Here is a 57,070-nt window from a genome sequence, read left to right as displayed (position 1 = left end):
AAATGAAAAAATGGCTCGTCACGGCACGAAAAATGAATGTTGTCGTGGTCATGCTGACACAGTTTCCGTCGCAGATTGAACAGTCGGCGGCGAAGTCGATCCTCGAAGGTTTACCGAACCAGTTGATCTTTCCTAATTCCCGCGCGGAACCTTCCAACTATAGCAGCATGGCAATGACGGATGGCGAGCTGTCCTTCATTCTGGGCAAGGCGTCACAAGGGCGCAAAGCCCTGCACCGGACAGAAATGGGATCGACCATTCTCGATGTTGACCTGAGCCGTCTCGGGCCGCTGCTGACTGTTTTGGGTGGCGGGTCTTCGGGCCTTGCCAGGTTTGGTGACGACTATCGCAACCGGCCTGACTTCTGGCGCGGCCGGGATGACGGACTTGCACAGAACAAGACACCCGAAAGGACAGCACATGAGTAAGGCAAGATTGGTCCTGATGGCTTTGGCCAGTTTAAGCGCTTGCGCGGACTATCAAGGCCGGAAAACCAACTGCTGGTCGCCTGGGCCAACGACGTCTGGGTCCATGTCGTTCGTGCAATCCGAACCGGGTGCTGTGAGCTGCACCGACTGGATTGTGATCAGTGAGTAAGTTGGGCAAATTTCTGCTCCCTGTCGCGTTCGCGTTATCTACCTCTACGCCCGCAGCGCAGGGTGTGCCGGAAGTGGATGTGTCGGCTGTTGCGCGCCTGAAACAGCTTCTCTCTGGTACCCAGGCGAAACACGCAGAAGTGGTGCAGACCAATGAGGAACTGGAAAACCAACTAGGATCACGGGCGGACCAGATTTTGGCGCTGCAAGATACGATCAACATGCTGCGCGGCTCAACGGGCATGACAACTGACCTTGAAGGTCTGGATGGAATGGTTGCGGGTGCGGTCTATTCGATTGACGACAACAGCCCGTATGCGTCCCGGCTCTTTGGCGATACGCGCGAGACAATCGAGCTGATGATTGCCGAAACGGCGGTGAAGCATGGCAGCAACCCTGCCCTGGCTGCAATCGGTGTCAATCCGGCAGAGTTCAGGAGCTGGTTCCAGGCGCTCATCAAACAGGAAAGTCGGTTCCAGATCGGCGCCCGATCGCCAAAAGCGGCGTTTGGATTGACGCAGATTATTCCCGACACCGCCAAGGACCTTGGTATCTATCCTGCCTACTACGAAGACCCTCGGTTACAGTTGGATGGCGGGGCTCGATACCTGGTGCAACAGGTCAAGCGGTTCAAGAGCATGCCCATTGCTCTGGCGGCATACAACGCCGGTCCCGGTGCGGTGATGAAATACAATGGCATCCCGCCTTATCCTGAAACGCAGGACTATGTTGTTCGGGTCACGGGCTACTACAATGAGTATGCCTCCCGGATGAGCGGTGCGGCCCAGGTTGGGACGCTGGCGCCGGAAGATATTGCGCTTGCGGAAATGTCGAACATTTCGGACGCGGCCATATCCTATGCCGGACACAGCCAGGAAATTCTCATTCAATCGCTGTCGCGGTTGCAGGAGATACTGAAAAAAATATCAGCATCAGCGTCAACCAAAGAAGCGATGGATCTCAACACCTACGCCAAGGCGGAAGTCGCTCGTATGAGCGCCGTTCTGACGCGCCTCATGGCGGCGAAGCGCCGTGCGGAGTGGGTGCAATACAGCTCGATTTATGCGGCATACGCGCGCGATCAGAAATTCATGGAAGGACTGACACAATGAAGACGTTTCTCGCGACATCTGCATTGATCCTGGCCGTAACCGGTGGCTCTGCCGCTGCCCAGGGTGTTCCCACAATCGACGTATCGTCCATCGTTCAACTCAAGCAGATGTTGACAGAAGCTCAGTTGCAGCTCGACGAGGCCATCAAGCAGAATCTCAAGCTGGACGATCAAACGCTCAAGATGATCGAGCAAATCAAGCTGATGGAAAATCAGATTGCTGCCCTGCGTGATAGCTACGATCAAGTAAAGATGCTGTTGAGCGGTGAATGGATCAAAGACCTGATACCGGAAATTCCCGATCTCCGGGCCACGGTGGCGGATGCGTTGCGTGGCCAGTGGGATGCTGTCGGCACCGATGGGAAAATCGGGGATACCAAAACCAGTACGATTGTCGAAAAGATTTTCACAAGCGTTGGAACAACGACAGAACAAATGGCGGCGCTTGCAAACAGCACCGAACCGGCAAAGGCTCGGATCGGCGCGCAAGGGAATACCGGCGCCATGATGGGTGTCGCGGCAGAAGCCTCGCAGGCAGCGGCCAGCAAAAGCCTCGACCGCATTACGAAATTGACGGGCAATATACCGGACACGAAGGGCATGAAGGCCGCCATCGACCTGAACACCCGTATGACAGCGGAAATGGGTGTGGCACTGGCGAACATCTGGCAGCTCGAAGCGGCCCAGACGATTGGTCTCGGCCAGGCTGGCGTCATGTCAGCGGCCACTCTCGCCGAAGAACAGAAATATCTCGATCTCATGTCCACCGACACTGCCGATTAGAAAGGAACCGAACCATGAAACACCTTCTTTTGACCAGCGTAACCATTGCCGCTCTGACCGCCCCTGCCCTGGCGCAAAGCAACCAGTCAGTCATTCGCGACGGAGAGCGTCACCTGACGCCGAAAGACAAAAGCACACAGAATGAATACGCAAATTTGATCCAGAACCGGGCTATTGAAATGGGCTTTTTTAGTTGGTCGGTGCCACAGAAAAGCGAGGGGGCGGATCACGCTAACCGTCCTCGTCAGGTGTCGGATTGCAATGGCCACGTCGCCGAATACCGCCCGGCGCACGACTTTTCCTCGAGCGACGATTGGCGACAATCCAATATCGGTATCTCCAAGGCGTTCATTTACGAGTGGATGGCCTATGGCAATGCCATTGAAGCACAAGACTGCACTTGCGCGACCCTGACTGCCGATTGGGGGATCGCCGTTTCGAGTTTCGAGGCGTTGGTAAAAGGCGTCGACAACTTTCGACTCTACACCGCCGTCCCTCACCGGATGCGGAACGGAATCAAGCGCGACTATGACCAGATGTGCGACATTCGCATGACGATCGACTGAGGCGCTTTGAATGGCAATCGTCGCGGACATTATGGGCTTTATTGACAGTGCTGTAAGTGGCGCTGCGCAGGGCACGTTCGTTGCCGTGGCTTCCAATTTTGGTGGCATGATTACCATTGTTGCGACGCTTGCCTTCGGTGTTTTCGGTCTGGCGGTGAGCCTGGGTGTATTTGCGGTACGGACAGGCGATCTGACGCAACTGGTTCTTCGGATCATCCTTATTTTTACTTTCGGCCTGTCATGGACCAATTTTGAAGTGATCTATGACGCTCTGACGAACACCGGCGATGCGCTCGTCACGGCGCTGTTTTCCGTCGCAAACGGAAGCGGAGCAGCATCTTCTGTCGCTCTAGCGGAAGGTTTTGCCGATCAAGCACAGGAAACAGCGGCGTCAGTGATTAAGGCCGAAAGCGCTATCGCTCGCGGATTTCTTGGCGCGATCATGTATCTGATGCTGGCGGGCCTTCAAGCGGCTTACATTCTGGTTGCCGGATTTGCAAAAATCATGATTGGTATTCTGATCGGGCTTGCGCCGTTCGCTATCGCCGCCACCTGCCTCAACCGAACGCAGTTTCTCTTTGAAGCGTGGGTTTCGTCGCTTGTCGGATACTTTATGTACCCGGTCGCTGCCGCTGGCGTGATGGGGTTCATTGCCTCCGTCGCAACGCGCGCTTTCGACACAAGCTCGAACACAACCTTGATCGGGATTACTGGCGTCGTGGTCATTATTATCGTCGGCATCTATGCGCTCCTGACCATTCCGCAGATTGCGTCCAACATCACAGGTCAGCTCAATCTCGGAGGCATCGCCCCGCAAGCCCTCAGCATCGTGGGTCGTCCAATGGTCAAAGCCGGTGAAATCTCCAAAGGCGCTGGCCGACAGGTTTTGAGCGGCGCGTCCACGGGTGGCGAGACAGCTCAACGCGCAGCCCAAACGCGTCGGTTCGGATCGGCCCTGGATATGAAGCTGGCGAGCGCCGGTGCGCGTCTGTCGGATAACGCCGCGGGGCGCTACGTCCAGCGAAGGCGCGACGTGCAGTTCGCGCGAGAGTCAAACGAGCGCCATCGGGCGAAGGCCAAGACGTAAACGCAAATTCAATTCCGTATGTGGGAGAACAGCATGGCACGCCTGACTGCTGAACAGAGAAGGATTCTCAAACCGACGCTTGCAAAGGTTGAGGCGAACGATCGTGCCGAAGTGGAAAAGGCTGTCGCTGCCGCAAGCGAAGCAGGCGGAAGCTACTTCATAGCCGAGACGGTTTTAGGGCTGCACCAGCGCGAAAAGCGGGCGTGGTTAGTGGCCGTGATCGGGCTTGTGGCGGGCCTGTCAGGTGTTGGCGTCGGCGCCTATGGCCTGGCGAAGAACCAGACAGAAGCCTACCTCGCAATCGTTGATCGGGACACCGGCATCGCGGAGCGCGCTGTATCGGTCCAACGGGCCTCCGTCGATCAACAGAGGGCGGTCGTGGAAAGCCTGATCTATGGCTATGTGCGTGATCGTGAAACCTACGATGTGGACGACAACGAATATCGTATCTTGTCGGTGTTCAAACGCTCGTCCCTCAATGTGCGCCGTCCGCTTGAAGAGAAGTGGACGCCCGGACACAGCAACTACCCACCGGAACTCTATGGCACCGATGGTAAGGTTGAGGTGTCCATTACCAATGTGGTGATGATCGACGACGATACCGCACAAGTGCGCTTTTCCAAGACATTACGGCGTCCGAACGCGCCCACACAACAAGGCGATTTCGTCGCTACTGTCACCTTTGTTTTCAACCCCTCAACGGTCGATAACAACCTTCTGCTTTGGCAGAACCCATTTGGGTTTCAGGTCGTGGGCTACCGTGTTGCATCGGAAGGAAAGACCGAATGAAAACGTTTGCGTGTGCCGCGCTTCTGGCAAGTCTGGCCGCTCCCGCCCTCTCCGAAGCAACACCAAAAGCGATGCGCGTGGACGCGCGCAGCGCCACGGCGGTCTATCAGAAAGGTCAGGTGTACAAGATCAACACGCGGCTCAAGCGTGTGACGCTTATAACCCTTGCCGAAGGCGAACGGTTCCTAGACTTCAAGGCCGGTGACACCGAGAGTTTCGTGTTTGCAGACACGGATGGCGGAAACGCCATATTGGTCAAACCGGTGATTGCCGGTGCAGTGACCAACGGCGTGATCGTGACCAATCGGCGTTTCTATCTGGTCGAACTGCATGAGAGCGCCAATCGCCGCCCTCATTACGCGGTCAATTTTTCCGCCCCGTCAGGTGGCGGTGGCAGCGCGTCGAAAACCCGCGTGCCTGCTGGACTGCCGAAAACCTATGCCATCACTGCAAAATCAAAGGGGGCGGAAATAGCGCCAATTCGAGTGTGGGACGATGGCCAGCGGACATATTTTCAATTTGGAACGGATGCGCCGACGCCCAGCATCTACCGCGCCGATGCCCAGGGCAGGGAATACATCGTCAACGGCAGGACCGATGGCACCAGATCGACGGTCGGGCGGCGGTCGGATCGCTGGGTAATCCGCTATGGCGATCAGTATATCTGCATCCAGAGTGGAGACGTGTAAAATGGCTGACCAAATGGAAAACCGCACCGCCCGTCTCAAAGGTGGCAGGAAGGCCCCAAATACTGCCGTCCTGGCTGCAGTTGCCTTGGTCACTGGCCTCGCCGCAGGTGGAGCTGGTGTCGCATACTGGATAAAACAGGATCGAGGCCCAATGGGGCCAATCCTGGACACGTCAGAGTCTCGCGAGTTTCCGCGTGATACCAATGGCGGTTTGAGTCCGGTCATCTCGCCGGGCTTCCCGCCCACAGAGCAAGGCCCAAGTGAAGCTGAACAGGCGCTGCGGTCACGGGTGGCCGAACTCGAACGGATCCTTAAAGAAGCTCGAGACCAAACCCCGTCTGCGCCGATCGTCGATACAGTACGGCTTGAACAGCTACAGGCACAACTTGATGGCCTGACGCGCGACATGGAAAGCCGGGAAGCTGAAATGTCGTCGCTCACCGGCGAGCGGGATCAGCTGCGGCGCGACGTTCGACGACAGCAGTCGGAACTGGAAGGGATGGAAATGCGGCTGCAACTGGCCGACACCGCCTCGCTCAAAGAACAACGGCTGGCCGAAGAACAGGAACAGCGCAGACAGGAACTCGAACGTCGCCGCGCAGAAGCACAGGCAATTTCAGAGGCGCAGATCAACAGTCCTATTGATGGCCTCTCCGGTGGCTCGGCAGATGGCGATGAACGTGAATACAAGGGCGACGAAGCGTTCGTTCGCAGCGGTTCCAAAAGCATCACGGCGACACAATCACGAGTGATCGGTGCACCCTCCAACACGGTCATGCAAGGCACCGTGATCGAAGCCACGCTGACGACAGGCATCAACTCGGAACTATCAGGCACGATCTCCAGCACCGTTTCGCATGACATTTGGTCCTTCGACATGCACCAGGTCTTGATCCCACGTGGCTCACAAATGTTTGGGCGCTACTCCAACGGGGTATCTCTCGGGCAACGCCGCGTTCTGGTCGCATGGGACAGGATTGTGACGCCCGATGGACAGGTGGTTGATCTGGATGCTTACGGATCGGATCGTCTGGGCCGTTCTGGTCTGACGGGCAACGTCAACACGCGCTTTGGTCAGCGGTTCGGTGCGGCCGCCCTCATTTCGGTGTTCGCAGCACTTCCCGCAATCGCATCCGCCAACACCGATAGTGAAGAGACGCAAGTGGTCATAGACAATGTTGGCGGTGCCGCAGCCGACACCGCGAGCGAGGTGGTGGCAGAATACCTGACCCTTGGCCCGATCATCACCGTCGATCATGGCGACATAATCATGGTGATGGTTACGAGCGACCTGGAATTGTTCTGATATGGCCGGATACCTTTCGCAATACCTCACGGCGTTTGATCCTCTTTTCGAGGATCAAACTGTGATCGAGATTGTCGTGAATGGCGATGGGCATTGTTTTGTCGAGCGACAAGGGATCGCCCGGATGGTTCGCGCCGAAGAACAAGACATAGACCCGATGGCGGCGGCGGATATAGCTGGTATGGCCGCAAACGACAGCAATACAAAGCTGACGGCGACTGCTCCACTGCTGTCCACCGCGATTGAGCATGTTGGCTTGATGCTCCGGATTCAGGCCGTGATTGCGCCCGCCTCAGCCAATGGCACGGTCCTGTCTTTCCGCGTGTTTCGGCCCGGCCATACCGGCGAGCCAAAGACGTTTGGCTTTCTGCGCAGCGATGTGATGCAGTCCCAAGATGAAGAACGGGTCCAGAAGCTGCGCGGGCTACAGAGTATCGCAGGCAGCGGCAGTGTTGACGATTTCCTGACAGAAGTTCTGCGGCTGGAATTGAACGTTGTGATTTCCGGCGGAACATCCACCGGAAAAACGGAACTCGGACGGCGGATGCTGTGGCTCATCGAAGACCATGAACGCCTGATCACAATTGAGGATTCGTCGGAGCTGCGTCCGCGCCAATCAAACGTTGTAAGCCTGATCGCGGAACGCTCAGAGGATAGCCCGCGGTCTGCGGAAAAACTGCTGCAAGCGACCCTGCGCCTACGCCCGGATCGGATTATTGTGGGCGAGCTGCGGGGGCCGGAAGCCGCAACATTTATCGAAGCGATCAACACCGGCCACGGCGGTTCCTTCACGACGCTTCACGCTCAAACCGCGCGCAAGTCGATGGACCGGTTGGCGCTCATGATAATGGGAACAGGGACACAGCTTCGATACGCAGAAGTCATGCGGTATCTTCGATCGACCATCGATGTTGTGATACAGGCCGGTCGGATCGGAAACGAGCGCGGCATTGTCGAGGTTTACATGCCCCCGCTCGATCTGGAAAACGAGGAACCGTAAGGAGTCGTGTAGGGCTCGGGGTGAATTGTTTCATCTGGTCGAAAGCACTTTGGATTTTGCCCCTACCGTTTGCGTCGCGTCAACCTGCCAGAACCGGGGCCATTAACCCAGCGGTATTGCGCCAAGGCCTAGATTGAAGTCATATGTGCATGACAGGGGGAAGACTGAACATGCAGAATATCAGTCAGCGCAGTCAGCCATGAACAAGTTGGCCTTAAGCAACGACCATTTTGGCATCAGTGCCATTTCACCAATGCGCGAGATGGGCGCATATGAAGCACTCTGGGCCACACAGGGGATGACGTGGAAGCGGATGGCGGACAAGTTTCGTGCAGATGAAGCAGCATTGCCATCTGACTTTGTGGAACCCGGTGACGCTGATGACATGGCACGGCGCGTCATGGCCCACCTAAAGAACGCCGGGGTTCACCGCTTTGGTGTTCGCATCCATCATGCTGGTGATTATCCACAGAAGTTGCGGGACGCGCGCAACCCGGTCGAAATGCTTTACTATCAAGGCAGTTGGGAACTGTCGGAAATGCGGGGGCTATGCATTGTAGGCAGTCGCAAGGCCTCTGATGATGGCAAGGCTAGAGCCGGACGTTTAGCGCGTGAACTGGTCAAGCGTAACTTTGCTGTGGTGTCCGGGCTGGCTACTGGGATTGACAGCGCCGCCCACACAGCCGCGTTGGAAGCTGGTGGCACCACAATTGCAGTGATAGGCACGCCATTGGGTGAAAGCTACCCCAAGGAAAACACAGACCTTCAACACCACATCGCGGAAGAACACCTGTTGATTTCGCAGGTTCCAGTCATCCGGTATTCAGAAGAACCTTTCCGCAATAAGCGCAATTATTTCCCAGAACGGAACGCAACTATGTCAGCCCTGACAGAAGGAACGATCATTGTGGAAGCCGGCGACACATCGGGCACATTGACCCAAGCGCGCGCGGCGATGCAGCAAGGGCGTAAACTGTTCATTTTGGAAAGCTGTTTCCACAACAAAGATATTTCATGGCCTGCATATTACGCAGAACGGGGCGCGATTCGTGTTCGCAACCCGGAAGACATTTGGGACGCACTTGGCTAATCTGCCTGTCCGCTTCACCCAAATTGATGAAACCAACCGTGGCGACCATCCGCATTTTCGGGATGGCGACCAATGGGCGTTCCTATTTGAAAAAACGTCCGGGCGTGATTTCAGCTTTAGCGAAACCAACAATCTGATTTCCAACCTGAAAAAGCCTGTGAACGCTTCTCAAGCGCAGTTGAACTATAAGGCCGGGGCAATCCGCAGGTGTGCTGCCTCATTGCGCCAAGCGATCAATGATGAATGGCTTGACGGTGGCACCCTTGTCCCCATTCCGCCATCAAAGGTACTTTCTGACCCGCTTTATGACAATCGCATGGAACAAATCTGCAACTTGATTAGACCGAACAATGTAGATGTGCGGAATTTGGTTGTGCAAAACCAATCCATGATAGCAAGCCATGAACGTCCGCCGGGAACTCGCATCACCATTGATGAACTGGTGGCGTCCTACTCGATTGATGAAAGCTTGGCAGAGCCCCACCCCAGTGCCATCGCCGTGGTGGATGACATGCTAACTGCCGGGACGCATTACCGCTCAATGCACACTGTATTGTCCCAGCGGTTTCCACAGGCTTATATTTGCGGGTTGTTCATTGCCCGCCGCGTCTTCCCAGATGAAGATGAATTTTAGGCTCCCTAATTGGACAGCCCAATCGAGCTTCCCTCGGACAACGGAGCCGTCGGATGGACGCATATCCTACTCACGGGCGATTTCAGGTGGTGAAAGCCATGATCAAAACGGACGATACGATTCCGCCCACAGCCGGAGTCGACCCCAGTCATGCCGCTCAGGCAGCTTCTGTCCCGTGCTTGCGTTCAAGCTGCTCCTTGGCCTCTGTAGCGGACTCGGCATAAGCGGCATGTGCGTCGGGACTCATCTTGCCGCTCTTTTTCCTTTTGATGGGTTGTTTGGACCGTTTGTGGATTGGCGCCGTCGTTGCGGCTTTGCGGTCTACCGTCATTCCGGAGATTGCTTCCTCCGTCGCCGCGTCCTCTTCTCCCTTCGCAACACTCGCCACTTCTCTTACCTCTTTCATGGTCATTGATTTTGCGGCTTGATCGACGGTCGGGTAGGGATAATCGTGACCCTCTTGAGCCTTATGGATTTTCAGAATTTCGCGTGACTGATAATACTTGATCCGGTCGGCCAGGATTGGGTTTTGCCGTTCCGGCAAGATGATGATCTTGTCGGGGTCCATGTCGCGGATTTCCTGCTTGGACAAGAGCGGGCGATGCTCGGTACTGCGGGTAACACTGCCTGCTCCAAACCCGACGTCCCGCAATTCGCGCGAGCGACTGACGGTTGAGCCGGTGCGCGTGCCAAGGGCGGTTTCCAACTCGCTGGCGGTTCGATCCTCACTGGCGGCGATATAGAGCTTCACCTGACAGGCGCTTTCAATCGCCTGTATTTCCTCCGGGCTATACGGCACGGTAATCAGACCGGGAATGGATTGGGTGACGATGGCAAACCGCCCGCCATGTCCTGCCGTTTGTTTCATCGCCTGGACGACCAGAGGCATCCGGCCAAGCTGGTCGAACTCATCCAGCAGCATGAAGATGGGCAATGGCTCGTCTTCTCCGGGTTTTGACGAGCGCAGAAAGGAAATCAGGTCCGCGAAAAACAAGCGGACCAGAGAGTTGAGGCGTTGCATATCTTCGGACAGGATCATCAGATAGACCGACGTTGGTTCGCGACGCATTTGCGTGAAATCAAAATCGTTGCGACGTGTGACCCGTTCGACCTTGGGGTTGGCCCATTGTCCCAGCCCCGCGATACTGAGAATGGAAATATAGCTTTGCTGGATTTTGGCGTCGAGTGACGCCATTCGGTTCAACTCGCGGGCGGCGTTCGGATATTTGCACTCTTTGGCTGCGGCTTGAAGGAGATCGGCCGATGATTTGCCAAGGTCTGTGCCCTGCCCCGTTCCGAAGATAATGCGGTAGATCTCGCCCATCGTCGGATTATCGCGCTGCACAGCAAGGATACCGGCGGCGACAAACAAGATAATTGACCCTTCGAGCCAATCGTCCTTGCCGTCCGTTTGCAGGAAGAGCTGCGCGATGCGTTCCAGCCCGGTCCATAGTTCTTCCATATCCTCGATGCCGGAGAGACGCGCCAGGGGATTGTATTGATGTGTGGGGTTCTTGAAATCAAGCGGCGCGAACCGGAAAACCTTGTCGCCCATCTGCTCACGCGCCCGTGCCGTCTCGTCCCAAAGCTCGCCTTTAACGTCCAGCACGACCATCGAACCGGGAAAGGTCAGGGCATTGGGAATGACAAAGCCGACACCTTTACCGGATCGGGTTGGCGCAACCATCAGCACATTGCTGACCGAGCTGTAGAGAGCCGCGATGTAGCGGAGCTTGCGGGTGCGAAACGGCAAGGCTGTGGTCAATTTGCTATCGGTCGCCTTCACCTTGACAGGGCGATCCGGACGCTGCGACGGTGGCGTGATCTGCTCACCCAGAACGAAGCCACAGCCGACCGGCTGGACCATCTTGTTGCGGCGCAGACTGGACAGCGATTGAAAGCGACGTTGCCCATAGCTGACCAGCCTGTCCCAGATCACCGTCGCAATGGCGACGATCAGAAACACGCTGATACACCCGAGCACAACAAGATGCGCCGTCAGATAGGGCTGGGCCGACCAGATGCCATCCATCACGGTTTGAGAGTGCAGCATCAGATCGGTGGTCAGTATGTTTCGGCGCAAGGCAAATGTCAGATAGACACTTGCGATACCGGACCCGGCGACCAGGCCGCACAGGACCGCCAACAGGCTTGCGAGCATCAGTTTCATATCGAATACCCCCTGCTCCGCGAATAGTTTGGATCGACGGCCTCCAGTCCGCCCTCGATCTCATCTGGTTCCAGGCCGACATCGAGGGATTTGGCGCTTTTCAGGAGTTCCTTCGCGGCAAGACGCTGGTTGGCGGGGGTGTCGATATATTCAGCAAGCGAGTCCACGTTGCCGGTTGCAATCTCCTGCATCGCCCCCCTGCCCTCCAACGCAACAAACGCGGTCAGAACGTGCCGCCCTACGGCACTGTCGGCCAGATCGGCGCGGCCCGTGGTGGCGGCTGTGGTTGCCATGTCTTGAAGTACCCGCGCAACGCCGTCGCGGTCATATACTTTGCTGTCTGCAATGATCCGGTCCTCGACGTTGCCGAGTGCGAGCTGCAACTCGCGATAGTCGGCTTCGGCCTTCCGATAAGCGGCAACATAATCGCTCGCCTCCTTGGGCGCGGCCCCTGCCCTGTAAACCCCTTCAACAACGCTGCCCTCTATCTCCATACTGCGTTCCGAAATGTAGGCGCGGCTGTAGCCCTGGGACCGCAAACGGCCAATTTCCGCATCGATCCCGGCTTGGATCGTCATCTCCTCGAGATCACGGCGGTCCTGAATGGCAATCCGCATGGCGTCAATCCGGGCCTGCTGCGCGTCGCTGACATCTGCGCCGCGAAACAGTGCGTCATAGCGGTCCATCGTATCCCTCAAGAGCGCATCAGCCCGCACGGTGTCGGCTGCGTTAAAGTCACCGCGCTCTCGCTTCTCGTGTAGATCCAGGGCTTCTGCGACGACCTCGCCTGACTTGCGCGGCTCCATCGCCCGCGCCACAACCAGCGGCTCGAATTTCGTATATTCGTCGCTGGCTTCATCAAACTGGACACGGACGCCGTTCTCGACGTCTTCAAGCGTCTTGCGGCCTTCGGCTTCAACACCCTCATACGCGAACGCGCGGCCCGCACCTCTTTGAAAGACCGTCGCGCCGCGGGCGGCCACGATCCTCGCAATGTCCTCGCGCTCCATTTTCACGTTCTCGATCGGGTCATCGATGGTCTTGATAAGCCGCTCCTGCATTTGCAGCGGGTCAATCCCCATGCGGGCGGCTTTCTCGACGTAGGTTTTCATTTCCTTCGGGATGTCTTCAAGCCGGTGGCTGTGCATTTCCTCGTAAGCCTCGGCGACGGCGGGCATGACGGTGGCAAACCTGGACGGCACGTCGCCTGTGACCAGGTAGGTATCCAGCACGTTTTCGGTGACGAACGCATGCAGTAACGCGGTGTCGGCTTCATCGACATAAAGCGCGGCACGGGCCTCTAGAGCGCCTGCGTCTGGAATGAGATATGAGGATGGGGAATTCCTGAAGGCCGTCCAGATGGTGTCATCAGTCAGATCGGGCGTTGCGTCGGTTTCAATGATGTTCAGAGCCACGTCAATTTTTCGCATGATCTCTGTTTGTTCTGTTCCGGGCAACGCCTCGATCTGCTCCCGGTTCTGTTCTGCCCACCCTATAAGCGACGTGCGAATGTCCTCACGGTCAGCGTTCACATCCAGTTCAATTTGCATCATCGGTCCTTTCGGGATTTCTTCGCCGGCGAACAGGGCGGCCGCTGAAATATACGCACGGTTCGCAATCATCGGTGCGCCGATGGTCAGGGCGAAATCTGCCAGGACAGAGTAAAGAACAGCGGTGCGCAGCATGTCGGTCCTGCGCCAGTCGGCGGTCATGTCAGCCTTCGTGACCTCCGTCGAAAGACTGCGACCTTCGCGCTTTGCATATATTTCTTCGCTGGTGATGGGCTTGCCATACAGTCCGCGGTCGGCCCGGCTCAGGCTTTCCAGCCGGATGCCAAAATCATCGGCAATGTCCGTCATGCGGTCGCGCATCATCTGCGGGTTGAAAATGCCCTCCGATGAGATGGAAAACCAGGTGCCACCAAGCCCGCGGTTGTTCAGGACAATGTGAACATGGGGGTTTGCGGTATCGGTGTGTAGCGCCGCAACATACTCCCAGGTATCGGAAACATGCGTTTCGTCCTCGAACATTTCGGCGCACCAATCCTGCGCGATCTGAAAAGCGGCATCCTGGGACACATCATCGGGAAACGACAGAACCATGTGACTCGTGTGGCCGTTGCGGGGACGGCCCTTCCAGTCCTGCGCCCATGCGCGCATCATCTGGTCAAGATCAGCCTGCTCAAAAGCGTCATCATCGGCATGAACAAGAGTCGCGGACGCAAACGTTCCTTTCGCCTTTCCATTGATATAGGCGAGCTGCCCTGCGAGTTGCTTGGGGTGCTGCACACCGGCGCCTGGAATACGTTTCACAAAAGCACTGCCGGTCGATGTAAGGCTTTTCCAGACCCGCTCGGCGCGCGGCTTGGCACCGCCTCCCACGGTTGTCTGACCCATGCCGCGATTGGCACGGATCAGAATATCATCAATGAAACGGGACGCCGTCATGTCCTGTCACCGGAGTGCAGCGCGTCCCTGCCTTTCTGCCGGACCTCTCGAAACGCCGTCGCGAGACGCCCATCGAGCGCCACATAGGCGCGCTTCAGATCGGACAAAAAGCCTTTGTCCTGCGCGGTCAGCTTCGCCTGACCCTTGAAGGCGGCCTTGTTCAGCGCGCGGGCGATCTGGTTCAGGTTGCGGCCCTGTGCCTTCAACTCGGCCCTCACCTCTGAAAGATCGAGATATTCTTCACGCCGCAGTTCCAGAAATCCCGTGGCCGCTCGGATCAGGGATCGGATGGCGGCTGTCCGCGACGGCAAACCGGCGTCGAGCACGAACGCGTTGAGCGCCTGAAACTCCTCGTCCGACAGGCGCAAGGTCACAACATGCGAGGCTCGATCCGCCTTGCTATGGCCGTGACCCATGTCTTTGCGCAGCCCGTAGATCGTTGAAACATGGACGCCGTACTTCTCCGCCACGGCTTTTGCCGACGCACCCTCCAACAGCATGTTGGAGGCGTCTTTCTTGTGTTTTGAGGCGAACGATTTGAGTATCATCGAGTCCCAAGGCGAATTTGTAATACAGTCTACATATCCTGCTACCCCTATAGTTGCATAACGAGCATCTTTTGCAACTCCTATCGTCCTTTGAGGCCGGCCCGCAACTCATCCCGATGGATGGGGCGCGTCAGGGCGTGGCCGGGCCCCGCTCCTTGAAACAAAGCCATGACTGCTGTGAAAGACCGAGAAAGCGCGATGGTGGAGTGTTGCCACCGGCAACACGATTTTTCGACCAACCCGCTCCGCGTGCTGTTCGGCCTACCGCCCTGTCGCCAGGTACCTGAAACGGCCATGATCACACAGGGCCTTCTTCCGGCGCCCTCCGGACAATTGCGACACGAAACGCAGCGAAATTCTGAAAGCCATTTGGGGAAAAGACGCCAATCCCAGGATGCCTTGGCCAGGATTGGCGGTTTTGTCTGGCGGGTGTCAGTCCCGGTCGCAGACAGGGGCTGGTGGCTGCGGTCGCCATTCCTGTGCCGGGGACAGGTTATTGCCGCAAAGGTCATTTGAACGGCGCACCTTTGTTTGTCGATGGATGCACCTGTCGCTGATCGCGGCCCGGGCGTGCCCGCAGCTGACGCTCCGGCAAGAAGAAATACGGTTTCCGCGCTGCGGACCCTCCGCATTTCAGCTTGCGCCCCGTCCCTTTGCGATCCGCCACGGGCAGGTCAGCGAAACAAAGGAGATCCCGAAAATGACCAATTACGTTTTGACAGTGCCCCGGACCTACACGAAGGACGGGCAAGAGCGCACAACCTACTTTCGCGTTCCGGAAACCGCCTCCGCAACGGGAAACGTGAAAGTCATGGTCGGCCCGAATGATCTGGCAAGCGCCCACGTACCGGCTTTTGAGATGTCCCGCAACTTGACGATGCCCTCAGGATCAAAGATCCGCAGCTCCAGAGACCGTCACCCGAATGGGCAGATCGGCGCGGCCCGGGGCGGGCATGAGACAAGGGACGGGGCGCGGCTCACAGAGACGCGACCAGGACGATTGGATCAGCCCGCATAGAGTTGTGACGTTCTGGATGCAAGCAGGCCCCGACCTGGTCCACCTCGGTCCCATGGTAATCTCCAGCGGAACAAAGGCTGGCTCCGGAAATGTAACAGCAGCGGCCTCCGCAGAAATCGAGGCCATGGCATCGGCAGGCAGCGCCAACTTGCCGTCACGTGCCAACCGGCGCCAGGCCGAAAGCTGATGTGGAACGATGTCATGGCGCCGCGCCACATCATTGACCCTCGCCCCGGGCCAGAAGCTTTCAACCACAATCCGGGCTTTCATATCATCGGGCCGGCGCCGGTTTCCACGACTTGGCTCAACTGAATCGCCCCGGGTCTGTCGGAGACCATCAACTTAAGTAAGGATGATGGTTATGACAAAAAGCAAAATGGCAAATCGCTACTCGCCTGAGGTCCGCGCGCGTGCGGTCCGGATGGTGTTCGAGCATCAAGGCTCATACGAAACGCAGGCGGGCGCAATCGCGGCCATTGCACCCAAGATTGGCTGTATTCCTCAGACCTTGAGCGGATGGGTCAAGCAAGCCGAAAAGGACAGTGGCTGTCTGTCGGAGCACTTCCAACAGCGTCAACCGAACTCTTGCCGCAAGCCGTGCTTTTGTTTCGCCAGGACATGCCACATGTGCGGCTTCAAATCATGACGGGGCCAAATTGGTTACTGTTCAATCAACTGCGCGAGGGCGCGCTGAATCTGGTTGTTGGCCGGATGCCAGAGCGAGAAACCGCAACCGGCATCACATTCCAGCAGCTCTACATCGAGGATGTCGTCCTTGTCTGTCGTCCGGGCCATCATGTTCTCGAATTTGAAAACCCAGAAGAGGGCTTGGCATCTTTTGATTTGGTGCTTCCACCGGCGGGTGCCGTGATTGCGCCAACCGTGCAAAGATACCTCGTTAGTATTGGGCTGCCTGAAATGCGCGGCGCGATTGAAACGGTCGCTTTGCCGGTTGGGCGCAAGATTGTCGGGTCTTCCGATGCCCTCTGGTTCATTTCGCGCGGTGTCGTGGCAGACGAGGTCGCGGACGGAAGTCTTGTCATCGTTTCCTTGAAATCACCGCTCTTGTCAGGTCCGGTGGGAACAAGCTTCTCGCAATCAGCGCCGATCAATCTGGAAAGAAGCGTTTTGATCGATTGTCTCAAGAAGGTCGCGACGCAGTCTTAAGCGAACTTCACGGCCAGTCCGCGAAGCCTTGTTTTTGGTCGCCAAGGTCTTATCCATCCGGTCTGAATTTCACCGCGCGGGGTAGCCAATTCGTTTGCGACAAAGAAGCAAACTCAGATCGTCATCACTTTCTGGCTCAGGCCGTAGGGAGTGGAAAGAATGTGCCATGCAGGGCGCTTTGTGTCATTTACCTTTCAGCCATACCGGTTCCGGGACCCATGACGTCAGGCATCGGGGCGACGGAACGTGCCGCCTGCTGCAACATTGTTTTCCCGCCCAAAGCGAACGTGACTTCTGCGAGAATATTTCAGTCTTGGCATTCCATCGGCCATTTACGGAAAATGACATCCGAAGCCTCAAACTGTACGAAGGAAGCCTGGGATGAATAAGCAGAATGACGGTGCAGTGACGCAAGGTGGTCCGTCTGACGTCGAAGCGCCGGTGCCACAGGAACAGTTTGATGCATTGTTCGGCAGCGATGTCATGGCAGAGACGATCGGGTCCCTGTCGATCCCCTACATTGCGCTCAACCCGGGTGCGAGCTATCGCGGGTTGCATGACAGTCTGGTGAACTATCTGGGCAACTCCGCGCCGCAGATGTTGCTCTGCCTGCACGAGGAACACGCGGTCGCGATTGCGCATGGCTATGCCAAGGTGACCGGGCGTGCGATGGCGGCGGTTGCGCATTCGAACGTGGGACTGATGCACGCGACGATGGCCGTATTCAATGCCTGGTGCGATCGCATGCCGGTATTGCTTTTGGGGGCGACCGGGCCGGTGGATGCTGCCAAACGGCGGCCTTGGATTGAGTGGATACATACCTCGCGGGATCAGGGTGCGCTGGTGCGCGATTATACGAAATGGGACGATCAGCCTGGCTCTGCCGCTGCTGCACGGGAATCGCTGCTGCGGGCGGCCTGGATCGCGGACACGGCGCCGCAGGGTCCGGTCTATGTAAATCTGGATGCGGGGTTGCAGGAGGCGGTTCTGGAAACGCAGTTGCCCGCCATCGATGCTGCGCGGTTCCGGCCCAAGGTCGGGTCAGGCGCGTCGGATGCGCAGATACGCGAGCTTGCGAACCTGCTGGAGGGTGCCGAACGGCCCGTGATCCTTGCCGGTCGCGCCTCGCGATGCCCCAAGGCGTGGGACGCGCGGGTTCGTCTGGCCGAAAGGCTGGGTGCAAAGGTTGTGACAGACCTGAAGATCGGCGCCAGCTTTCCAACCGATCATCCTCTGCATGCGGGATCGCCGGGGATCTATGTCATTCCCGAGGCGCGGGAGGCACTGGCCGATGCGGACGTGATCCTGAGCCTAGACTGGGTCGATCTGGGCGGCGCGCTGGATTCCGTGTACGAGAGGGCGACGCCGAAGGCGCAGATCGTGCAGATCTCACTGGATCATACGCTGCACAACGGCTGGTCGATGGATTACCAATCCCTCCCGATGGTCGACATGATGATCGGCGCGGCCCCGGATCAGGTGCTGGACGGTCTGCTGACGGCACTGGGGGAGGCAAAGGAACAACTCACCCCGGAGCGCAAGCCCGAGGCAAAGCTGCCGGAGCTTGATGAAAGCAAGGTGACGATGGCGCATCTTGCATCCGGCCTGCGGACGGCGGTGGAGGACCGCAAGGTTTCCTTTGTTCACCTGCCGCTGGGTTGGGACGGATCTTTCTGGCATTTCACGCATCCGCTCGACTTTCTGGGATCCGACGGCGGCGGTGGTATCGGGGGCGGGCCGGGGATTGCCGTTGGCGCGGCGCTGGCCCTGCGGGAAACGGATCGGTTGCCGGTCTGCATCGGCGGTGACGGCGATTTCCTGATGGGTGTGACCGCGATCTGGACTGCCGTGCATTACCGCCTTCCGCTGCTGTATATCGTTGCGAACAACCAGTCGTTCTTCAACGACGAGGTGCATCAGGAACGTGTTGCACGGATGCGGGACCGCAAGGTTGAAAACAAGTGGATCGGGATGCGGATGACCGACCCGGAAATTGACATCGCGGGAATGGGCGAAGCGCAGGGCGCAAAGGGCTTTGGCCCGATCAAGACGGCGGATGAACTGACCGAGGTATTTGAAAAGGCGCTGGCGCACGTGGATGCAGGGGGGGTTGCGGTTGTCGATGTGCGCACCGAACCCGGCTACACCCCCGCGATGGTCGCTTCGCTGAACCGCCATGCCGGGGAGAAGGGCAAATGAGCAAATTGAGATTATCCGTCGCGATCGGCGACTATGACCGCAACCGTCCGTTGATTGACGGGCGATGCGAGATTGACGGGGTCGATCCCGTCGTGATGACACTGACGCCCGAGGAAATGTTCTATCGCGCCATGCGGCATGAGGCCTTCGATATCTGTGAGCTTTCGCTCAGCAGTCATACCCTGCGCACATCGCGCGGCGATTGTCCCTATGTCGGGGTGCCGGCATTTGTTTCCCGCGCCTTTCGGCACACCTCGATCATCGTCCGGACGGACAGCGGGATAAGGACCCCCGCCGATCTGCGCGGTCGTCGGGTCGGCATTCCCGAATGGCAGTTGTCGGCTAATGTCTGGATGCGCGCCATTCTTCAGGACGAATATGGCGTGAACCCGTCCGACATCCATTGGGTGCGCGGGGGGCTGGAAGAGCCGGGGCGGGATGAGAAGGTCAAGATCGACCTGCCCGACGGCGTCGAGATGACGGAGATCGGGCCGGAGCAGACATTGCGCGACATGCTTAGCAACGGAGAGATCGACGCGTTCATGGGGCCGCGCGCACCGACGAGCTTTACCCCCGATAACAAGGATCTGCGGTGGCTGTTCGACGATCCGACCGCCGAAGCGATGGCCTACTACAAGAAGACAGGCATTTTTCCGATGATGCATATCATCGGCGTGCGAAAGACCCTGGCCGACGCGCATCCGTGGTTGCCGATGGCTGTTCTGAAAGGCTTTGAGAAATCGAAAGACATTGCGCTGGCTCATCTGGCGGATACGTCCGCGACCAAGATCACCCTGCCGTTTGTCGAGGAACAACTGCGGCAGGCGAAGGCGCTGATGGGCGCCGATTTCTGGCCCTACGGTCTTGGGCCGAACCGCAAGACACTGGATTACTTTCTGGGGCAGCACCATTCGCAGGGCCTGTCGAAACGCCGGGTCAGCGTCGAAGAACTGTTTCACCCCGGATCAATCGAGGCGCATGTCATCTGATCCTGCGGTCCGGGCAATCGCCCGGCGGGGAGGACGTCAGGATGCCGGCCGCGGTGATCGTGCCTGACCAGACAGGCAACAAAAGAAGGCGGCGCACAGGGGGCAAATTTGTGAAAACACATTTTTGTATGGCTCTACAGCCCAAATGGCATTGGCAATGTCTGCGCCGAAACTGAAAACTTGAGCCATCCGGTCCGGCCATCATGTGCCGGTTAAAACACAGAGGAGGAGAGAATAATGAAACTTTCGGTAAAGACGGTTCTGGGGAGTGCCGCGGTTGCGGCGACGCTGGGGTTTAGCACCTTTGCAGCCCATGCGCAGGTGAAACTGGGCTTCAACATTGAGGACCCTGCCGGGTCTTATCATACCAACCTCACCGAGGAATTCGGCGATCTGGTTTCCGAATACACCAATGGTGAAGTCGAGATCGTCGTCTATCCCGGCGGGCAGCAGGGCAATGCGCGTGAAAGCATCGAGGGGATGTTGATCGGCACGGTCGACATGGCAAGGTCGCTTGATACCTTCGCGCCTATTGTGCGGGATGTCGAAGTGTTCGGACTGCCGTATCTCTTCGCGTCGCGGGATCAGTTCGTGAAGTCCCTTGAGCTGCCCGAGGTCCAGGACGTGGTTGACCGGCTGGCGGACGAAGGCCTGATCGTCGTCGGCTGGTGGGAAAACGGCTTTCGTCACATGACGAACAACGAGCGTCCTATTGTCGAGCCCTCGGATGTCGACGGTCTGAAGATGCGGACGCCGGTCAGTGTGACACGGATGGACATGTTCAGGATGCTTGGTGCCAACCCGGCCCCGCTGGCCTTTACCGAAGTGTTCACCGCCCTTCAGACGGGAGCCTTCGATGGTCAGGAAAACCCGCTTCAGCTTATCCTCGACCACAAGCTTTACGAAGTTCAGAAGTACCTGTCGCTGACCAAGCATGTCTATAATCCCCAGATTGTCGTGATGAGCGCGATCCGGTGGAACCAGCTTTCGGATTCCCAGAAAGAGGCGATCCGTCGGGCGGCCGGAGAGATCGGCGACAAGTACCGCGCCAACGGTGACGCGCAGGACAAGGAAGTGATGGCCGAACTTGAGGGACTGATCGAGATCAACGAAGTCGATTTCGCCGCCTTCCAGGAAGCCTTGAAGCCGATGTATGCCGAGTTCCCGAATCAGGAACTGGTCAACGCGATCCTCTCGACGCTTGAATAAGTCGGGCTACGGAAGCCGCGGGCAACGCTCGCGGCTTCTTTTTATCAAACGAGGGATGGGCCATGCTCAGCAAGATAGTAAATCTGGTCAGCGCATTTTTGGTCGCCAGTATCGCGTCCACCATGGTTCTTCAGGTCTTTCAGCGGTTCGTAATGAACAACTCCCTGCCCTGGCCGGACGAACTGGTGGGCAATCTGCTGGTTGCGCTTGCGATGGTCGGCGGCATTCTGGCGATGCGGGACGGTGAACATATCCGGGTCAGGGTCCTCTGGTACACATTGCCGCAGCCCTATGTGAACATTCTGCGGGTCACCGCGGATATCGCCTCCGTCGGCTTTCTGTTGCTCGTTGCCTGGGTGTCATGGCCCAGCGTGGTGCGGATGTGGCGCGTCAATCTGACGACGCTGGAAGTACCGGTGGGCCTGTTTCTGTCCACTGTCCCGGTCTGCTTTGTCATCATGGCGTATTATGTCATCCGGCGCTCGGTCATCACCGGTCCCAAACATCTCGAAGACTGAACCCGGAAAGGGAGATTGACGTGACGGTATTACTTATCGTGGGAACGCTGCTTGTTCTGGTTTTGATCGGGCTTCCGATTGCCCTGGCCCTGGGTGCGACGGGACTGTTTGCCGTGCTCTCCGCTGGCCTGCCGCTACAGGCGGTGCCGCAGCTGATATACAATTCTGCCAATGCATATGCGCTGACCGCCATTCCCCTGTTCATGCTGATGGGCGCGATCGTGGAAAAGGCCGGCATGGGCAAGCATATGATCGATTTCGCCAGCACTCTTGTCGGCTGGATGCGCGGCGGGCTGGCCCACGTGAACACGGTGGTTTCCTTTCTGTTCGCCGGGATGAACGGGTCGTCGGGTGCGGACGTGGCAAGCATGGGGCCGATCCTGATCCCGGAAATGAAGCGCAAGGGGTATCCGGTGAATTTCGCGGCTGCGATCACATCGAGCACGAGCGATGCCGCGATCCTGATTCCGCCCAGCATCACGCTGATCGTCTATGGCGTTCTGGCGAATGTCTCGATCACACGGATGTTTCTGGCCGGGATCGTTCCCGGCGTGGTTCTGATGATCGCCTACATGACGCTTTCGCACTACTTCGCGGTCAAGCACAAATGGCCCGTCCACGAGACTTTCGATTTCAAGCGGGTCGCGCCTGCGACGCGCAAGGCGGGGCCTGCGCTTCTTATTCCCCTCATCATCATGGGCGGGATTCTGGGAGGGGTCTTTACCGCTACCGAAGCCGCATCGGTCGCCGTCTTCACCGCCACGCTCATCGTGCTTGTGTTCTACCGCAACGTATCGCTGCGCGATGCCTATGAAATTCTGATCGTGACCGCAAAGCGCACGGGCATGGTCATGATGATCGTTGCCGCTTCCGGTATTCTGGCATGGTATCTGTCGAACCGTCAGATACCGCAGCAGATGGCGACTTCGCTGCTGGAGTTCACGGACAATTACTACACCATCACGCTGATCGTCTGTGCATTCCTGATCATGCTGGGAACGATGATCAACGGCGTTCCGGCGATGATCATCCTCGTGCCCGTGCTATTGCCGATCATGACGGCGATCGAGATGGATCCGATCCATTTCGGGATCATCTTCGCGCTGGCCACGACCATCGGCTCCCAGACACCGCCGGTGGCGTCGACCATGCTGCTTACCTGCGCGATTGCGGGAATTTCGATTGGCGAGATGTGGAAGATGAACCGCTGGTTCATCCTCGTGAACATCCTCGTGATGCTGGTTGTCGCCGTGGTGCCCGTGTTCAGCCTTTGGCTGCCCACGCTAATTCTTGACTGAAACAATTGACGAGGTCAGCAATGCTGGACGATTTCATCGATCCCGAAGATGAACGCAGGATCCTGCGGCTCTATGCCCTTTATTGTCACTTCTTCGCGCACGGAACGCCGGAAGATTGGGTGTCGATCTTTACGCCCGATGGCGTGTTCGCCAAGCTCAGCGCCTCTCAGGGTGGGTTGGGCACTCAGGCCCAGAACGTCGAGGGCGAGGCCGAGCTGCTGGAGATGACACTTGGCCGCCGGGAGATGTTTCAGGGTCAGGTCCGCCACCAGCAGACCGATATTGTCGTGCTTCCCGGTGCGGATGCCGACAGCGCGACGGGCCGTTCCCTGATCCTGGTCACGGACTGGCGGTCCGGCGAGGGGCGACTCGCGGCGCTCGGGACCTGCGAGGCGACGTTCAGGCGGACCGCGGACGGCTGGCGCTTTGCGCGGATTGAGCTGTCGGCCCTGCCCTGGCCCGCCGAAAAGCGGAACGGGGATAAATGAGCGGTGCAGTCAGGGACCGGAGCGGGAGAACACGCCTGTGATTAGTGTATCGCATCTGACGGCGCTGGACGCTGCACCCGAGCAATACCTAGCCGCTGCCGCGGCGGCCGGGTTCGAGGGGGTTGGCATGCGGGTTCTGCCGCCGCGTCATGCGCCGGGAAAATACCCTGTCGCCGGTGATCCGGCGCGTTGCAGGGCGCTGCGGGCGCAGGCGGATGATCTGGGCATAGCGATATTCGAAGCCGAGTCGTTTCCGATGGAACCGGATACGGATATTGAGAACCTGCTGCCGGGACTGGAGGCGGGTGCGATCCTCGGGGCGTCGGTGCTTGTGTCCGGGGGGGCCGATACCGACGAAGCGCGGATGGTAGACAACTACGCCCGTCTGGCCGAGGCGGCGGCGCCGTTCGGCATCAGGGTTGCGATGGAATTCATGCCCTCGCGACCGATGAAATCGCTTGTGGATGCCGTTCGTGTTCTGGACAGGGTGGATAACCGGAACGCGGCGCTATTGATCGACGTTCTGCACCTTTTCCGTTCCGGCGGCACTGTCGAGGACATCGGCAGACTGCCGCGTGAAAAGATCGCCTATATCCATCTGTGCGACGCGCCCGCCGCGCATCCCGGCGCCGACGGGCTGACCCCGGAAAGCCGCGCGAGACGCCTGTACCCCGGTGAGGGTGAATTGCCCCTCGACGCACTGTTTGCCCTGCTTCCGTCCGATATGGATGTCAGCCTTGAAGCGCCTCATCGCGATCAGCAGCAACTGCCACCCGAGGAACGCATCAGGCGTGCGGGCAAGCAGACCTTGTCTTTCATGCAGCGCATCCGGTCTGCCTGAAGCCGAAACTCTCTGGACTGATGTGACTGTTCCAGACCTGAACAAGATTGGGACAACGTGAAGCGCGGCAGGGTGTTAAAGCTGGCCATCCCCATATTGGCCAGCGGCTTCACGGGGCAGATCGTCGGATTGTCCAGCCGCATCGCCATCGGCTATGAGGCGATAGAAATCGGGCTTTCGGCGACGATGGTCCTTGTCCTGACCGCGACCTTTTCCTTTCTGCCGATCTTTCTAACGTTGCAAATCGGTCGCTTTACCGACCGGAACGGGGCGGGCCCGGTGGTCATGGCCGGGGCCTGTTCGCTGTTTCTGGGTGCCGCACTTCCGTTGATCCTTGCGCCGTCGCTTGGAATCTTCCTGCTGGCGATGTCGCTTCTCGGCATCGGCCAGACGTTCCAAATCGCGGCGCTTCAAGCGGAAATATCGCTGATCGGAAGAGGACGCCAGCGCGACAGCATGATCGGTGGGTTCATGGTCTATCAGTCACTGGGGCAGGTTCTTGCCCCGTTGCTGTTGACGGCAGCCAGTTTTTTTCTGGTGCCGAAGCCGCATGTTGTCCTGCTTCCTGCGGCGGTGATCATAGGGCTGCTGCAACTCGTGCTGGCAGTACAGATTTCGCGCCATGCAAGGCAGCCGACGACGCAGGCAGCGCCCGTTCCGATTGGCGAAATCGTGTCGACATCGGGGATCGTCTGGCTTGCCGTTTCCGGCAGCCTCTGCGTTGCGACGCAGGAAATGACCTATATGTTCCTGCCCATCGTCGCCACGGAAAGGTCGATCGACCCCGCGTTTGTCGGCATCATGCTGGGCGCGTTCTCCATTATGCAACTGCTGGCCCGCGCGGTTTACGCAAGGGTGTCCGGCGCGATGGGGCGGGAACGGCTGATGACCAGGTCGTTGCTGGTGTCCGCGGCCATCTTTTGCAGCTTTGCCATTCCGATGGGCGCGAACCTGATGGCGGTCCTGCTTGCCTTTGCCGGGCTCAGCCTTGGGTTCGCGGTGACATGTTCGGTATCCCTGACCATGCAGCTTGCACCGGTCAGGGCCAAGGGAACGACGCTGTCCCTGCGGCTGGCCGTAAACCGGACGGGGCAATTCGCGATGCCCCTTGTCTCTGCGCTTGCGACACCGTGGTTCGGTGTCGGGGGCGTCTTCCTGACCTGCGGGGTCGTCATCGGGATATGCGCGCCGTTTCTTCCGGCCGGGCTGAGGAACCGGAGATAGCGGAACAGATCGCCAAGCCAAATCTGATGTGCCTGCCATATCAAGATTATATTCAGTTTCGGTTTCCGGATCGGCTAGTCAGAAGCACGGCACGGCTAAAAGGGGAGGGGATACATTCGTGAAGGGTCAGCAGCCAAAAATCTCGTATTTCGAGAAATGGGTTGACCCGGTTGCGATCGAAAGGATCGCCGCTGACGGATCGGTTTCCCTGCTGTGCCAAAGGTATGACGACCCGGAAGCGGTGAACCGCGCCGCACTGGATCAGGCGCACGGTTATCAGATTGCACCCCGCGTGGAGCTGCACTCGCCGTGGTTTGCGGATGCAGACCTGATTGCGCGCCATCCGGATCTACTGGCGATCTGTTCGACGGGGTCGGGGTACGATGTCATTGACGTTGATGCCTGCACGGCATCTGGGATCATCGTCTGCAATCAGGCAGGCGCCAACGCGCAGGCCGTCGCCGAACATGCGGTGGCGATGATGCTGGCCCTGTCCAAGCGGCTGGTTGCCACGGACCGTGCGGTTCGCAGACCCGAGCAGGTCGAACGTTTCGGTTATCCCGGCGAAGACCTGTACGAAAAGACGGTTGGAATCATCGGACTGGGCCATATCGGGCGGCGCATCGCGGAAATCTGCAGGCACGGGTTCAACATGCGCGTTCTGGCCCACGACCCCTACCTTTCGAACGACGAGATCGAAGCGCGCGGCGCAACGGCCTGTGATCTGGACAGGGTTCTGGCCGAAAGTGATTTCGTGTCGGTCAATTGTCCCCGCACAAGCGAGACGATGGGCATGTTCGATGCAAGTGCTTTTGGCAGGATGAAGCCCACGGCCCATTTCATCAATACCGCCCGCGGCGGCATTCACGACGAAGACGATCTGACTGCCGCGCTGTCCGCAAGGACGATTGCGGGGGCCGGTCTGGATGTCTTTCTGCAAGAACCGCCGGCGCATGATCATCCGCTGCTGAGCCATGACAATGTCATTGCAAACCCGCATATCGCCGGGCTGACGCATGAATCGCTCTACAAGATGAGCCTGTCCGCGGCGGAACAGTGGATCGCCATCTTTCGCGGAGAGATCCCGCAACGTCTGATCAACCCGGAAGTCTGGCCGGCCTATTGCGAACGGTTCGAACAGGCCTTCGGCTTTCGGCCCGAAAACCTGAAAAATTGAAGGAAGAAACGATGACCTCCAGCGTGCTTTGTCTGAATGGCCCCAATCTGAATATGCTGGGCGTGCGTGAACCTGAGCTTTACGGGCGCACCACCCTTGCCGAGGTCAAGGCGGCGGTGGAAGAGCGGGCAGCCACGCACGAAATCAAGATTGATTTCCGGCAGTCCAATTCCGAAGCCGAACTTGTGACGTGGATACAGGAATCCTATCAGAAGTTTGACGGGGTTATCATCAATCCGGCCGCATACACCCACACGTCCATCGCGATTGCCGACGCATTGCGGATACTGGATTGCCCGATCATCGAATTGCATTTCAACAACTCCTATCGCTACGCCGACCGAGCGTTTCGCCACCTGTCGCATGTGCGGCCCGTCGCGACGGGCGTGATCTTCGGGTTTGGGGCAAGCGGGTATCTGGCGGCGATCGAGGCGATGCAACTCTTGCTGAAACCGCCGTTCGAATAGACCGGTGGCATGGGCCGGACCGATTGCGTTCCGGCAGGTAGAGCGATCCGGTTTTACCCCATACTCGCCATGCCCCCTATCACCCCGGACAATGCGCAGATTGAAGGATTCAGGAAATGAGTGACCCCAACGAGAAGAAATTGCCCGACCCCGCAGAGGTGCTGCCGCAGGAACGGGGGCTCTATTTTGCCGGGAACTGGCAGGACGCGGCGCAGGGCAACAGTTTCGACGTTTTCAGCCCCGGCAATGGCGCGTCCCTTGGCCGGGTGGCGGATGCCTCGGAAGCGGATGTTTCCGCCGTGGTTGCCGCGGCGCACGATGCCTTTCCGGGTTGGAGTGCGACGCCGCCGTTGGAGCGTGGACGCATCCTGCGTGAGCTTGCGAGGATCGTGCGCGACAATGCGACCGAACTGGCGTTGCTGGATGCCGTCGATTGCGGCAATCCGGTGCGCGCGATGGTGGGCGATGCCGCGATTGCGGCGGCGCAGATCGAACTGTTCGCCGGTCTTGTGACGGAGATGAAGGGTGCCTCCATCCCGATGGGGCCGGGGCGCCTGAACGTGTCGGTGCGCGAACCGCTCGGTGTTGTCGCCCGGATCTCGCCGTTCAATCACCCGTTCATGTTTGCGGCGGCCAAGATCGCCGCCCCGCTTGCGGCGGGCAATACAGTTGTGATCAAGCCGCCGGAACAGGCGCCGTTGTCGGCGCTGAGGCTGGCCGAACTTGCAGGGCACCTGTTTTCGCCCGGTGTGTTCAACGTCGTCACGGGCAGCACGCGCGATGTCGGCGCGTGGATTGTCGCCGATCCCAGGGTCGCCAAGGTGGGGTTGATCGGCAGTGTCCAGGCGGGCCGCGCTGTCATGGAGGCCGCTTCGGCGACGCTGAAACCCGTTCTTCTCGAACTCGGGGGCAAGAACGCGCTTATCGCCTATCCCGATGCAGACCCCCGGCAGGTCGCCAAGGCGATGGTAGCCGGGATGAACTTTGCATGGTGCGGCCAGTCCTGCGGATCGACCAGCCGGGTCTTTCTGCACGACGATATTCACGACGAGGTGCTGGATCACCTGCTGGAGGACATCACGGCCTTTGCGCCGGGTCCGCCCGAAAAATGGGACACCAGCATGGGCGCGCTTGCCAGCAAGGCGCAGTATGACCGGACCCTGCATTACATCGACGTTGGCAAGGCCGAGGGCGCAAAGCTGTTGGCCGGTGGCAAGCGACCGGACAATCCGGATCTGGCCGAGGGATACTTTGTGGAGCCGACGGTTTTCGTGGACGTGACATCGGACATGACGATCGCGCAGGACGAGATATTCGGCCCCGTTGCCTCGGTCTTGCGTTGGAAGGACGAAGCTGAAATGCTCCGCGACGTCAACGCGCTGGATGTCGGCCTGACCTGTTCCATCTGGACCCAGAAATTCGATACCGCCCTGAGAACGGCGACGGCGGTCGAGGCGGGCTTTGTCTGGGTCAATGAAGTCAGCAAGCATTTTATCGGCGCGCCGTTCGGCGGGAAAAAACAATCGGGTATCGGGCGCGAGGAATGTATCGAGGAAATGCTGTCGTTTACCGAATTGAAGAACATTCACATGAAATTCGGCGAGTGACGCATGTCTGAGACCGGAGGATCAGACGGGGCGGGAGCGAAGCAGAGCCTGGACGAGCCGAAGGTAGCGCCCAACCGCCGTGGATCGGTGTTTGGCCTGTCGATGGAGCCGGCCAGATTTGAAGTAGAGCGCCCCGTTGAAATATCTCCGCCCAGGGCATTGTTTGGAAGCGATCTTGTTGTCGAGACCCTGCGGGAGCTGGATATTCCTTTCGTCGCGATGAAATCGCACCGGTCGCTGGGCGAGTTTCAGGACAGTCTGGTCAACTATCTTGGCAACACGCGCCCGCAACTCCTGTCCTGTCTGGATGATGACGTTGCGCTGGCGATTGCCTGCGGCTTTGCAAAGGTCACGGGCAAGGCGATGGCGGCGGCACAGGCAAGCGCCGGTTCCGCGGCAGAAGGTTCTGCGCTTGCGCACGCATTTCATGACCAGACACCGCTTTTGATCCTGCATCCGGTTCCGCAGGGGCAGGTCGCGCCACCCCCTTCCGGGTTTCTTCTTTCCGATCTGCGGCCCGGGGACGCGGCGGATGCACGTTCCGCGATGCTGACTGCGATCCGGATGGCGGAGGCAGTGCCCAAGGGGCCGGTGCGCGTTACCCTGCTGCAGGATTCGCTGCGTTCCAGCTGTGTGGAGCCTGATGTCCGCCGGAATTTGCAGAGGTACCGGGCGCGGGTCAACAACGGCGCGGCACGCAAGGACGTAGCGGAACTTGCCGCTATACTGCTTGAGGCCGAGCGGCCGCTCATCCTTGCAGGTAGCGTGTCACGTTCCGATACCGGGTGGAAAAACCGGATCATCCTGGCCGAAATCCTGGGGGCGCATGTCTGCACGAATAGCCAAAGTGCGGCTGCTTTTCCGACCGATCATCCGCTGTTCATCGGGGAGGAATGTGCAGGGAAAGCTGAAAATGCGGACGTGATCCTGAGCCTTGAATGGCCGGACCTTTCCGGGGTTTCGTACCGGTTGCATCACAAACGGAACCCGGTCGCGACCATCGTCGAGGTTTCCGCTGACGTCAGCCGAAAGAGAGCGGCGGCAAATGATGGCATGTCACCCACGCCAAGCGATGTCCTGATCGAAGCGGACGCGGATTCACTTGTGTGCGATCTGATCGAGGAAATGCGGGACATTTGCGGTCCTCATCAATCGGCCAGACCTGTTGAAAAACCAGCCGTGCCGCAGCCGGGTTCACCCGCCGCAAGTCTGTCCCGCCCGCTTGTTTCGCTTGCATTGGCCGAAGTTCTGGAGGGCGAGGCCGTCACGGTTGCCACTGCCCCCGAAGACTGGGATGTGGAACGCTGGACCTTTCGCGGCCCGCTGGATTTCCTCGGCGCGGGGAGCGGTGGGCCTGCACAGGCTGTCGGGTCCGCCCTGGCGTTGATCGGCAGGGGACGCATCGCGCTGGGGGTCGTGGAGGCCGATACCTTCCTTGCGGAGGTTACCGCATTGTGGACGGCGGTTCATTACCGGATACCGGTGCTGCTGGTTGTGGTGAATGACACCTCCGGCGTCGGCACCGCGACATATCAAAGACCGATTGCAAAGGCCCGCGCGCGCAATGCGGCGAATGCCTGGATCGGCCACCGGATAGACAGCCCGGGCATTGACATACGCGGGATAGCGGAATCCTTTGGTGCATCGGGGATCAGGGTGGACAAGGGGTACACCGACCTATGCGCGGCGCTGGAGAAGGCGCTGCATCAGGTCTGCGATGGCGGCGTCGCTATCGTCGATGTCCGACTACCTGCGGTGGAAATTCAGGAGCCGTGATCGGTTGACCGTTGAAGCGGTCGATGGGGGTGGGTACATCGAAACAGGACGGGCGTTGCCCCGAAGTCGATCGGATGAGCAGGGAAGGGGATTTCCATCAATATAAGACAATTGCGATATTTTTCCAAGACCGTGGAAGTCGGGAATATCACGAAGGCCGCCGAGCAGTTGAATGTCGCGCAACCTGCGCTTGGCTTGCAGATCCGGCAATTGGAAAACGAACTTGGCGTGCCGCTTCTGGTGCGCCATTCGCGCGGCGTTACACCCACACGTTCCGGTCAGGTTCTCTATGAAAGAGCCTGCGATATCCTGCGCATTGTCGAGAATACGAAGAACGAAATCATGGGCTTTGCGGGAAGCGAAAAGGAAAGCCTGATCCTTGGCATCACGCCGGGCATCACCAACGTCATGGGCAGCAAGATCTTTGTCGATGCCCGCGATGCCTTGCCGAATGTGCACCTCAGCATCGTCGAGGAGATGAGCTATATCCTGATAGAGGCGCTCGAACGCGACGAAATCGATCTTGCGATTGCCTATGAGGTTGCCGACCGGCCCGCACTCCTGCGTTCGCCGCTGCTTGAGGAGGAACTGGTCTTTGTCACCGCGCCGCGGGACGGGCTTGATGCGAATGGCACGATCGAAATGGCCGATGTGCTGGAATATGAACTGGTTCTGGCAGGAGAGCGCGACCCCGTGCGCCAGCTTGTCGTCGCGGCCGCTGAACGGATGGCGCTTCCGCTAAAGGTAAGTTTCGAGGCGACCTCGGTTTCCATGATGAAAAGTCTTGTCATGAAGGGCAACGTGGCCAGCGTCATGCCGCGCGGCAGCGTCGGGTCAGAGATCGACCGCGGGCTGCTGGCCGGGGTGCGTATTGTCAATCCGGTGGTGACCCGAACCCTCTACCTGGTACGTTCGTCGCGACGTGCACCGTTCCAGGCAGAGGCGGAAATTTCGGATTTCCTGTTTTCGATGGTCGACAGCTTTGCGGACCGCATGGGCGTTCTGGCCCACAAGTTCTGAATACCCCCGGCGTCTGTTCAGGGGTTGAATTCCGCCAGTGCCTCTGCCCCGCGTTTCGCGCGTTCCTTGACGGACAGGTGACTGTTCGCCTTCACGGGTATTTCCAGCGACATCGGAATGTCATCGGGCAGGATCCTGATCATTTCAGCGAGGGGAATCGCACCCTGGCCCGGCATCAGCCTGTGCGCGCGCGCCTCATCGACAAGCTTGTCCGCCGACGGCGCTTCGGCGACCGCATCACAAAGTTGCAGATGCGAGATCAACGCCGGATCCAGTGCCGCCAACTCTTCCATGCTCAGCCCGGACCGGAAGCAATGCAAGGCATCCAGTATGATCGTTGCATTAGGGGCGTCGGATTCCTGCACGATCTTGCGGGCATCTTCGAGCGTACCGATGGAGCGGAAAAGCATGAATTCGATGCCGATCATGATGCCGTATTCCGCCGCGAGGGCACAGATTGTCGCGAGACGATGCGCCTCTTCCCCGGGTTGCATGTGACCCGGGCCAAGCGACGGTTCGAAACCCAGGCACGACATCCGCGTCGCGCCAAGCTCGGATGCCGTTTCAAAGGTTGTGTGAAGTGTTTCCCTGTCGGGTTCATGCCCCAGAACCAGCGCCTCCACGTCAAAGATCACAAGGCCCGCGTCATCGGCAGCATGCCGTATGTCGCGAATGAGTTTCCTGTTCCCGACGATCTCGTACTTCAGCTCTTTCATCGCGCCGGAGCGCAGGGGAAGTCCGATGCCCCGAAAACCCGAAGCTGCCGCCGCATCGAGCATCGCCAGCGGTCCCTCGTCATTCAGGCCCAGTTGGGCCAGCGTAATCTGATCAGTCTTCATGTCGGTTCCTCTCTGGTTTCGTTTTTCCCGGCGATGTCGCGCGCGGCGACATAGGCAAAGGTCAGCGCAGGCCCCAGTGTTATGCCCGCCGCAGGATATGTTCCGCCCATGATGGAATGCATATCGTTGCCGACGGCATACAGCCCCGGGATCGGGTTGCCGTCGTCCTTCAAGGCTCGCGCTTTCGCGTCTGTTTTCAAACCACGGGCGGTCCCGAGATCGCCGCTGTAAAGCCCGATTGCGTAGAACGGCGCCTGCGCCAGTGGGGCGAGACAGGGGTTCGGCCCGCACGTCGGATCGCCGAGCGAGACGTTGTGGGCAGAGCCCCCCTTGGCAAAATCGCCGTCAGTGCCGGATCGGGCGAATTCGTTGTGACGGTCTATCGTCGCGGCAAGCGTTTCGGGTCGCATTGACAATCGTTCAGCGAGATCCGAAATCGAATTTTCCTCGATCAGATATTTGTCCCTGATCAGCTTGCGGTTTCCCAGGTGGGCGGGAAACGGGCGTGCAAGGCCCAACCCGTATCGACGCAGAGCGGAGGCATCACAGACAAGCCAGGCGACGGGCTTGCCTTTGCCGGGGTCGGGCAGGGTTCTCAGCGCTGCGCCGAACCGATGATAGGAATCCGCTTCGTTGGTGAAACGGGTCCCTGTGCGGTTGACCGCGATGACACCCGGCTTTGCGCGGTCAAGGGTAAGATGGGCAAACTGCACCTTCTCGCCTTGCCGGGTTTGGCGGATGGACACCGGCGCAAGGAAAAAGGCACTCTTGCCCCTCGGTGCCATGACCGCGCCTGCCGCCTGCGCGATGTCCTGACCTTCGCCCCTTGCGGAGTCTGACGCCATGCTGAAATGATCGGCGTCCGTCTGGCCGCGTTCGGACCGGCTTTTCCCTTCGTGCGCTGCGAATCCGCCCGTGGCCAGAACCACGGCACGCCGTGCCGTCAGGGTGTGGGTCACACCGTCCCGTGTTTCATATCCGATCCCGGTTACACGGTCGTTATCTTTCAGCAATTCACGTGCGGACGCATTCAGGAGAAGGGGTATCCCGGCCTCGAAAACGGACAGCGCAAGCTGCGCGGTCAAGGCGCTGCCCACCACAAGCCGTGTCCCCCGCGTGCCTCTTACGCGATCCAGAGCGTACCGCCCCGTCAATCCGATACTGCGCCAGGTGTCGGCGCGCGTGCGTCCGAAATGCAGCAGGGAGCGGACATCGGCCCGGTTGACCATCATACCGCCAAAAACCAGATGCGTGGGCAGCGGAGCGCGCAGATTTGCAAAGTTGTCCCCCAACCGGCGACCGTCGAATTCGACAACATCCAGAACGCGGCCAAATTCGCTCGCGCCGGGGTTTTCGCAATGATAGTCAGGGGCCACCTTGCGCAGTCGGTAGTCCAAATGGGTATGCTGTTCGAGAAACGCCAGCGCATCCCCGGCATTGTCCACGAAGGATTCCAGCAATGCCGCGTCGGCGTTCTCACCGATGGTTGCGTGAAGGTATTCCAGAACGTCGGCGCAGGTGTCCCCCGATCCTGCGGCACGCGCGGCTTTGCCGAGCGGGATCCAGATCGCCGCGCCGGAAAGCCCCGTGGTTCCGCCGAAGTGGGATGCTTTTTCGATCACGACGACGTCAAGGCCCATCGCCCGGGCCGCACAGGCCGTTGCCAGCCCGGCGGCACCTGACCCGATGACAATCACATCCGTTTCTGTCGGCTTTGGCACGGTGGGGCACCCGCAATTTGATTTTGTCAGTCCGGCCAGCCCGGGCATCGTCGATGCATCGCAGGCTGGCCGCGAGGGCGGGCAGGGTTCAGCGGCGCGCGGCGATGCGCCCGGCTGGTGGAATGGCCACGGCGCGGCAGTCCTCGATCAGTTTCTGAACCGCATGGTTGTCCTTGACCGTGACCCAAAGCGGCGTGCCGTTCTCGATGGCATCGACAAAATGCTCGAACTCTCTGAGAAACTGATTGACGCCGACCATTGTTTCCTTCTCTCCCACGATGTTGTCCAGCTCGTGGTCCTCATCGTTGATGCGGTAGCCCTTCTGGGTCAGGACAATCGAGCCGCTGTCGGTTTCCGCCTCGATGCGCAGACGTCCGGCATCGGTAACCATCAGACCGTCATTGGAAATGGGCGGATGGGTCGACCATGAACTGAGAACGCTGGCCGTGACCCCGCTGGGAGAAACCAGCGCGGTATAGAACAGGTCCTCGGTCGGTGCTTCGTGATGGACGTTGTCCAACTGCGCCATGCGTGGCGTCAGCGGTTCACCGATGAACCATGTCGCAAGATCGAGTTGGTGAATGGCATTGACCAGCAACGCCCCGCCAATCACCGGCTCGCTGCGCCATCCGGCCATCGACGGCTTGCGCACGTTGGTCGAAATATGCAGGCGGCGGACGGGTCCGAGCGTCTTGAGCCCCTCGACAAAGCTGCGGATGTGCGGATTGGTGCGCAACAGATAGCCGGGCATGATTGTAACGTCGGAAGACTCCGCAAACTCGACAAGTTTCTGTGCTTCCTTGGCATCCGGTGCCATCGGTTTTTCGCACATGACGTGGATCCCGGCGTTCGCCAGCTTCCGCGCTGCGGCGGGGTGGAGGCTTGGCGGGAGTGCGAGAGTGGCCGCTTCGATCGTCGAAAGATCCAGATCGTTCAGGCTTGCCACGGCGACCGCGCCGATTTCCTTGGCCTGCGCCGCACAGCCGTCGCCCGGATCGACGACAGCGACAATTTCGTGACCCAGTTTGGTCAGCGCCTCGACATGGCGGATGCCTGCCCAGCCCAAAGATCCGATTACGGCAAATTTCATACTGTGTTCTCCCCTTGCAATCCCAAAATTCAATGTGTTTTCCGCCGCGTGTCGCAGAAGCCGGTAGTCCATCGATCAAACCCGCGCGCGTCGTCAGAGACGGCGACCGAGTGGGGTCGATCGAAAGTTGTCGGCGTCGGAACCGGGATAGAATTCAGACGCCCTGCTGTCGGGTTGATGTAGCAAGGGACATGCAAAACTGTCCAAGAGAAGTTCTGTCTCGTTTCCATTCAAGAATTGGTTGGGAGAGGACAGCGGCAGGTTTTTCCGGTCTTTCCTTTTGTCGGTGTGACTTAGGCTCCAGACCCATTGATTTGGTTGCAATCGGTGCGTCTGACTGATTCAAGCTCCTGAATCTCAGGAGGCATGATGAGCAATCTTTTCTGGTTGAACGACGAGCAAATGGCGCGGCTCCGGCCGTAGTTTCCGAAGAGCCATGGTGTTCCACGCGTTGATGACCGGCGCGTGCTCAGCGGAATTATCTTCATCAATCGCAATGGGTTGAGATGGAGTGATGCGCCCGCTGAGTATGGACCACCGAAGACCCTCTACAACCGATGGAAGCGGTGGAGCGACATGGGGTTTTCGCGAGGATCATGACGGGGCTGGCTGCCGAAGCACCCGACAGCAAGACGATCTCAATCGATGCAACCTACCTCAAAGCGCACCGCACGGCCTCGAGTCTGCGGTTAAAAAAGGGGGCGTGGGCGTCTGATTGGGCGGACAAAGGGTGGCATGAACACGAAGTTGCATGCCGTTACGGACTCGATTGGGCGACCTATTCGGTTTTTCATGACCGCCGGTCACCCCTCTCGGCGATGAAAACATCGCCTGCCGGGCAGTGGTGCAGCGATTACACCGGGGCCAGAGCTCTGGTGAGCAGCCTGCCATCCGCCGAATGGCTGCTGGGAGATCGGGGGTATGATGCGGATTGGTTTCGCGAGGCCCTGATAGATAGGGGCATAAAACCCTGCATCCCCGGACGAAAATCACGCGACAAGCCCATCAAATATGACAAGCGCCGATACAAACGACGAAACCGGATCGAGATTATGTTCGGACGCCTGAAAGACTGGCGTCGGGTGGCAACTCGATACGACCGTTGCCCCAAGGTCTTTCTATCCGCCATAGCGCTCGCAGCCACTGTCTTGTTCTGGCTATAAATCAATGAGTCTGGAGCCTAAAAGTTGCGTTTTTGGGAGGCGGGATCGCAATCTCAATCATTGTCCAAAGCGGTCGACAAGAAGATCGCGGGTTGAACTGCCGTCGTAAGCACCGGCTGAGAGGAATAGATCAACCGGGCCATCAACTTGATCCAACATCTCTGGCAGTGCCGTTGGATCACCGATGGATAATGTCGCAAACTTTCTGATTGCCGTTGCGTCTGGTTTCAGTCTGGCCCAAATGGCGCGCTTTCGGAAGGTGGTATTAGGATTGAGAAGTTGATCAGTTTCAAAAGCTCCCACTACCCGAAATCTGTGATCTTATACGCGGTCTACTTCAATGTTCGCTTTGGTGTCTCGTACCGCGATCTCGAAGAGATCATGGCCGAGCACGGTGTCGTTGTCGATCACGCAACTCTCAATCAATGGGTCTAAAAATACGCCGGCGTGATCGCCAATGAGGCTCATCGTCGGAAGGCCCCGGCCGGTCAATCCTGGCGGATGGGCGAAACTTATGTGAAGGTTAGAGGTCGCTGGATGTATCGCTACCGAGCGATCGACAAATGCGGGTAGACCCTTGCTCTAGGTTATTCGAGGCGGTGCCGAGCACAGGCCAAGCGCGTCTTGGACGACCCAGACCGTTAGATCCCCGCGTTGTCGTACACCTTCGTTGTATTCAGACTAGTTCGTCACCCGCTGCTTTTGCTTGGGGCTTTTGTCACGACGAGCGGCGTTGAACTTGTGTGGTATTTAAAGCATCCTGAAAGGAACGGACTTCCTCGATATCAGCCAAGAGACGATCCCTGCAACACGACCCATCGGAACCTACTTATCGGTAGATCAGTGTCGGCAACCACATGGTGATGCCGGGAATGAACGTCACCAGAATCAACACAATCACCAGCGGAATGAGGAACGGCGCCGTTCCGACAACGCATTGCTCGAAGGGAATTTTTGCAACTCGCGCGAGCACATAGAGCACCATCCCTACCGGCGGCGTCAAGAGGCCAAGCATCAGGTTCAGCACCATGATCACCCCAAAATGAACCGGATCGATGCCCAGAGTTACGGCAATGGGCAACAAGACAGGCACCAAAATTGTGATGGCGGCCACTGTCTCCATGAAACACCCGACGGCCAGCAGGATCAGGTTCATCAGGATCAAGACCACCCAAGGCTTGTCGGACACGGCTAACAAGCCAGCGGCAAACTGTTCGGGCACACGGTTGCTTGTCAATATCCATGCAAAGATCGCAGCGGCTCCAACAACCATCAGCACCACGGCAGTTGTCTCGATTGTATCGTAACTGACCCGCAGAAAACGGGGGATCGACAAGGTGCGGTACACGACCATGCCCAGAAACAACGCCCAAGCACAGGCTGCGACTGCAGCCTCGGTCGGGGTAAACGCGCCCGACAGAATACCACCGACGATAATGAGAGGCGTAAGCAAGGACAGGAATGCGCGTCGGAATGTAGAAAACAGAACCGACCAGTAGAACGCTTGATCCCGCTCAAAACCACGTGTGCGGGACATAATCGCAATCATGATCATCAACGACACCGCCATCAGTATTCCGGGAATGAACCCGGCGACGAACAATTGTCCGATGCTGGTGCCCGCAACGACCCCGTAGATCACCATGGGCAGCGAAGGCGGAATGATCGGGCCGATGGATGAGGATGCGGCGGTGATGCCCACTGCGAATTTGGGGTCGTATCCCGCATCACGCATTGCCTTGATCTCGATTGCTCCAAGCCCCCCCGCATCGGCCACAGCCGCGCCGGACATACCTGCGAAAATCACACTGGCACCCACGTTCACATGGCCAAGGCCACCACGCATCCAACCTACCAAAGCCAGCGCGAAATTAAATATACGTTCAGTGATCCCGGCGGTGTTCATCAGATTCCCAGCGAGGATGAAAAACGGCACCGCTAGCAGGGGAAAGCTGTCGACCCCATTAATCATCCGGTGTGCAACGACCATGGGTGGTGGTGTACCAGTGGCAAAAATAAAGACGACAGACGCACCAGCAAGGGCAACGGCCACGGGAACGCCAAAAACCAGCATCCCGAACAGCATTACGAATAGCCAAATGATGTCCACGCTGAACTCCTAGTCAATCGCGCGGATCTGGTCCGCATATTTTTCCGGATCAATCAGTTTAGAACTGCCATCCCGAAGATGGCGCCACATGTTCCACGCGGAATACAGCGCCATGCATACAAAGGCCGCAGCTACGATCCAGTAAATTATGGATTTGGGCAGCTCGAGCGAGACCATCAATTGCCGTGTCCGCCCGGCAATCTGCGCCGTCAGGACTGCCAGCACGGCAAAGAACCCCGTCGTGACAGCGTCGATCGTGAATTGGGCAATCTTGCGCCCGGTGCGAGGCACCCAGCGATAGACGAATTCAACGGCAATGTGGCTCTGCTTGCGCGTGGCCATGACCCCGCCAATGAAGGTCACACCGATTAGGAGATAGCGCGCAATTTCCTCAGTCCAGGCAACAGAGTCATTCAAGATATAACGCGTAAAAAATTGCAGGAACACGACCCCTGCCAGCACCCAGAACAGGATCAGGACAACACCATCATCCCATTGCTGATCGGACAAGTCTATCTTTTCCTCCTCAAGTGCGATGGGCGCAGTGAGGTGGGCATCTTCGGTGGGCGGCTTCATTGCGATATCCTTAGATAAATGGCCAGGGCACATCATCGCCCTGGCCTGGTACTCAAGGAAATAGACGGTTACTGGATGGCTTGCAGGCGGTCATAGGTCGCCTGATCCCAAGTTGCCGCTTCGCCGTTGTGCAGCTTTTTCACCGCTTCGATGAACGGGCCACGATCAACCTCATTCACTGTCACGCCTTCGCCGCGGAACCACTCAGCCAACTCGCCCTCAGCCTTGATGATGGCGTCGGTGGCACAAACAGCGGTCTGCGTCGTCACGGCACTGAGAGCCTCACGGTCGGCTTCGTCCATGCCATCCCACGCAGGACCGCCGACGATGGTGAGCAAAGCGTCGGTAATGTGGCCGGTCAGGTTAATGTTTTCCTGAACCTCGTAGAACTTTTTGGCCTGAATCGTCGGCAGTGGGTTTTCCTGCGCGTCAACAGTACCTTGCTGCAACGCCAGATAGACCTCCGCAAAAGCGATCGGAGCAGGGTTTGCACCAACCGCCTCGGGGAACATCATGTAGAGCGGGGCATTTGGCACCCGGATTTTCATGCCGTCCATGTCTTCTGGCGCGAGAACGGGCGTGTTCGAGGTCACATGGCGGGCGCCGTAATATGTCATCGCGGTAATATGATTGCCCGTCGCGTCGGTATAACCTTGAGACAACTCCGCAAACAGGTCCGAGTTGCGGTAATTATCCCAATGGTCATAGTCACGGAACATGAAGGGCGCGCCACCGATCGAGATCGGGCCGTATGAACGTCCGGCAAACAACTGCCCAGTATAGATGATATCGACAGTGCCAAAGCCCAGACCCTCGTTGATGTCGACTTCTTTGCCAAGCGACGATGCCGGGAAGACTTCGATGCCGTAGCGGCCATCCGTGGCTGTCATCAGCAAGTCGTTCGCGGCGACAGCACAGGTGTGGTATGGCTCGCTTGTTTCATAGACATGCGCCCATTTCAGCTTTGTTTCGGCGGCCGCCATCGCAGGCAACAGCCCCATCATGGCAACGGTCGAAACACCAAGCGCAAATTTGGTTTTGATTTTCATAGTAGTCCTCCCTGATTTTTTCGCGGACTTGCTAACAAGGCGACCGCGTTCGATCGACAGCTTTTATGTTTCCGTGAGGTAAGGCAAGCCGACTCTGCTATTGGCGACGCATTTTCGAAGCAAGAGACCTTTTGATGGCCCTGATCAGATGGGAAACACCAAGGGGCCACTGCGTGAGGTAGTGTCGCAAAGTTTCCGGCCCGGCGAAGGTAGCTATACTATTGGACACGCTTATCCAGCGAGTATTGCGAGCAATGCAAAGCCTGACTGCTTTGTCTGGTCAAACAGACCTTACCGGATCATATGCGCGACTTCTATTTCGGCAAGAGAAGCAGACGCTGAATTCAGCGATTTGAACGTTTTCATCGGGCGGGTGAGTTTCTTGTTGAAACGGTGGTCTTGCTCAATGCTGTTGTTGAAATATCTAGTTCGCCTGACCGTGATCAACCAACACCAGCCGCACATCACGAGTAGGCAGTTCATATTGAACAAGCCTTCCGTGTCCGACCCGCTCTTGTCGACAAAAACTTTGTCTGGCCAATCACTACTGCCGATGGCTTTCAGGGGCTTTGATGTTGTAACCGCCCCGAGAGAAACAAGCCGATCACACAACCGCCTCCCGGCTCGATCCGGCAAAGGCAGTTTCCAGAACCAAAGCCGCCCGCGTCCCGGTATCCAGCCAGATCGCTATCCGGGCGGGTGCAACCTTGGGTAATGCGCAGTGGAGCACCTTGATCGATATCACCCATTCAACCCTGCGCCGTCAGTGCAGGTAGACCTCCCCCGCGGGCCCAGGCAGACCTCCGGGTCTTAACAGATGAACGGCATCGCGCAACTCCCCTGCCCGCTCCGGACGGCCCGAGAACGCGACGCAGGCCTCTGCAGCCGCCAAGACCAACCGCTCCCGTAGCAAGGCTTGGGGGTCTCATCCTGTCGCAACACAACATCCAGATGTGCCAGCGATGCCCCGACAAAAACGCCACATCTTCAAGTGCTTCACCATGGCCGGAGGTGACCCAAGACGGCATCCGCGGTAGTGTGTCGAGGCAGAGTTCAAGATTGGCGGGCGCAAGTTTCATGTCCAGAGATCGTTCTGAAGCGGCGCTTTCTACTACAATATATCGTACAACCCGCCTCACTTCACACCTCGATCTTACATCCAATAAGTTTGCATTATCGGACAGGTCAATATATGCTCATCGCATGTCCGAATTGGTCTCATTTTTTAGGTGGATTTGCCCGAGATCGGCTTTCTCGTCGACGTCATTCCCAGTTATTGGAAGGACGGAGCGGTTGCACGATCTACGGGGTCGTGCTTCGATCTATACGCGCTCACACACCATCGATCAAGATATCCAATGCGCGCTTCAAAACATCGCGATGATCGGCCAAAGAGCCAACAGATTCACGCAACTCGGCCCCTGGAATTGCTGCAAGCTCCTGCACCCGAACGATCCACAGCGCCCCGTCAAAATCAACAGAGGGCGTCAGGCCCGGAAACGCTGTGTAACGCCCAGCATCCCGCAATGGGACCACAATGCGAGACGCGTCGATACCGATCAGGTCAGTTTGCAGGTCAACAACAAGTTGCCCGCCGCTCAGGCGATAAAGGTCAAACTGCGCCATGCCGGGGAACGTCTAGAAGCTTCGAAACGAGGCAAGCGGCAACCCGTCTTGGGCAACCTCCTCGGCATAAGCGTTGATCGCACTCTTGTTCTCTATGCGCCACAGACGATTACGCTCGGTCTTGGCGGCTTCAGCAATCGCTGCCTCGGCGAGGCGCGACATATTGAGACCAAGTGAGCGGGCGGTTTCAGCCACGTCAGCATCCAGCGTCAGATTCACCTTTACTCGTCCCATCATAGCCTCTTGGAGAATACGTATGATTAAAGAGTATAAATCAGGCACTTCGACAACACAAGACGGATCAGATGCCATCACCCTGCCCTCCCATGTCGCCGGGTCCGGCACACAGGATCGGCTGGTCGACACCGCTCGAGTCTATGCCCACGCCGCGGCGTCGGACAACACGCTGAAGGCCTATGCCAGGGACTGGGCGCATTTCGCCCGCTGGTGCCGGATGAAGGGAGCGGAGCCCCTGCCCCCCTCGCCCGAAATGATCGGGCTTTACCTAGCCGATCTGGCATCCCCTTCGGACCCCTCCCCTGCCCTTTCTGTCAGCACCATCGAACGCCGCCTCTCCGGCCTGGCCTGGAACTACGCGCAGCGCGGCTTTGCCCTTGATCGCAAGAACCGCCACATTGCCACGGTGCTGGCCGGGATCAAACGCAAACACGCGCGCCCACCTGTGCAGAAGGAAGCGATCCTGAGAGACGACATTCTCGCCATGGTGGCCACCCTGCCCTACGATCTGCGCGGACTGCGTGACCGGGCGATCCTGCTCCTGGGATATGCAGGCGGTTTGCGGCGATCCGAGATCGTCAGCCTCGACGTGCACAAGGACGACACGCCCGACAGCGGCGGTTGGATCGAGATCATGGACAAGGGTGCCCTGCTGACGCTCAACGCCAAGACCGGCTGGCGGGAGGTCGAGATCGGTCGCGGCTCATCGGATCAGACCTGCCCGGTGCATGCGCTGGAACAAGGGCTGCATTTTGCGAAGAAGGATTTCGGGCCGGTCTTCGTGAGCACCGCGCGCGACGGCAAGACAGCGCTGGACGCGCGGCTCAGTGACAAGCATGTCGCCCGCCTGATCAAGCAGACAGCGCTGGACGCGCGGCTCAGTGACAAGCATGTCGCCCGCCTGATCAAGCAGACCGTGCTGGACGCGGGTATCCGGTCGGACCTGCCCGAGAAGGACCGCATCGCCCTGTTTTCCGGCCACTCCCTGCGCGCCGGGCTTGTCTCTTCGGCCGAAGTCGATGAGCGCTACGTCCAGAAACACCTTGGACACGCCTCCGCCGAAATGACCCGCCGCTACCAGCGCCGCCCTGACCGGTTCCGCGTGAACCTCACCAAGGCTGCGAGGTTGTAGGGACGTGCCCTATTGAACATGACCTTTCAACAAGCGCGTCAACATATGGCGAATGTGATCCTGTGCACCGAAGAAAACCGCGATAATGACGACACGCGTTCGCTCCTTATCCGGCAGAAACCAGACCACGGCCTTCTCCTGCCGAACGAAACGCAAGCCAGGCCTGACATCTGGCCGAAGCGTTCCAACAAACGGAGCAGACAATAGTTTGTCCATCGAGGCTCGTATCCCGCGAATACGATCGGCCGCCCGGATGCGTGCCGCATCGGAATCTTCGCCTAGATCGACATAAGACCTGCATAGATGGTCAAAAATCAGCTCAAAATCCTGTTCCGCTTCGGCGGAGAACTCAAGTTCCCACATCAGGTGCGCGTTGCTTTCGAGCGATCATCTGTTCGATCCGCGTATCCATTTCACCGGCAGACACCATTGGTCCGCTTACACGCCGATCAACAAGTTGTCGCAACGCCGCAAGTTCAAGTTCATCAGCTTCATTTTTCTGACGGAGCAATTCAAGGCCTTGCTGAAGAACAGAGCTCAAGCTCGCATACTGGCCCGTCTCGACCAGAGATCGCGCAAAACGGTCTTGAGGGTCGGTCAGAGATATTGACGATTTAACGGACATCGCATCGCTCCTTTTCGAGACACGGTAGCACTCAGTCGCACTAGCTTCAAGATGAGAGTGGACCATCACGCCGCCATCCCACTCAAGCGCCCATAGAAACTCCGTTCCAGATGCAGCTCCCCTGCCCCGGCTTTCTCGACCATACCGCGCAGATATCCGCCCGGTGAGGTCACTTCGCCATCGCTGAACTTATCGAATATCAGCGCCATGGCCGCAGCGGCCGCCTGTGGCCCCAATCGGTCTTGCGCAACGGCCCAGGCGTGTTCCGACACACCCACCATCGGCCGAACCTGTGCGGCAACCCGGTGCAGTTCGCTCCAGTTTTCAACATAGCCGCCCAGGTCCCGCGACATCTGGGTAAATCCAGGACATGCCTGCATCACCGTCCCCAAATCCAGCACTGCCCCGCGTTTTTTCTTCGCGGTTGTGCCCCTATTCCCCTGCTCCGTCTCAACGGGCGCTTCAGCATTGGGCTTGGTCACCACGTCCGCCGCTTCCTCGTTTTCTGAGGAATTACTAATTACAGGATAAGGTTGATTTGTATTTAGTATGTGAGGTTCATTAACGGACCCCTTGGGGTTCATTTCTTGGATATACTTGGTGGAAAGTTCACCATTTTCTGTGTCGTTTTCCACAGGCATTTCAACAACTTCGTCCTGCTCCATAAGGGCCGCGTCAATTTTCACCTTTAGGGCCGTGAAGTGCTGAAGCAGGTCAAACAGCCTGTCAGACCCCACCGAGCCCCTTGGCAGCCGATCCAGAAGCGCCTGAAAGGCCGCTGAGAGCGCGGTCCAGGGACCTGAGACGGCCTGTTCCAACGCGGTTTCGAGCTTGGCGCGGATCGTACGACGCACGATCGTGATCTGACGTTTCGCGCGTGCACAGAGTTGCCGTTCGGCCTGTAGATGAGCAAAAAGAACTTCAAATTCTTCTGCCCGTGCGGCCAAGGGCGCAAGATCATAGCCATAGGCCTCGATGATATGCCCTTCGGCATCCCTGTGGCCCCATCGTTTGCCATTGGGGCTGTCCTTGAAGGCAATGAGGCCGGCATCAACAAGCCGCCTGGCATGGCGTTTGAGCGCAGACAGGGAAAACCCGGTCTGCTCCATCAGATAGGCGTTAGAGGCCCAGACAATGGGCCGCCTGCCCTCTTCCCAGTCCTGAGACTGTGTAAACGCCCCAAACGTATCGAGCAGCATCATATCGCTGGCCTTCAATCCGATATGCGCCGCCACCCGTTTGCACGCCAAAAGGGCCTTGTTTTTGGGTATAGCCAATTGTTCACCGGCTTGGGCAAGCTGTTCAGCGATGCTAAGACCCGGTGTTGGCTTACGCCAACCTGTATGTTTCATGCCTGTATTCCACCTCCGTTTTATGTGGAGGCAAAAGAAATCCGTTCACCTAATCGGTGTTGCTTTGTTGACAGCGATTCGCGAGAGAGGTATCTATCAGGTGTTCAAATTGATTAGATCAGCTCTCAGGCCGCTCGGTTTGGGGGCTTTTCTTTTGCCGTTAGTTCACTTGGTCTTCTCCTGTTTTTGCGAAAGAAATGCTTGGTAGAGGCCATCAAGATTCTCGGCTAGATAGTCACCGAACGCCGAGGCGTCTGTTGATGTCAGTGAGACGCTGAACGCTTTGCCAGACTTGCCTACTACACCTTTGATCCGTCCGCCGTTGGCGGTCCAAGTCCGCTTTTCCGGACTCGCACGTTTCGCCTTCTTCCGAACCGCCTGGCCCTTTTCAGTAAGCTTGCTTAGGAGGTGTTCAAACCGTGCGTCGCTTTGCAATTCAGAAAAGCTTTGTTCTGCCACCAATTGCTGCGCCAACTTCACGTTTGCCGGGGCGACCATCAACTTCTTGAAGCCTTCCCAGCGATCCCTGCCAATTTGTTTTGCGGGACCGACAGCATCTATAATGTCGCGGGGAATCTGCTGTGCAACGGACATCATTCGGGAAAGAAGTGTTCCATCTACAGTCAGTGCAGACATGATGACATCTTTAGGCTGCCCAATTTCTGATAGGCTTCTTGCAAAGACCGCTTTCTCAATGAACGATAGATCCGCCCGAGCTGTGTTCTCATGACCCTGTGCAAGAATATGGGCAACGTCGTCCATGGTTTTGACAACAGCACGAACCATGCGTCCCAACTCAGTCGCGGCGCGCACGCGCCTATGGCCGAAGACGACCATGAAGCGTCCAGATGCATCGGGATGGGGGCGCAACAATACAGGCGTGTCTTGCTGCCCCGATTTAATAGAGGCCTTGAGTTCTTGGTACGCTTCGTCATCAACCCCGAGCCTATCACTGACAAAGGAGCTGTCGATTATGTCCGGCGATATTTCAACAATCGTTTCGCCATCCACCATTCGGCGCGCGTCTTCGGCGAGGCTGTCGATGGAGACCTTCATGGATTTGGACGCACCGCGCATGGCGTAATTTGTGCGACCGCCATCAGATGCTTTTTCGGCAGCTGGATCCATAACGCTTTTCAAGAGGTCTTTACGTGCCATTATGTCCCTCCAAACTGGCTGTCTTGAGGCTTTTTCTGGTCTCAATTCTCAAATCTGCACGGCTGTCAAAAGCCTCCATCATTGTCGCCCCCAAGCTTCGTGAATGAGGTCAGTGATCTCGTCATTTACAGCATTGAGCGAGTTCAGCGCGCGATCATATGTGGCGCGCACAAACTGGGCCCGCTCAACCTCATATAGGGTTTGTTTGGTGATGCCCGCGTCGGAAATCGCTGTAGATTTAACCATATGAGATTGCAGCATCTGGCCTGGGAACATGGCTTGCATGAAGCCAACCATTTGCTTTTGCGGGCTGTCCGTCGGCTCAAATCGGGTCACAAGGTAGCGGAACCATTTCAGGTTCATCTGAGCCCCCGCATCACGGATCGTTTTCATAATTCCGCCCAACATGAGAAGAAACTGGCTCATCGACATCACGTCCAACATTTGAGGATGGACGGTGATAAGAACTGAACTTGAGGCGGTGAGTGCCGTTAGGGTCAAGTAACCTAGCTGTGGAGGACAATCGATAACGACGATATCGTATAGGTCATCAACTTCCTTCAACGCCTCGGATATCCGAGTGAAGAAAGCACGGCCAGCTTGCGGATCCCGGCTCGTCAAGGCGACCGGCGTATCGTACTCGTACTCCTGAAGATCCAGACTCGCAGGAACGATATCGAGGTTTGGAATATTCGTTGAACGGATCACTTCAGTGATGGAGCGCCGTTCGCCATCGTAACGCAATGCCTCGTAAAGAGAGGGGACCTCATCCAACTCTGGTTGAATGCCATGGAGCGCCGTAAGCGATGCTTGAGGATCCAGATCGATCGCCAGAACCCGATGACCGCGCAGCGCTAGGTGCTGAGCAAGATGCGCTGCAGTAGTGGTCTTGCCCGAACCACCCTTAAAGTTCACAACCGATACGACGTGAAGATCTTCACCGTCTTGACGATGTGGCACATATCGTTTCTTCCCGGAACGACCATGCTTGTCGAGATAAGCTCTTAACTCAAGCATCTGTTGCGCCGAATAGCTGCGCCGCCCTGAGGATGACGTCGTCGGCTCCGGACCTTTTCCCTCAAGGTGCAATTTCTTGATGTTGGATTGGGTCACCCCGAGGAAGTAAGCTACTTCGGCCAGGGTAAACTGGCGTAGACTCTTTTGCGCATCAGGAGGATACTGCTCCATGCGCAACATATTGAGCCTGTCAGAAATCAATTCTCCTTGCTGAAGGATGATCTCATCGAAAGGCCTAGTCGCCTCGTTGTTCTCGAATTCCCTCATAGTCGCTGCCCGCTCTCGACAAAATATCGCTTTTAGCGCGATTTACCTTACATAAGTGTCATTAACGAGTAACCGCGAGTCGAGCAACAAGTTTTCCACAGCAAACCTTGTACTGACAGCCTATCGGGACAAACCCTACATCTTGTGGATTCCTTAGCCAACGGCACCAAGTTGACACGGGCGCAAATTAACTGGCTACCTGATCTACTTGGTAGTTCGTCAACATCTGCTTGTATTAAAACTACTTTTTGGCCATTGCACGGCTGTCAAATCGATGACGGTGGCAACAACACTACGGTGGACGCAAAAGAATGCGTATACCACGCCTCTGAGCGGATTTTTCCATTGAGCCTACACATGGACCCAATGTGCAGAAACTTCGCATCGGCGAAAAGCCGTTCATCTTGTGAGCGCCCATCGCAAGAACACGGCAGAGCGATTCTCTTAGCTGGCTGACACGAAGTTTCTACACAGTTACTGGCTGCGCCAACGGTATACCGAGACAGAAATTTTGCGGTGGATCACCGGAAGCCTGACCTGTCCACAGTGCCGGGGGAAGGACTGCATGGCGTGGGTGATTGTTGAGGCGGTTCACGATTCTGCGCAAACGGGAACGCAGAAAAGCGAGGCTTATGGCCCCGTGCCCTCCGATGAAGGCATGTAAAGCGGCTCAATGTTTGCCACCCGAACCCTAACAGTCATATTTCGTTGGCGCTTCTCACCCAGATCAGTGCGGTAGTTTTCTCGGATTGTCACGGCGTAGCTGTCACGGTCGCCGGTCGGCGCGATGCTGTAGCGTTTGGATGATCTGCCGCGTCTGACCCACATCGCGGCATAATCGGGGATCTGTTCCGGCAGAGCGGCGATGCTGGCCGCGAACTCTGCCCGCAACCAGTCGATGCCTTCCACAATGGTCCGCTTGTCGGCGGCGGTGATGTGCCGCCCCTTCAAGAGCGACACTGCGGGTTTCTTGATGAAAGTCATGCCACGTCCTCCTGCCGGACAATCTTGCCCGTCGACCCGATAAACCGCCCGCCGGAGCAGCTGGTCCAGCCCGTCTTGAGAATGTCGCCGGGCGTCATTTGATAGGGGAAGATCGTCGCTTCGCCTTTATCATCGCACACGAAGATCCAGCCGCCGGTTCCTTGGTTGTCGCGGTAGCTGATCGCTTCATCCTCGGTGTTAAAAAAATGGATGCTGCGGCGACTGCTGGTGGGAGAGTCTTCCGCGACCGCCGAAACAGTCCCTGCGCCGATCTGGCGGTCCAATTCCGCTGCACGCCATTTCAGAAAGGCGCGTGCCATGTCGCCGAGGGTTCTACAGGTATCAAAAGCCTCCTGTTCTGCGGCGGCATTCCAGTTATCGGCAAGGCCGAGCGGCCACCCGCCGAAGTCATCTGGCAGATGGCATCCGCTTGCCAGTTCAAGCGCCGCAACGCTCTGGACGTTCTGAAGGTGACGCGGATCGTGCTGTTTGTGGAATGCAAAGCAGTTCATGCCCTTGTCTCCTTGTGTTCGGCAACCTCGGCGCGGTGGGTCCGTTTTTCTGCGCCGCGCTGCGTCGGATGCAAGTGGGTTTGTCCATCGCTGGCAACGCATGCCCAACGGTCCTGGAAGCGGGCCGTGTCTTCACCGGTGTCCATGTCATGCGCCAAGGCGCGGGTGAAACTCGGGTTTTGAAAAACCATGTCTGACGTTCCTTTGTGGGGATGCCACGGTTCCGGTCTTGATGCCGAAAATCAGGGCGGGGTTTCTGGCGAGAGAGCGCAAAGCGCGTCCCTCTCCTGAAAGCCTGCCACCCGGCGAGGGCAGGGGGGGGGAACCGCCGCAATGCTGAAATCAAACCCAAAGGGGAGGGGGATCACCCGGTCTGCACAAACCGAAGGTGCGGAAGGCCGGGGAAACCCTTTGGGTGCAGATTTCAGGGTTGCGGTGGGGGACCGGCGGTCCCCAGACGCACGGCCAAAGCCGTGCCACCCGGGATCGGGGCGTTCGGAGCTGGCGACGAAACCCCCGCTGCCCCAGTGATCGTTTCCCGAATAGGTCGTTCAAAAGGCCGCAGCCGACCATGAGACAAACTGCGCGTCCTGGCTCGGATGAGACAGGGCGCGCATCAATGGATCAGGGAGGATGGGCGCGAAGGGTGCGGGGTGAAGGTCAGCTCTGCTCGCCAGAGACCAGAGCGCGGTGCAACGCCCAAAGGGCGGGGCAGGGGCCGAGCATCAACAGCCCTTAAATGGATCGAAGCCGAGTTGCGTTTTCCGCGTAAGGATAGGCAGGACCGTAGGCGACACCGTCCTGCTCGAAGAACCCAAGGAACCCAACCAGCCAGGCACGGTGCAACTGCGAGCCTGCGATGGCCATGCGCAATCGGCGGGGCAGGGCCTGCTGTGCGTGGCCCGCCAGATAGACATGCAGATAGATCAGGGTCATGGCGCGGCGATAAAGTGAGATCATAGTGGACTCCCTGCCGATTACTTGCGGCGCGAAACCAGGCCGTCCGGGGAGAAGCCGTCAACATTGTCTTCGGTTTCCCGCCACATCCGACGGCCATCGGCGGAGACGTTGATCTGTGTGTTGGGGGTAAAGCGGAAGATTTCGCCACTGCCTTCGAGGTGCGTTTTCTCGGCGTCCTTCTCGACCACGACGCCGCCGTCCGGATCGATGCGGATCAGAACATTATCGACCACGACCCTGATCTGGGTGTCGTCCAGAACGACGCCGGACCAGCCAAGGGCGCGATCACGGCGGACCACGATTTTATCCGAGTGCATCTTGATCTGCACATCGTCATTGTCGTCAGCGCCGCGCAGAACAACGACGGTCTCCTGGTCTTCGGGCTTGGCCAGCAGGCGGGCAAACGCATCCTTTGGGCGCCAGAAATAGGGCGCGTCCCGCCTCTGCTTGTTCTTGTTCTTATGGAACGCAATCAGCAGCTCGGCCGACTTCCAGACAGCGCGAACGGATGTAGGAACACGGGACATTTCAGCGGCCTTTCTGGTGGAATTACCTATGGTTGAGTCTACCATGAAAGTGTGTTTTATCCTACTATATTAGATGCTTAAGGCGGTGTTTCGCTCCAATTCGTCTCGTAAAGGCCACCTATTTCGGCTTCCAGAAAACACTATACCCGGTCGAGATATTTGTCGTGGTCGTAAAAGGCATAAGCGGGTAGCGCCCCGCAGCCGCGTGCAGCAAGCCCGATACTTCGAGATCAAAAAAGGGTTATGGAGCTGCACAGCTCATCCTGCTTGCTTCTTGCGACTCGGGAACGGTGGTAAGGGTTTGCCAGTCAGCCGGGCAACAGCGCTCGGGCAAAGGCAGGATGGCGATGCGCAACTTTCTTCGGATGATGACGACGGCCCTGGCAATGTTACCGGTTCAGCTTTCGGCGCAGGACCTGCCTCCGGGAGAAGGGCAGGAACTCGTGATGGCGTCCTGTACGGGCTGTCATGGCACACGCAACATTCGTAACGCGCTCGGCTATTCGGCTGAGGACTGGAAGACGTTGGCCCTGACGATGATCGATCTCAACGGCACCCCTGAACTGGATATCATCTCCGCCTACCTGACCGAGCATTTCCCACCCAGCGACGCGCGTGCGCCTGTACGCGTTGACGGGCCGGTGCAGATCGCCTTCGAGAGTTGGTCAGGGCCGACCCGCGGCCAGAGGGCACGGGACCCGGTCGAGGCGCCAGATAAATCGATCTGGTGGACCGGACAATGGGCCGATGTGGTGACACGATTGGATCCGGAAACCGGAGCGATGCGCGAATACGATCTGCCATCCGGAGCGCGGGCGCATACGGTGACGGCCGCCGAAGATGGCATGATCTGGTACACCGGCAATGGCAACGGCACCATGGGCCAGCTTAATCCGGAAACCGGCGAGATAACGATCTACCCGATGCCCGACCCGGCCGCGGGCGATCCGCATTCGGCGATCGTGGCGCCGGATGGACGTGTCTACTTCACCGTGCAGCGCGGCAACAGGGTCGGTCGGGTCGATCCGGTGTCGGGCACCGTTGATCTTGTCACCATGCCCGTGCCCGGCGCGCGCCCGTATGGGATCAAGCAGGCCAATGACGGCACGATCTGGGTGGCGGCGAACGGGTCGAACCACCTGTTCAGCCTTGATCCCGAAAGCCTTGCGGTCACCAGCCACGAAATCCCGCACACCGACAGCCATATCCGGCGGCTGGACATCGCCCCGGATGGCACGATCTGGTACGTCAATTCCGGCCGTGGCCGCATCGGACAGTTCGACCCCAAGAGCGGCGCGGTGCGCGAGTGGCCCAGCCCGAGCGGGTCGCGCTCGCACCCCTATGCCATTGCCTGGTTCGATAATGCGGTGTGGTACAATGAATCCGGCATGCGGCCGGACATGCTGGTCCGCTTCGACCCCGTTGCCGAAAGCTTCCAGAGCTGGCCAATCCCGTCTGGCGACATCCACGCCGGGATCCTCAGGCACATGCGGGTCACCCGCGACGGCTCGGCGCTTCTGATCCACCAGAGCGCAACGAACACCGTGATGCGCGTTCGGGTGCACCCGGACAGCTGACCCTGTCGCCATTGATTGCGGGCCGGTGCAACTTACCCTTCATTGCTCACGTGCCTGGATCGGTGTGGGCGTTGCCAGGGGATCGCTTGAGGGCATCGCATTCCGGCAGCGGACCTTCCGGCTAACCGCAGCGAAATGTTAAAACGAGCCCCAGAACGACCGATGCTGCAACGCGCACGGATGTCCGCTATTGTGCCTTCGAGATTGAAACAAGGATGGAGGTTTGGGTTGTGGACTGGGACGAGATGGCACGCCCATGGCTGGAAGCGGCGCCAGACCTTGAAACCTCGTTCAGTGAAGTGTTCGACGCTCTGTTTCAGGCGGCAAATCTGAAATCTGGAGAGGCCGTCTTGGATGTGGGCTGCGGCACTGGACCAACGCTTGTCTATGCGGCCAAGGAAGTAGGCCCGGAAGGCAGTGTTGTAGGTATTGATGTTGCTCCGCCGCTGGTCGCGGTCGCTCAGAAACGTGCCCCAAAAAACGTGGAGTTGATAGTTGGGGACGCCGGAACTCATGGGTATGAGCAAGGCAGCTTTGATGCTATCGTCGCAAACTTCGGCATCATGTTCTTCAATGACAATACAGCGGCGTTCGAAAACCTTCGTTCCGCTATGAAACCAAGGGGGCGCATGGCGGCAACCTTCTGGGCCACACCACCGGAGAATCCTTGGTTTTCTATGCCGCGCCGTATCGTCGATAGCTTCGTCGACGACGTTCCAAGACCCGATCCATCCGGTCCCGGGCCAATGCGCTTCGGCGACCCAGCTTCACTTGAAACGATTATGGAGAATTCCGGTTGGAAACCCAAATTTCGAACGCTTGATCTGATGTTGCGACCGCCGGGTTCGGCTGAACGCGTTGCAGACCTCCACATGAAGGTGACCGTCGGCATGATGCTCAAGGGCGTTGAGGTATCTGAACAAAAGCTAAGTGAAATCCGGATGGCTGTCGCTGACGCCTGCCAGCAATACCAGTGCGAAGAAGGTATTGCCGTACCTGCCAAAATTCACGTTGTTGAAGCAGTCGCAGTATAGCTTTGGGAGCGGACATTCGATCTGGGTAAGGTCATAGGCAGGAAATCCCGCGTCTTACTAGTTCGCGCACGATGCAGCGAACGGCGCTGGTTCCCGAACCCGCCGCTCGTGACTGACGCGGCGAAACCTGACTGAGAGCCCGATGCAGACAAATATTTCTCGCCGGGCAGTTAGGCGTCTTCCAGCAAACCGGCTTTGGACAAACCTTGCAGCATCATCATTTCGTGTGAGGGGTCTGCCAAAGTCAGTCGTGCCAAACGCGTTCGGATTGCGAAAGTTGGATTGATCTCCATCATTTCGGTCCAGACAGTACGTGCCTGTTCAATTTCTCCTAGATGGCCAAGGGCAGAGGCCAACCAGGCTCGGCCGATGTCAGTATCCTTGACGAGCAAAACACGCTCTCGCAGCAGCAACGCCGCAGTTTCGAAATTCCCCTTTAGAAAATGTGCCATTGCGAGAAACTGAAGGTATTGATGCCGAAAGGACGGCTCCAGGCGGATAGCGCGTTCGATAGCATCGATCGCTTCCGGCAGACGCCCCAATGCCAATTCCAGCTCGCCCTTGGTGAACCATCCCAAAGAGTAATCTGCGCTTTTAGACATTGCTTTTTCGAGCGTTTTGCTGGCGAGTTCAAGTTTTCCCTGCCAGCGCGCGACCACCGCATAGGCATGGTTTGACCAAAGACCATCCGGATCGATTTCAACGGCATGCGCCGCCAATTTGTCCGCTTCTTGCATGGCCTCTTGGGACGTTCGCCCGGACCAATGGTTGTGATAGTCCAACAAGTGCATCAATGCCAACATGCCATATGGATCAGCATAGTTCGGATCCTTCGAAATAGCCCGTTCGCCATATAGAACTGCCTGTTTCCAGCCCTCAGCATTCATGCCCGGAAAGAACAGGAACCCCCGCATGCGCATGTAGTCTTCGTGCGCATCGATATTTGAAGTGCCAGTGTCGTTGATATTCGCGCGTTCTGCCGGTGAAAGTTTGATTTTCAATGCGTTCACGATCTCGAGCGTGACTTCATCCTGAACTGCGAAAATATCCGTCAACTCCCGGTCGAAGCGGTCGGCCCAGATATGGCTGCCGGTGGTAGCGTCGATCAACTGTGCATTGATCCGGACCCGATTTCCGACTCGTCGGACGCTGCCCTCCAAAACATGCGTGACGCGCAGATCTCGGCCGATAATGCGCAGGTCCACCGATTTTCCCTTGTAGGCAAAGCTTGAGTTGCGGGCGATTACGGTGAGACCCGACACTTTTGACAGATCTGTGATAATGTCTTCGCTGATACCGTCCGAGAAGTATTCCTGTTCCGGATCGCCAGACATATTGTCCAGTGGCAGGACGGCAATCGCATGCTCCGCATCTCTTGGTGCAGGATCGGCTCTTTCTACAAAAAATTCACTCGCACGTGGCGTATCTTCCGGATGCCAGTGAAAGACTTTCAGGGGCCGGTCGATATTTTTAACTGAGACAGCACCGCCGTCTTGAAAGGCTATATTCAGCCGTCCGCCAACGTTTTCCTGCACCACGGAAGAAACACAGATTCCTCCGGGCTTTGACAACTGCTCCAGACGGCTCGCGATGTTAACTCCATCGCCAAAAATGTCGTCGTTCTGAAGGATAACATCTCCCAAGTTTATTCCAATCCTCAGGACAATACCAGCCTCTCCTTCCTTGGCAGTCATTCCAATCTGAATGTCGCGAGCACATCTCACTGCATCGACCACACTCAGGAACTCGACTAACGCGCCATCGCCCATCAGCTTTACAATCCGCCCGTTGTTGCGGGTTACGCTGGGATCAAAGACAATCTGTCTGTGCGTGTTGAGCGCCGCCAGTGTCTTGTCTTCGTCAGCTGCCATAAGGCGAGAATAGCCGACAACATCTGTCACCATAATTGCAGACAAGCGGCGAGTGACGAGAGGAGTGTCCATCGCTCGACGATAAGCCAGACCAAGACACCGGTCCAGACAGAACCAATATCAAAATTCAACCTTGTCCGGTGCCAATAAGAAACTGCAAGGCGATGTCAGCATAGCGTGTTGGTTAGCCTTCGTTTTGCCGGAAATGGCTAATATCGCTCCTTTAGCCCTACTAGAGGACCGCCATGCACAAGACCGCCTTTGCAGAACTCGTTTCAAGGCTTCGCCTGCTAACGCCTCAGCAACTCGCACAGCTCGGCACAGCCGTGACAGACTCCCAACGGCAGGTCGAGGCCGTGCTCGCTCTCGATGCCCGCTGCGCGGAGGAAGCCGGCCAAGACTGCCCGCGCTGCGCCTCGTCGAAGCGGTGCCGGTGGGGGCATACCCGGACCGGCGCGCAACGCTGGAGGTGCGATAACTGCGACGCCACCTGGTCAGGCCTGACCTGAACGCCGATCGCAGGCATCCGAAGGCCTGATCTCTTCATCGACCTCGTGCGGAATATGATGGAGGCCGAGAAGCCCTGGTCGTGTCGCAAGGCGGCCGAGAAGCTGGACATCTCGCGCCACACGGCCTGGCGGTGGCGCATGGCGATCATCCGTCTCCTGCCTGCAGAACGGACCGGTGTGATGTCTGGCATCGTCGAAGCCGACGAAGCCCGGCAACGCGAAAGCAGGAAGGCGTCGCGGGAATGGGTGCGATATCAGGTAGATCCTCTGAATGTGCCGCGACCTCCGCGGGAGCCTTGGCGCTTCTACAAGAGCCGGAACGCTACCGTGAAGGCGCCTCCCGGGGGTTGGCTTGCGTGGAACAAGAATCTTGTGGCGGTTACCGACCGGGGCGGACATCGCGCGCTCGAGGCAGTGAACCAGGTGACCGAGCAGGAGGTATCTGCGGCGCTGCTTCCCACAATGGCGCCGGATGCTGTACTCTGCACCGATGGCCACGCGACCTACGAGAAGATCGCAAAGACCACGCGCATTACCCACTTCGCGTTGAACGGTGGGAAGAGGTCGCGCCGCACGCCGAAGACCCATCACATCAACACCGTGAATGCCTTGATCAGCCGCTACCGGGATTTTATCCGCCCATTCTGCGGCCCCGCCTCGCAGAACCTCAAGGCCTATGGTCGGTGGCACGCAGCCCGCGAAAATGGTGATTGCGACTATCTCTCGATCTTCAAGGCATTCCTCGACACGCAAAGGCCTGCCAACACGCTATGCTGACACCGCCAACTGCAAGGTAACGCAATACATCAAGTTAAACTTGTTCAGCGTCAATGACCGCAAAGTCCGCGTCTTACTAGTTCGCGCACGATGCAGCGAACGGCGCTGGTTCCCGAACCCGCCGCTCGTGACCGACGCGGCGAAGGTATCGGGAGAGCCCACTTTGCTGGATATTGCACTCTGTACGAACGTCCGCATTCATGGTCAGTTGCTTGAGGTTACATGATATGCACGGATTGCAGCTCGCATCGAATGTGTGACGGCGATTTTGGAATGTTTAAGTTGAGTTCTTTTGAGCGAAAAACAGTCATTCTGGCGGCGGACATCGTGGGATATTCGCGGATGATGGATGAGGATCACAGTGTCGCGTTGGACGCCCTGAGAAACGTCCGCGACGGTATTGTCGAGCCATGCATTGCAGCGGGCGACGGCGTGGTTATCAAACGTCTTGGGGATGGGTGGCTAGCCGCGTTCGATGGATGCTCGGACGCGTGCGCATCGGCACTCAAGATACAATATCTATTAGCTGATGAAGGTGCCCCA

57 protein-coding genes and 4 pseudogenes (1 of these 61 cut by a window edge) are annotated in these 57,070 nt (G+C 58.0%); 35 read left to right on the top strand and 26 right to left on the bottom strand.

Annotation, left to right across the window (positions count from 1 at the left end; all coding sequences use genetic code 11):
• From ABJO75_RS23405 to ABJO75_RS23355, 11 genes are all read left to right on the top strand, one after another.
• A protein-coding gene (locus tag ABJO75_RS23405; protein WP_348125005.1) for a hypothetical protein crosses the window boundary here: on the top strand, window positions 1–428 show its 3' end. Its footprint begins 1,906 nt before the window's first position; only the last 428 of its 2,334 coding nucleotides appear in the window; its start codon lies off the left edge, out of view; the stop codon is at window positions 426–428.
• 161 nt (window positions 429–589) lie between these two features.
• Complete coding sequence (locus tag ABJO75_RS23400) at window positions 590–1,708, top strand: transglycosylase SLT domain-containing protein (protein WP_348125003.1); 1,119 nt, start codon at window positions 590–592, stop codon at window positions 1,706–1,708.
• Window positions 1,705–2,490 carry a type IV secretion system protein gene (locus ABJO75_RS23395; RefSeq protein WP_348125001.1) on the top strand — a complete coding sequence of 262 codons (786 nt, stop codon included), beginning with the start codon at window positions 1,705–1,707 and terminating at the stop codon, window positions 2,488–2,490. Before ABJO75_RS23400 ends, ABJO75_RS23395 begins: the two co-directional genes overlap by 4 nt.
• 14 nt (window positions 2,491–2,504) lie before the next feature.
• Complete coding sequence (locus ABJO75_RS23390) at window positions 2,505–3,056, top strand: hypothetical protein (RefSeq protein WP_348124999.1); 552 nt, start codon at window positions 2,505–2,507, stop codon at window positions 3,054–3,056.
• A gap of 10 nt (window positions 3,057–3,066) precedes the next feature.
• Window positions 3,067–4,143, top strand: a complete 1,077-nt coding sequence (locus ABJO75_RS23385) for a type IV secretion system protein (protein ID WP_348124998.1) — start codon at window positions 3,067–3,069, stop codon at window positions 4,141–4,143.
• A gap of 33 nt (window positions 4,144–4,176) precedes the next feature.
• Window positions 4,177–4,932, top strand: a complete 756-nt coding sequence (locus tag ABJO75_RS23380) for a type IV secretion system protein (protein ID WP_348124996.1) — start codon at window positions 4,177–4,179, stop codon at window positions 4,930–4,932.
• Window positions 4,929–5,621: a TrbG/VirB9 family P-type conjugative transfer protein gene (locus ABJO75_RS23375; RefSeq protein ID WP_348124994.1), complete on the top strand. Its 693-nt coding sequence runs from the start codon at window positions 4,929–4,931 to the stop codon at window positions 5,619–5,621. The genes ABJO75_RS23380 and ABJO75_RS23375 overlap by 4 nt, the downstream gene beginning before the upstream one ends.
• 1 nt (window position 5,622) lies before the next feature.
• Entirely contained in the window at window positions 5,623–6,927 is a 1,305-nt protein-coding gene (locus tag ABJO75_RS23370; RefSeq protein ID WP_348124992.1) for a TrbI/VirB10 family protein, read from the top strand.
• Between the two features lies 1 nt (window position 6,928).
• Entirely contained in the window at window positions 6,929–7,927 is a 999-nt protein-coding gene (locus ABJO75_RS23365) for an ATPase, T2SS/T4P/T4SS family (protein ID WP_348124990.1), read from the top strand.
• A 199-nt stretch (window positions 7,928–8,126) separates the two neighbouring features.
• Window positions 8,127–9,017 carry a DNA-processing protein DprA gene (locus ABJO75_RS23360; protein ID WP_348124988.1) on the top strand — a complete coding sequence of 297 codons (891 nt, stop codon included), beginning with the start codon at window positions 8,127–8,129 and terminating at the stop codon, window positions 9,015–9,017.
• Window positions 9,010–9,651: a hypothetical protein gene (locus tag ABJO75_RS23355; RefSeq protein ID WP_348124986.1), complete on the top strand. Its 642-nt coding sequence runs from the start codon at window positions 9,010–9,012 to the stop codon at window positions 9,649–9,651. Before ABJO75_RS23360 ends, ABJO75_RS23355 begins: the two co-directional genes overlap by 8 nt.
• 157 nt (window positions 9,652–9,808) lie before the next feature.
• On the opposite strand, the gene ABJO75_RS23350 is transcribed toward ABJO75_RS23355, so the two are convergent.
• From ABJO75_RS23350 to ABJO75_RS23340, 3 genes are read right to left on the bottom strand one after another with little or no spacing between them, the layout of a single operon-like run.
• Window positions 9,809–11,821 carry a type IV secretory system conjugative DNA transfer family protein gene (locus ABJO75_RS23350; RefSeq protein WP_348124985.1) on the bottom strand — a complete coding sequence of 671 codons (2,013 nt, stop codon included), beginning with the start codon at window positions 11,819–11,821 and terminating at the stop codon, window positions 9,809–9,811.
• On the bottom strand, window positions 11,818–14,268 hold the full coding sequence (locus ABJO75_RS23345; RefSeq protein ID WP_348124983.1) for a relaxase/mobilization nuclease domain-containing protein: 2,451 nt from the start codon (window positions 14,266–14,268) through the stop codon (window positions 11,818–11,820). Before ABJO75_RS23345 ends, ABJO75_RS23350 begins: the two co-directional genes overlap by 4 nt.
• Complete coding sequence (locus ABJO75_RS23340; RefSeq protein WP_348124981.1) at window positions 14,265–14,816, bottom strand: hypothetical protein; 552 nt, start codon at window positions 14,814–14,816, stop codon at window positions 14,265–14,267. Before ABJO75_RS23340 ends, ABJO75_RS23345 begins: the two co-directional genes overlap by 4 nt.
• Window positions 14,817–15,516: 700 nt before the next feature.
• Between ABJO75_RS23340 and ABJO75_RS23335 the strand changes: the two genes are divergently transcribed.
• A complete protein-coding gene (locus tag ABJO75_RS23335; protein WP_348124979.1) occupies window positions 15,517–15,834 on the top strand; it encodes a hypothetical protein in 318 nt (105 codons plus the stop codon).
• 117 nt (window positions 15,835–15,951) lie between these two features.
• On the opposite strand, the pseudogene ABJO75_RS23330 reads toward ABJO75_RS23335, so the two are convergent.
• Window positions 15,952–16,116 (bottom strand): annotated as a pseudogene (locus tag ABJO75_RS23330) (transposase); the annotation flags it as partial.
• Between the two features lie 79 nt (window positions 16,117–16,195).
• Here ABJO75_RS23330 and ABJO75_RS23325 point away from each other — a divergent pair.
• The 15 genes and pseudogenes from ABJO75_RS23325 to ABJO75_RS23255 all read left to right on the top strand — a co-directional run.
• A pseudogene (locus tag ABJO75_RS23325) lies at window positions 16,196–16,381 on the top strand (transposase); the annotation flags it as partial.
• Window positions 16,351–17,001: a LysR substrate-binding domain-containing protein gene (locus tag ABJO75_RS23320; protein ID WP_348124977.1), complete on the top strand. Its 651-nt coding sequence runs from the start codon at window positions 16,351–16,353 to the stop codon at window positions 16,999–17,001. The pseudogene ABJO75_RS23325 and the gene ABJO75_RS23320, both read left to right, overlap by 31 nt.
• Before the next feature lie 381 nt (window positions 17,002–17,382).
• Window positions 17,383–19,200 carry a thiamine pyrophosphate-dependent enzyme gene (locus ABJO75_RS23315; RefSeq protein WP_348124975.1) on the top strand — a complete coding sequence of 606 codons (1,818 nt, stop codon included), beginning with the start codon at window positions 17,383–17,385 and terminating at the stop codon, window positions 19,198–19,200.
• Window positions 19,197–20,189 (top strand): PhnD/SsuA/transferrin family substrate-binding protein, encoded by a 993-nt coding sequence (locus tag ABJO75_RS23310; RefSeq protein WP_348124973.1) that lies wholly within the window; start codon window positions 19,197–19,199, stop codon window positions 20,187–20,189. The genes ABJO75_RS23315 and ABJO75_RS23310 overlap by 4 nt, the downstream gene beginning before the upstream one ends.
• A gap of 237 nt (window positions 20,190–20,426) precedes the next feature.
• On the top strand, window positions 20,427–21,398 hold the full coding sequence (locus ABJO75_RS23305) for a TRAP transporter substrate-binding protein (protein WP_348124971.1): 972 nt from the start codon (window positions 20,427–20,429) through the stop codon (window positions 21,396–21,398).
• A 62-nt stretch (window positions 21,399–21,460) separates the two neighbouring features.
• On the top strand, window positions 21,461–21,916 hold the full coding sequence (locus ABJO75_RS23300; protein ID WP_348124969.1) for a TRAP transporter small permease: 456 nt from the start codon (window positions 21,461–21,463) through the stop codon (window positions 21,914–21,916).
• Window positions 21,917–21,936: 20 nt separating this feature from the next.
• The gene (locus ABJO75_RS23295) at window positions 21,937–23,214 is read left to right on the top strand and encodes a TRAP transporter large permease (protein WP_348124967.1); all 1,278 of its coding nucleotides are present in this window, start codon (window positions 21,937–21,939) and stop codon (window positions 23,212–23,214) included.
• Window positions 23,215–23,234: 20 nt separating this feature from the next.
• Window positions 23,235–23,702, top strand: coding sequence for a nuclear transport factor 2 family protein (locus ABJO75_RS23290; RefSeq protein WP_348124965.1), 468 nt, complete (start codon window positions 23,235–23,237; stop codon window positions 23,700–23,702).
• Window positions 23,703–23,739: 37 nt separating this feature from the next.
• Complete coding sequence (locus ABJO75_RS23285; RefSeq protein ID WP_348124963.1) at window positions 23,740–24,543, top strand: sugar phosphate isomerase/epimerase family protein; 804 nt, start codon at window positions 23,740–23,742, stop codon at window positions 24,541–24,543.
• Between the two features lie 57 nt (window positions 24,544–24,600).
• Window positions 24,601–25,767 (top strand): MFS transporter, encoded by a 1,167-nt coding sequence (locus ABJO75_RS23280; protein ID WP_348124961.1) that lies wholly within the window; start codon window positions 24,601–24,603, stop codon window positions 25,765–25,767.
• A 118-nt stretch (window positions 25,768–25,885) separates the two neighbouring features.
• Window positions 25,886–26,944: a hydroxyacid dehydrogenase gene (locus ABJO75_RS23275; protein WP_348124959.1), complete on the top strand. Its 1,059-nt coding sequence runs from the start codon at window positions 25,886–25,888 to the stop codon at window positions 26,942–26,944.
• A gap of 11 nt (window positions 26,945–26,955) precedes the next feature.
• Complete coding sequence (aroQ, locus tag ABJO75_RS23270) at window positions 26,956–27,411, top strand: type II 3-dehydroquinate dehydratase (protein WP_348124958.1); 456 nt, start codon at window positions 26,956–26,958, stop codon at window positions 27,409–27,411.
• Window positions 27,412–27,527: 116 nt separating this feature from the next.
• Window positions 27,528–29,018: an aldehyde dehydrogenase family protein gene (locus ABJO75_RS23265; RefSeq protein ID WP_348124956.1), complete on the top strand. Its 1,491-nt coding sequence runs from the start codon at window positions 27,528–27,530 to the stop codon at window positions 29,016–29,018.
• A 3-nt stretch (window positions 29,019–29,021) separates the two neighbouring features.
• Window positions 29,022–30,794: a thiamine pyrophosphate-dependent enzyme gene (locus tag ABJO75_RS23260; protein ID WP_348124954.1), complete on the top strand. Its 1,773-nt coding sequence runs from the start codon at window positions 29,022–29,024 to the stop codon at window positions 30,792–30,794.
• A 111-nt stretch (window positions 30,795–30,905) separates the two neighbouring features.
• Entirely contained in the window at window positions 30,906–31,814 is a 909-nt protein-coding gene (locus tag ABJO75_RS23255; RefSeq protein ID WP_348124952.1) for a LysR family transcriptional regulator, read from the top strand.
• A 17-nt stretch (window positions 31,815–31,831) separates the two neighbouring features.
• On the opposite strand, the gene ABJO75_RS23250 is transcribed toward ABJO75_RS23255, so the two are convergent.
• The 3 genes from ABJO75_RS23250 to ABJO75_RS23240 all read right to left on the bottom strand — a co-directional run bounded on the left by ABJO75_RS23250 (window position 31,832) and on the right by ABJO75_RS23240 (window position 35,464).
• Window positions 31,832–32,653, bottom strand: coding sequence for a sugar phosphate isomerase/epimerase family protein (locus ABJO75_RS23250; protein ID WP_348124950.1), 822 nt, complete (start codon window positions 32,651–32,653; stop codon window positions 31,832–31,834).
• Window positions 32,650–34,374 carry an FAD-dependent oxidoreductase gene (locus ABJO75_RS23245; RefSeq protein WP_348124949.1) on the bottom strand — a complete coding sequence of 575 codons (1,725 nt, stop codon included), beginning with the start codon at window positions 34,372–34,374 and terminating at the stop codon, window positions 32,650–32,652. Before ABJO75_RS23245 ends, ABJO75_RS23250 begins: the two co-directional genes overlap by 4 nt.
• 88 nt (window positions 34,375–34,462) lie before the next feature.
• The gene (locus tag ABJO75_RS23240) at window positions 34,463–35,464 is read right to left on the bottom strand and encodes a Gfo/Idh/MocA family oxidoreductase (RefSeq protein ID WP_348124947.1); all 1,002 of its coding nucleotides are present in this window, start codon (window positions 35,462–35,464) and stop codon (window positions 34,463–34,465) included.
• Between the two features lie 465 nt (window positions 35,465–35,929).
• Between ABJO75_RS23240 and ABJO75_RS23235 the strand changes: the two genes are divergently transcribed.
• The 3 genes and pseudogenes from ABJO75_RS23235 to ABJO75_RS23225 form a co-directional block, all read left to right on the top strand.
• Window positions 35,930–36,064 carry a transposase gene (locus ABJO75_RS23235; protein WP_348124945.1) on the top strand — a complete coding sequence of 45 codons (135 nt, stop codon included), beginning with the start codon at window positions 35,930–35,932 and terminating at the stop codon, window positions 36,062–36,064.
• On the top strand, window positions 36,061–36,627 hold the full coding sequence (locus tag ABJO75_RS23230; protein WP_348124943.1) for an IS5 family transposase: 567 nt from the start codon (window positions 36,061–36,063) through the stop codon (window positions 36,625–36,627). The genes ABJO75_RS23235 and ABJO75_RS23230 overlap by 4 nt, the downstream gene beginning before the upstream one ends.
• Before the next feature lie 279 nt (window positions 36,628–36,906).
• Window positions 36,907–37,197, top strand: a pseudogene (locus ABJO75_RS23225) (DDE-type integrase/transposase/recombinase); the annotation flags it as partial.
• Between the two features lie 259 nt (window positions 37,198–37,456).
• On the opposite strand, the gene ABJO75_RS23220 reads toward ABJO75_RS23225, so the two are convergent.
• From ABJO75_RS23220 to ABJO75_RS23185, 8 genes are all read right to left on the bottom strand, one after another.
• On the bottom strand, window positions 37,457–38,737 hold the full coding sequence (locus ABJO75_RS23220; protein WP_348124941.1) for a TRAP transporter large permease: 1,281 nt from the start codon (window positions 38,735–38,737) through the stop codon (window positions 37,457–37,459).
• Window positions 38,738–38,746: 9 nt separating this feature from the next.
• Window positions 38,747–39,313: a TRAP transporter small permease gene (locus tag ABJO75_RS23215; RefSeq protein ID WP_348124939.1), complete on the bottom strand. Its 567-nt coding sequence runs from the start codon at window positions 39,311–39,313 to the stop codon at window positions 38,747–38,749.
• Window positions 39,314–39,381: 68 nt separating this feature from the next.
• Entirely contained in the window at window positions 39,382–40,362 is a 981-nt protein-coding gene (locus ABJO75_RS23210; protein ID WP_348124938.1) for a sialic acid TRAP transporter substrate-binding protein SiaP, read from the bottom strand.
• A 291-nt stretch (window positions 40,363–40,653) separates the two neighbouring features.
• Window positions 40,654–40,974, bottom strand: a complete 321-nt coding sequence (locus ABJO75_RS23205) for a DDE-type integrase/transposase/recombinase (protein WP_348125033.1) — start codon at window positions 40,972–40,974, stop codon at window positions 40,654–40,656.
• Entirely contained in the window at window positions 40,967–41,107 is a 141-nt protein-coding gene (locus ABJO75_RS23200) for a hypothetical protein (protein WP_348125034.1), read from the bottom strand. The genes ABJO75_RS23205 and ABJO75_RS23200 overlap by 8 nt, the downstream gene beginning before the upstream one ends.
• 18 nt (window positions 41,108–41,125) lie before the next feature.
• Window positions 41,126–41,254, bottom strand: coding sequence for a DUF1403 family protein (locus ABJO75_RS23195; RefSeq protein ID WP_348124936.1), 129 nt, complete (start codon window positions 41,252–41,254; stop codon window positions 41,126–41,128).
• Window positions 41,255–41,694: 440 nt separating this feature from the next.
• The gene (locus ABJO75_RS23190; RefSeq protein WP_348124934.1) at window positions 41,695–41,988 is read right to left on the bottom strand and encodes a CcdB family protein; all 294 of its coding nucleotides are present in this window, start codon (window positions 41,986–41,988) and stop codon (window positions 41,695–41,697) included.
• A gap of 12 nt (window positions 41,989–42,000) precedes the next feature.
• The gene (locus ABJO75_RS23185) at window positions 42,001–42,222 is read right to left on the bottom strand and encodes a type II toxin-antitoxin system CcdA family antitoxin (protein ID WP_348124932.1); all 222 of its coding nucleotides are present in this window, start codon (window positions 42,220–42,222) and stop codon (window positions 42,001–42,003) included.
• A 22-nt stretch (window positions 42,223–42,244) separates the two neighbouring features.
• Between ABJO75_RS23185 and ABJO75_RS23180 the strand changes: the two genes are divergently transcribed.
• Window positions 42,245–43,357 carry a tyrosine-type recombinase/integrase gene (locus ABJO75_RS23180; protein WP_348124930.1) on the top strand — a complete coding sequence of 371 codons (1,113 nt, stop codon included), beginning with the start codon at window positions 42,245–42,247 and terminating at the stop codon, window positions 43,355–43,357.
• 9 nt (window positions 43,358–43,366) lie between these two features.
• Here ABJO75_RS23180 and ABJO75_RS23175 read toward each other — a convergent pair whose 3' ends face one another.
• The 10 genes from ABJO75_RS23175 to ABJO75_RS23130 form a co-directional block, all read right to left on the bottom strand.
• Window positions 43,367–43,720: a type II toxin-antitoxin system RelE/ParE family toxin gene (locus tag ABJO75_RS23175; protein WP_348124928.1), complete on the bottom strand. Its 354-nt coding sequence runs from the start codon at window positions 43,718–43,720 to the stop codon at window positions 43,367–43,369.
• Complete coding sequence (locus ABJO75_RS23170; protein WP_348413987.1) at window positions 43,707–44,048, bottom strand: type II toxin-antitoxin system ParD family antitoxin; 342 nt, start codon at window positions 44,046–44,048, stop codon at window positions 43,707–43,709. The genes ABJO75_RS23175 and ABJO75_RS23170 overlap by 14 nt, the downstream gene beginning before the upstream one ends.
• Window positions 44,048–45,334: a plasmid replication protein RepC gene (repC, locus tag ABJO75_RS23165; protein ID WP_348124924.1), complete on the bottom strand. Its 1,287-nt coding sequence runs from the start codon at window positions 45,332–45,334 to the stop codon at window positions 44,048–44,050. The genes ABJO75_RS23170 and repC overlap by 1 nt, the downstream gene beginning before the upstream one ends.
• Window positions 45,335–45,499: 165 nt before the next feature.
• Window positions 45,500–46,492 carry a plasmid partitioning protein RepB gene (gene repB, locus ABJO75_RS23160; protein WP_348124922.1) on the bottom strand — a complete coding sequence of 331 codons (993 nt, stop codon included), beginning with the start codon at window positions 46,490–46,492 and terminating at the stop codon, window positions 45,500–45,502.
• Between the two features lie 78 nt (window positions 46,493–46,570).
• Window positions 46,571–47,776 carry a plasmid partitioning protein RepA gene (gene repA, locus ABJO75_RS23155; protein WP_348124920.1) on the bottom strand — a complete coding sequence of 402 codons (1,206 nt, stop codon included), beginning with the start codon at window positions 47,774–47,776 and terminating at the stop codon, window positions 46,571–46,573.
• A 630-nt stretch (window positions 47,777–48,406) separates the two neighbouring features.
• Window positions 48,407–48,760: a hypothetical protein gene (locus tag ABJO75_RS23150; protein ID WP_348124918.1), complete on the bottom strand. Its 354-nt coding sequence runs from the start codon at window positions 48,758–48,760 to the stop codon at window positions 48,407–48,409.
• Complete coding sequence (locus tag ABJO75_RS23145) at window positions 48,757–49,272, bottom strand: hypothetical protein (RefSeq protein WP_348124916.1); 516 nt, start codon at window positions 49,270–49,272, stop codon at window positions 48,757–48,759. The genes ABJO75_RS23150 and ABJO75_RS23145 overlap by 4 nt, the downstream gene beginning before the upstream one ends.
• Window positions 49,269–49,463, bottom strand: a complete 195-nt coding sequence (locus ABJO75_RS23140; protein WP_348124914.1) for a hypothetical protein — start codon at window positions 49,461–49,463, stop codon at window positions 49,269–49,271. Before ABJO75_RS23140 ends, ABJO75_RS23145 begins: the two co-directional genes overlap by 4 nt.
• 544 nt (window positions 49,464–50,007) lie before the next feature.
• The gene (locus tag ABJO75_RS23135; protein ID WP_348124912.1) at window positions 50,008–50,232 is read right to left on the bottom strand and encodes a hypothetical protein; all 225 of its coding nucleotides are present in this window, start codon (window positions 50,230–50,232) and stop codon (window positions 50,008–50,010) included.
• Between the two features lie 17 nt (window positions 50,233–50,249).
• On the bottom strand, window positions 50,250–50,759 hold the full coding sequence (locus ABJO75_RS23130; RefSeq protein ID WP_348124910.1) for a hypothetical protein: 510 nt from the start codon (window positions 50,757–50,759) through the stop codon (window positions 50,250–50,252).
• Window positions 50,760–51,106: 347 nt separating this feature from the next.
• On the opposite strand from ABJO75_RS23130, the gene ABJO75_RS23125 reads away from it, so the two are divergent.
• Window positions 51,107–52,336, top strand: coding sequence for a hypothetical protein (locus tag ABJO75_RS23125; RefSeq protein ID WP_348124908.1), 1,230 nt, complete (start codon window positions 51,107–51,109; stop codon window positions 52,334–52,336).
• A 230-nt stretch (window positions 52,337–52,566) separates the two neighbouring features.
• The gene (locus ABJO75_RS23120; protein ID WP_348124906.1) at window positions 52,567–53,370 is read left to right on the top strand and encodes a class I SAM-dependent methyltransferase; all 804 of its coding nucleotides are present in this window, start codon (window positions 52,567–52,569) and stop codon (window positions 53,368–53,370) included.
• A 170-nt stretch (window positions 53,371–53,540) separates the two neighbouring features.
• Here the strand turns inward: ABJO75_RS23120 and ABJO75_RS23115 are convergent, their stop codons facing one another.
• A complete protein-coding gene (locus ABJO75_RS23115) occupies window positions 53,541–55,313 on the bottom strand; it encodes an adenylate/guanylate cyclase domain-containing protein (protein WP_348124904.1) in 1,773 nt (590 codons plus the stop codon).
• 482 nt (window positions 55,314–55,795) lie between these two features.
• Between ABJO75_RS23115 and ABJO75_RS23110 the strand changes: the two genes are divergently transcribed.
• Together ABJO75_RS23110 and ABJO75_RS23105 are read left to right on the top strand one after the other, a co-directional pair.
• Window positions 55,796–56,527, top strand: coding sequence for an IS1595 family transposase (locus tag ABJO75_RS23110; RefSeq protein ID WP_348124902.1), 732 nt, complete (start codon window positions 55,796–55,798; stop codon window positions 56,525–56,527).
• Between the two features lie 273 nt (window positions 56,528–56,800).
• A pseudogene (locus ABJO75_RS23105) lies at window positions 56,801–57,070 on the top strand (hypothetical protein); the annotation flags it as partial.

It is taken from the genome of Sedimentitalea sp., assembly GCF_039973035.1.
In the GTDB taxonomy this organism is placed as follows: Bacteria; Pseudomonadota; Alphaproteobacteria; order Rhodobacterales; family Rhodobacteraceae; genus Sedimentitalea.
Note: the sequence above shows the minus strand (reverse complement) of the source record. Positions and strands in the feature narration are given on the sequence as shown.

Coding starts and splice junctions, on each gene's coding strand:
- ABJO75_RS23310 (WP_348124973.1), top strand. CDS start 19,197: ATGAGCAAATTGAGATTATCCGTCGCGATCGGCGACTATGACCGCAAC.
- ABJO75_RS23230 (WP_348124943.1), top strand. CDS start 36,061: ATGACGGGGCTGGCTGCCGAAGCACCCGACAGCAAGACGATCTCAATC.
- repB (WP_348124922.1), bottom strand. CDS start 46,492: ATGGCACGTAAAGACCTCTTGAAAAGCGTTATGGATCCAGCTGCCGAA.
- ABJO75_RS23300 (WP_348124969.1), top strand. CDS start 21,461: ATGCTCAGCAAGATAGTAAATCTGGTCAGCGCATTTTTGGTCGCCAGT.
- ABJO75_RS23125 (WP_348124908.1), top strand. CDS start 51,107: ATGCGCAACTTTCTTCGGATGATGACGACGGCCCTGGCAATGTTACCG.
- ABJO75_RS23185 (WP_348124932.1), bottom strand. CDS start 42,222: ATGGGACGAGTAAAGGTGAATCTGACGCTGGATGCTGACGTGGCTGAA.
- ABJO75_RS23170 (WP_348413987.1), bottom strand. CDS start 44,048: ATGGTCCACTCTCATCTTGAAGCTAGTGCGACTGAGTGCTACCGTGTC.
- aroQ (WP_348124958.1), top strand. CDS start 26,956: ATGACCTCCAGCGTGCTTTGTCTGAATGGCCCCAATCTGAATATGCTG.
- ABJO75_RS23130 (WP_348124910.1), bottom strand. CDS start 50,759: ATGTCCCGTGTTCCTACATCCGTTCGCGCTGTCTGGAAGTCGGCCGAG.
- ABJO75_RS23305 (WP_348124971.1), top strand. CDS start 20,427: ATGAAACTTTCGGTAAAGACGGTTCTGGGGAGTGCCGCGGTTGCGGCG.
- ABJO75_RS23360 (WP_348124988.1), top strand. CDS start 8,127: ATGAACAAGTTGGCCTTAAGCAACGACCATTTTGGCATCAGTGCCATT.
- ABJO75_RS23370 (WP_348124992.1), top strand. CDS start 5,623: ATGGCTGACCAAATGGAAAACCGCACCGCCCGTCTCAAAGGTGGCAGG.
- ABJO75_RS23315 (WP_348124975.1), top strand. CDS start 17,383: ATGAATAAGCAGAATGACGGTGCAGTGACGCAAGGTGGTCCGTCTGAC.
- ABJO75_RS23345 (WP_348124983.1), bottom strand. CDS start 14,268: ATGACGGCGTCCCGTTTCATTGATGATATTCTGATCCGTGCCAATCGC.
- ABJO75_RS23395 (WP_348125001.1), top strand. CDS start 1,705: ATGAAGACGTTTCTCGCGACATCTGCATTGATCCTGGCCGTAACCGGT.
- ABJO75_RS23175 (WP_348124928.1), bottom strand. CDS start 43,720: ATGTGGGAACTTGAGTTCTCCGCCGAAGCGGAACAGGATTTTGAGCTG.
- ABJO75_RS23335 (WP_348124979.1), top strand. CDS start 15,517: ATGACCAATTACGTTTTGACAGTGCCCCGGACCTACACGAAGGACGGG.
- repA (WP_348124920.1), bottom strand. CDS start 47,776: ATGAGGGAATTCGAGAACAACGAGGCGACTAGGCCTTTCGATGAGATC.
- ABJO75_RS23135 (WP_348124912.1), bottom strand. CDS start 50,232: ATGATCTCACTTTATCGCCGCGCCATGACCCTGATCTATCTGCATGTC.
- ABJO75_RS23265 (WP_348124956.1), top strand. CDS start 27,528: ATGAGTGACCCCAACGAGAAGAAATTGCCCGACCCCGCAGAGGTGCTG.
- ABJO75_RS23180 (WP_348124930.1), top strand. CDS start 42,245: ATGATTAAAGAGTATAAATCAGGCACTTCGACAACACAAGACGGATCA.
- ABJO75_RS23375 (WP_348124994.1), top strand. CDS start 4,929: ATGAAAACGTTTGCGTGTGCCGCGCTTCTGGCAAGTCTGGCCGCTCCC.
- ABJO75_RS23290 (WP_348124965.1), top strand. CDS start 23,235: ATGCTGGACGATTTCATCGATCCCGAAGATGAACGCAGGATCCTGCGG.
- ABJO75_RS23115 (WP_348124904.1), bottom strand. CDS start 55,313: ATGGACACTCCTCTCGTCACTCGCCGCTTGTCTGCAATTATGGTGACA.
- ABJO75_RS23380 (WP_348124996.1), top strand. CDS start 4,177: ATGGCACGCCTGACTGCTGAACAGAGAAGGATTCTCAAACCGACGCTT.
- ABJO75_RS23150 (WP_348124918.1), bottom strand. CDS start 48,760: ATGACTTTCATCAAGAAACCCGCAGTGTCGCTCTTGAAGGGGCGGCAC.
- ABJO75_RS23350 (WP_348124985.1), bottom strand. CDS start 11,821: ATGAAACTGATGCTCGCAAGCCTGTTGGCGGTCCTGTGCGGCCTGGTC.
- ABJO75_RS23215 (WP_348124939.1), bottom strand. CDS start 39,313: ATGAAGCCGCCCACCGAAGATGCCCACCTCACTGCGCCCATCGCACTT.
- ABJO75_RS23190 (WP_348124934.1), bottom strand. CDS start 41,988: ATGGCGCAGTTTGACCTTTATCGCCTGAGCGGCGGGCAACTTGTTGTT.
- ABJO75_RS23145 (WP_348124916.1), bottom strand. CDS start 49,272: ATGAACTGCTTTGCATTCCACAAACAGCACGATCCGCGTCACCTTCAG.
- ABJO75_RS23250 (WP_348124950.1), bottom strand. CDS start 32,653: ATGAAGACTGATCAGATTACGCTGGCCCAACTGGGCCTGAATGACGAG.
- ABJO75_RS23390 (WP_348124999.1), top strand. CDS start 2,505: ATGAAACACCTTCTTTTGACCAGCGTAACCATTGCCGCTCTGACCGCC.
- ABJO75_RS23340 (WP_348124981.1), bottom strand. CDS start 14,816: ATGATACTCAAATCGTTCGCCTCAAAACACAAGAAAGACGCCTCCAAC.
- ABJO75_RS23385 (WP_348124998.1), top strand. CDS start 3,067: ATGGCAATCGTCGCGGACATTATGGGCTTTATTGACAGTGCTGTAAGT.
- ABJO75_RS23260 (WP_348124954.1), top strand. CDS start 29,022: ATGTCTGAGACCGGAGGATCAGACGGGGCGGGAGCGAAGCAGAGCCTG.
- ABJO75_RS23210 (WP_348124938.1), bottom strand. CDS start 40,362: ATGAAAATCAAAACCAAATTTGCGCTTGGTGTTTCGACCGTTGCCATG.
- ABJO75_RS23140 (WP_348124914.1), bottom strand. CDS start 49,463: ATGGTTTTTCAAAACCCGAGTTTCACCCGCGCCTTGGCGCATGACATG.
- ABJO75_RS23240 (WP_348124947.1), bottom strand. CDS start 35,464: ATGAAATTTGCCGTAATCGGATCTTTGGGCTGGGCAGGCATCCGCCAT.
- ABJO75_RS23320 (WP_348124977.1), top strand. CDS start 16,351: ATGGGTCAAGCAAGCCGAAAAGGACAGTGGCTGTCTGTCGGAGCACTT.
- repC (WP_348124924.1), bottom strand. CDS start 45,334: ATGAAACATACAGGTTGGCGTAAGCCAACACCGGGTCTTAGCATCGCT.
- ABJO75_RS23365 (WP_348124990.1), top strand. CDS start 6,929: ATGGCCGGATACCTTTCGCAATACCTCACGGCGTTTGATCCTCTTTTC.